The 43,143-nt window shown below is 30.2% G+C and carries 41 protein-coding genes, 1 other RNA gene and 1 other annotated feature (1 of these 43 only partly in view); of the genes, 1 reads left to right on the forward strand and 41 read right to left on the reverse strand.

Annotated elements, in window-relative coordinates; all coding sequences use genetic code 4:
• From CXP39_RS03735 to rplJ, 6 genes are all read right to left on the reverse strand, one after another.
• A protein-coding gene (locus tag CXP39_RS03735) for an aquaporin (protein ID WP_027048260.1) crosses the window boundary here: on the reverse strand, positions 1-110 show its start. Its footprint begins 667 nt before the window's first position; 110 of the gene's 777 nt are visible here — the first part of the coding sequence; the start codon lies at positions 108-110; the stop codon falls past the left edge of the window.
• 95 nt (positions 111-205) lie between these two features.
• Positions 206-3,964, reverse strand: coding sequence for a DNA-directed RNA polymerase subunit beta' (rpoC, locus tag CXP39_RS03740; protein WP_027048261.1), 3,759 nt, complete (start codon positions 3,962-3,964; stop codon positions 206-208).
• A gap of 15 nt (positions 3,965-3,979) precedes the next feature.
• Positions 3,980-7,846 (reverse strand): DNA-directed RNA polymerase subunit beta, encoded by a 3,867-nt coding sequence (gene rpoB, locus CXP39_RS03745; protein ID WP_027048262.1) that lies wholly within the window; start codon positions 7,844-7,846, stop codon positions 3,980-3,982.
• A gap of 75 nt (positions 7,847-7,921) precedes the next feature.
• Complete coding sequence (locus CXP39_RS03750; RefSeq protein ID WP_027048263.1) at positions 7,922-9,088, reverse strand: hypothetical protein; 1,167 nt, start codon at positions 9,086-9,088, stop codon at positions 7,922-7,924.
• 208 nt (positions 9,089-9,296) lie between these two features.
• Entirely contained in the window at positions 9,297-9,662 is a 366-nt protein-coding gene (rplL, locus tag CXP39_RS03755; protein ID WP_027048264.1) for a 50S ribosomal protein L7/L12, read from the reverse strand.
• A gap of 72 nt (positions 9,663-9,734) precedes the next feature.
• Positions 9,735-10,235, reverse strand: coding sequence for a 50S ribosomal protein L10 (rplJ, locus tag CXP39_RS03760; RefSeq protein WP_027048265.1), 501 nt, complete (start codon positions 10,233-10,235; stop codon positions 9,735-9,737).
• 28 nt (positions 10,236-10,263) lie between these two features.
• Positions 10,264-10,396, reverse strand: a sequence feature (ribosomal protein L10 leader region).
• Positions 10,397-11,495: 1,099 nt separating this feature from the next.
• Here rplJ and CXP39_RS03765 point away from each other — a divergent pair.
• Positions 11,496-11,882 (forward strand): VOC family protein, encoded by a 387-nt coding sequence (locus tag CXP39_RS03765; RefSeq protein ID WP_051591878.1) that lies wholly within the window; start codon positions 11,496-11,498, stop codon positions 11,880-11,882.
• Positions 11,883-11,906: 24 nt separating this feature from the next.
• Here the strand turns inward: CXP39_RS03765 and rplA are convergent, their stop codons facing one another.
• The 35 genes from rplA to rpmH form a co-directional block, all read right to left on the reverse strand.
• Positions 11,907-12,590: a 50S ribosomal protein L1 gene (gene rplA / locus CXP39_RS03770; RefSeq protein ID WP_027048266.1), complete on the reverse strand. Its 684-nt coding sequence runs from the start codon at positions 12,588-12,590 to the stop codon at positions 11,907-11,909.
• Positions 12,590-13,018: a 50S ribosomal protein L11 gene (rplK, locus tag CXP39_RS03775; protein WP_027048267.1), complete on the reverse strand. Its 429-nt coding sequence runs from the start codon at positions 13,016-13,018 to the stop codon at positions 12,590-12,592. The genes rplA and rplK overlap by 1 nt, the downstream gene beginning before the upstream one ends.
• A 158-nt stretch (positions 13,019-13,176) precedes the next feature.
• The gene (gene nusG / locus CXP39_RS03780; RefSeq protein ID WP_027048268.1) at positions 13,177-13,833 is read right to left on the reverse strand and encodes a transcription termination/antitermination protein NusG; all 657 of its coding nucleotides are present in this window, start codon (positions 13,831-13,833) and stop codon (positions 13,177-13,179) included.
• An 11-nt stretch (positions 13,834-13,844) separates the two neighbouring features.
• On the reverse strand, positions 13,845-14,231 hold the full coding sequence (secE, locus tag CXP39_RS04025) for a preprotein translocase subunit SecE (protein ID WP_211246780.1): 387 nt from the start codon (positions 14,229-14,231) through the stop codon (positions 13,845-13,847).
• A gap of 1 nt (position 14,232) precedes the next feature.
• The gene (rpmG, locus tag CXP39_RS03790) at positions 14,233-14,391 is read right to left on the reverse strand and encodes a 50S ribosomal protein L33 (RefSeq protein ID WP_027063529.1); all 159 of its coding nucleotides are present in this window, start codon (positions 14,389-14,391) and stop codon (positions 14,233-14,235) included.
• A gap of 65 nt (positions 14,392-14,456) precedes the next feature.
• Positions 14,457-15,197, reverse strand: a complete 741-nt coding sequence (gene rlmB, locus CXP39_RS03795; protein ID WP_027048271.1) for a 23S rRNA (guanosine(2251)-2'-O)-methyltransferase RlmB — start codon at positions 15,195-15,197, stop codon at positions 14,457-14,459.
• 2 nt (positions 15,198-15,199) lie between these two features.
• On the reverse strand, positions 15,200-16,525 hold the full coding sequence (gene cysS, locus CXP39_RS03800; RefSeq protein WP_027048272.1) for a cysteine--tRNA ligase: 1,326 nt from the start codon (positions 16,523-16,525) through the stop codon (positions 15,200-15,202).
• A gap of 8 nt (positions 16,526-16,533) precedes the next feature.
• Entirely contained in the window at positions 16,534-17,445 is a 912-nt protein-coding gene (locus tag CXP39_RS03805) for an ECF transporter S component (protein WP_027048273.1), read from the reverse strand.
• A 143-nt stretch (positions 17,446-17,588) separates the two neighbouring features.
• The gene (locus CXP39_RS03810) at positions 17,589-18,983 is read right to left on the reverse strand and encodes a hypothetical protein (protein WP_027048274.1); all 1,395 of its coding nucleotides are present in this window, start codon (positions 18,981-18,983) and stop codon (positions 17,589-17,591) included.
• An 80-nt stretch (positions 18,984-19,063) separates the two neighbouring features.
• Positions 19,064-20,407 (reverse strand): replicative DNA helicase, encoded by a 1,344-nt coding sequence (dnaB, locus tag CXP39_RS03815; RefSeq protein ID WP_027048275.1) that lies wholly within the window; start codon positions 20,405-20,407, stop codon positions 19,064-19,066.
• A gap of 1 nt (position 20,408) precedes the next feature.
• Entirely contained in the window at positions 20,409-20,852 is a 444-nt protein-coding gene (rplI, locus tag CXP39_RS03820) for a 50S ribosomal protein L9 (protein WP_027048276.1), read from the reverse strand.
• A gap of 1,440 nt (positions 20,853-22,292) precedes the next feature.
• A complete protein-coding gene (gene rpsR / locus CXP39_RS03825; protein ID WP_027048277.1) occupies positions 22,293-22,520 on the reverse strand; it encodes a 30S ribosomal protein S18 in 228 nt (75 codons plus the stop codon).
• Between the two features lie 21 nt (positions 22,521-22,541).
• Positions 22,542-23,006 carry a single-stranded DNA-binding protein gene (locus CXP39_RS03830; protein ID WP_027048278.1) on the reverse strand — a complete coding sequence of 155 codons (465 nt, stop codon included), beginning with the start codon at positions 23,004-23,006 and terminating at the stop codon, positions 22,542-22,544.
• Positions 23,007-23,039: 33 nt separating this feature from the next.
• Positions 23,040-23,480: a 30S ribosomal protein S6 gene (gene rpsF, locus CXP39_RS03835; protein ID WP_027048279.1), complete on the reverse strand. Its 441-nt coding sequence runs from the start codon at positions 23,478-23,480 to the stop codon at positions 23,040-23,042.
• A 147-nt stretch (positions 23,481-23,627) separates the two neighbouring features.
• Positions 23,628-25,133 (reverse strand): lysine--tRNA ligase, encoded by a 1,506-nt coding sequence (lysS, locus tag CXP39_RS03840; protein WP_036256433.1) that lies wholly within the window; start codon positions 25,131-25,133, stop codon positions 23,628-23,630.
• A 25-nt stretch (positions 25,134-25,158) separates the two neighbouring features.
• The gene (gene dusB / locus CXP39_RS03845) at positions 25,159-26,136 is read right to left on the reverse strand and encodes a tRNA dihydrouridine synthase DusB (protein WP_027048281.1); all 978 of its coding nucleotides are present in this window, start codon (positions 26,134-26,136) and stop codon (positions 25,159-25,161) included.
• Position 26,137: 1 nt separating this feature from the next.
• Positions 26,138-26,452 carry a DUF1904 family protein gene (locus tag CXP39_RS03850; protein WP_027048282.1) on the reverse strand — a complete coding sequence of 105 codons (315 nt, stop codon included), beginning with the start codon at positions 26,450-26,452 and terminating at the stop codon, positions 26,138-26,140.
• Between the two features lie 203 nt (positions 26,453-26,655).
• Positions 26,656-27,318, reverse strand: coding sequence for a nitroreductase family protein (locus CXP39_RS03855; protein WP_027048284.1), 663 nt, complete (start codon positions 27,316-27,318; stop codon positions 26,656-26,658).
• A 191-nt stretch (positions 27,319-27,509) separates the two neighbouring features.
• The gene (locus CXP39_RS03860) at positions 27,510-28,397 is read right to left on the reverse strand and encodes an ABC transporter ATP-binding protein (protein ID WP_425437677.1); all 888 of its coding nucleotides are present in this window, start codon (positions 28,395-28,397) and stop codon (positions 27,510-27,512) included.
• A 364-nt stretch (positions 28,398-28,761) separates the two neighbouring features.
• Positions 28,762-29,622 (reverse strand): Hsp33 family molecular chaperone HslO, encoded by an 861-nt coding sequence (locus CXP39_RS03865; RefSeq protein ID WP_027048286.1) that lies wholly within the window; start codon positions 29,620-29,622, stop codon positions 28,762-28,764.
• A 60-nt stretch (positions 29,623-29,682) separates the two neighbouring features.
• On the reverse strand, positions 29,683-31,749 hold the full coding sequence (gene ftsH / locus CXP39_RS03870) for an ATP-dependent zinc metalloprotease FtsH (RefSeq protein ID WP_051591879.1): 2,067 nt from the start codon (positions 31,747-31,749) through the stop codon (positions 29,683-29,685).
• Between the two features lie 63 nt (positions 31,750-31,812).
• Positions 31,813-32,997 (reverse strand): tRNA lysidine(34) synthetase TilS, encoded by a 1,185-nt coding sequence (tilS, locus tag CXP39_RS03875; RefSeq protein ID WP_027048287.1) that lies wholly within the window; start codon positions 32,995-32,997, stop codon positions 31,813-31,815.
• An 89-nt stretch (positions 32,998-33,086) separates the two neighbouring features.
• Entirely contained in the window at positions 33,087-33,995 is a 909-nt protein-coding gene (locus CXP39_RS03880; RefSeq protein ID WP_027048288.1) for a MurR/RpiR family transcriptional regulator, read from the reverse strand.
• Positions 33,996-34,141: 146 nt separating this feature from the next.
• On the reverse strand, positions 34,142-34,864 hold the full coding sequence (locus CXP39_RS03885; protein ID WP_027048289.1) for a tRNA1(Val) (adenine(37)-N6)-methyltransferase: 723 nt from the start codon (positions 34,862-34,864) through the stop codon (positions 34,142-34,144).
• Entirely contained in the window at positions 34,864-35,607 is a 744-nt protein-coding gene (locus CXP39_RS03890) for a hypothetical protein (protein WP_027048290.1), read from the reverse strand. The genes CXP39_RS03885 and CXP39_RS03890 overlap by 1 nt, the downstream gene beginning before the upstream one ends.
• Complete coding sequence (gene tmk / locus CXP39_RS03895; protein ID WP_027048291.1) at positions 35,589-36,221, reverse strand: dTMP kinase; 633 nt, start codon at positions 36,219-36,221, stop codon at positions 35,589-35,591. Before tmk ends, CXP39_RS03890 begins: the two co-directional genes overlap by 19 nt.
• A gap of 3 nt (positions 36,222-36,224) precedes the next feature.
• The gene (recR, locus tag CXP39_RS03900) at positions 36,225-36,815 is read right to left on the reverse strand and encodes a recombination mediator RecR (RefSeq protein ID WP_027048292.1); all 591 of its coding nucleotides are present in this window, start codon (positions 36,813-36,815) and stop codon (positions 36,225-36,227) included.
• Position 36,816: 1 nt separating this feature from the next.
• Positions 36,817-38,823, reverse strand: a complete 2,007-nt coding sequence (gene dnaX / locus CXP39_RS03905) for a DNA polymerase III subunit gamma/tau (RefSeq protein ID WP_027048293.1) — start codon at positions 38,821-38,823, stop codon at positions 36,817-36,819.
• 93 nt (positions 38,824-38,916) lie between these two features.
• Positions 38,917-39,354: a nucleoside deaminase gene (locus tag CXP39_RS03910; protein ID WP_027048294.1), complete on the reverse strand. Its 438-nt coding sequence runs from the start codon at positions 39,352-39,354 to the stop codon at positions 38,917-38,919.
• Between the two features lie 16 nt (positions 39,355-39,370).
• Positions 39,371-39,454, reverse strand: an RNA gene (ffs, locus tag CXP39_RS03915) — signal recognition particle sRNA small type.
• Between the two features lie 19 nt (positions 39,455-39,473).
• Positions 39,474-40,274 (reverse strand): HAD-IIB family hydrolase, encoded by an 801-nt coding sequence (locus CXP39_RS03920; protein ID WP_027048295.1) that lies wholly within the window; start codon positions 40,272-40,274, stop codon positions 39,474-39,476.
• A gap of 4 nt (positions 40,275-40,278) precedes the next feature.
• Positions 40,279-41,085 carry an HAD-IIB family hydrolase gene (locus CXP39_RS03925; protein ID WP_027048296.1) on the reverse strand — a complete coding sequence of 269 codons (807 nt, stop codon included), beginning with the start codon at positions 41,083-41,085 and terminating at the stop codon, positions 40,279-40,281.
• Positions 41,086-41,146: 61 nt separating this feature from the next.
• On the reverse strand, positions 41,147-42,334 hold the full coding sequence (yidC, locus tag CXP39_RS03930) for a membrane protein insertase YidC (protein WP_051591882.1): 1,188 nt from the start codon (positions 42,332-42,334) through the stop codon (positions 41,147-41,149).
• Between the two features lie 16 nt (positions 42,335-42,350).
• Complete coding sequence (rnpA, locus tag CXP39_RS03935) at positions 42,351-42,683, reverse strand: ribonuclease P protein component (RefSeq protein ID WP_027048298.1); 333 nt, start codon at positions 42,681-42,683, stop codon at positions 42,351-42,353.
• A 20-nt stretch (positions 42,684-42,703) separates the two neighbouring features.
• Complete coding sequence (gene rpmH / locus CXP39_RS03940) at positions 42,704-42,838, reverse strand: 50S ribosomal protein L34 (RefSeq protein ID WP_027048299.1); 135 nt, start codon at positions 42,836-42,838, stop codon at positions 42,704-42,706.
• Between the last annotated feature and the right edge of the window lie 305 nt (positions 42,839-43,143).

Consider the following 43,143-nt stretch of genomic DNA (forward strand, 5'->3'; position numbering starts at 1 on the left):
AATCCATTAGTTCCTTTTAAAAAAATATTACACATTATTGCTCCACCAAGTAGAGTTAATAAACCACTGCCTACAAATTCTGCTAAAAAATGAATATGTCAGTTTTGCATATTTTCCTTTCTCTGTGTGTTTTTACACATTATTCGAATTATATAAAAATTCAGTTTTTATTGCAATAAAAAAATAGACCAAAGTCTATTTTTTACTAATATTCATTTTTATGGTAATCTTCACCAATAGCCATTACTTCTTCAGCTCCAGTTAATCCAGTTCCAGCAGGAATTAAATTACCTAACATAATGTTTTCTTTCAGACCTTCAAGTTTATCTTCTTTTCCGTGAATAATTGCCTTTGTCAATACTCGAGCAGTATCTTGGAATGAAGCAGATGATAATCATGATTCTGATTCTAATGGTGCCTTTTTAATACCAAATATTTGTGCTTTAGCCAATGGCGGTTGTTTACCATTTACAATAGCATCAGCAATTGCTTCTTTATAGGCTTGAATTGTAATAATTTCTCCAGGCAGCAATTCTGAATCTCCAGAATCCATGACTTTAACTTTATTCAACATTTGCTTAACAATAATTTCAATATATTTATCTGAAATTTCAATTCCTTGTAATCGATAAACCTTTTGAACTTCTTTTAAGATGTAATTTTGAACGTCTTCGATTCCTGAGAACTCCAATAATTGATGTAAATCAATTGCTCCTTCAGTTAGTTTTTGACCACTTCTTACAACAGAACCTTCTTCAACTCTTAAAACAGCGTTAAAGTGAGTTTTGTATTTTCTAACATCTTCGTTAGCACCAGCTACAGTTATTGTATAAATTCCTTCATTGTCTTCAACTTCTGTAACAACTCCCGAAATTTCAGAAATAATTGCAACAGATCCCTTTGGCGTAGTTACGTCAAGCAATTCTTTAATACGTGGTAATCCTTGAGTAATATCTGCATTACCAGCAACTCCCCCCGTATGGAAGTTACGCATTGTAAGTTGTGTTCCGGGTTCCCCAATTGATTGGGCAGCAACAACTCCTACAGGCTCCCCAATTCGTACCAATTGACCAGTTGCCAAGTTACGTCCGTAACATCTTTGACAAACACCTTTTTTATTGTCACATGTTAAAACTGAGCGAATTAAAACAGTTTTAATTCCAGCAGCTGTAACCGCATTTGCCAATTCAGTTGTAATTAGCGTATTTTCTGGAACAATTATATTTCCATTTTCATCTTCAATATTCTCATAACTGAAGCGACCATTTAAACGGTCTTTCAACGGAACAATAATATTGTCATGTTTTGTATCAACAATAGCTGATACTGAATATCCTTTGTTTGGCTGACAATCCTCGTTATTAACAACAATTTCTTGTGAAACATCAACTAAACGACGAGTCAAGTAACCTGAATCGGCAGTTTTTAAAGCAATATCAGCCATTCCCTTACGCGCTCCGTGAGTTGATACGAAGTATTCAGAAACTGTTAGTCCTTCACGGAATGATGATTTAATTGGAATTTCTTTAATATCCCCTTTAGTATCGTTCATCAGTCCACGCATTCCTACAAGTTGAGTAAAGTTAGATACATTTCCACGAGCTCCAGAATCAGCCATTACGAAAACAGGGTTCTTAACATCTTGACGTAAAACTTTTTCCAATTCTTTTTGAATGTTATCTTTAACTGCAGATCAAACTTCAATTACGCGACGTTTTTTCTCATTAGCAGTTAACATTCCCATATGGTAGAATTCGGTAATTTGAGCAACTTTTTTGTCAGCAGCTTGAAATTCATCATATTTATGAGTAAAGGCAACAACGTCTCCAGCTGAAATTGTAGTTCCAGATTTTGTTGAAAATAAGAATCCCAAATCTTTCATGTTGTCCAACATTTCTGCTGTTTTTCTTGAACCATATTCATTAAAGTATTTTTCAATAATCAATGATAATTCTTTTTTCTTGATTGGCTGTTGGATATTAGTTTTGGCAATAACTTCATTAATATCAATTCCAAAATCAAAAATAAATTCATTAACAGCTTCTTTAGCTGAATTAATTTTTGGTGAGTTAATTCATGGGAATTCATTATTAAAAATTTTGTTGAATAAAATTTTACCAACTGTTGTTAATAAATATCCCTGACGTTGTTCATCAGTAAATTTTTCAGCTGGTAGTGCTGATACAGCAATTCCAATTAAAGCATTTAGACTAATATTTTTTGTTTCATAAGCTCTAATTGCTTCACCAATTGTAGCAAACATCATTCCTTGACCTTTGACATCTTTTTCTTCAGTTGTTACATAATAATTTCCAAGAATAATATCTTGACCTGGAGTAACAATTGCTTTTCCATCTTTTGGTCCCAAAATTGCATTTGAACCTAACATTAACGCACGCGCCTCACCAATTGCTTCTTTAGTAATTGGAACGTGGACAGCCATTTGGTCTCCATCGAAATCGGCATTGAAAGCTGTAGTAACTAATGGGTGAAGACGAATTGCTTTTCCCTTAACTAATTTAGGTTCAAAAGCTTGAATTCCTAAACGGTGAAGTGTGGGTGCACGGTTTAACAATACTGGGCGATCTTTGATAACTTTTTCCAAAGCTTCTCAAACTTTTGGATCATTTTGTTGAATCATCTTTTCAGCTACTTTTACGTTTTCAGCAAAATCATGTTCTTGTAATCATTGAATTACAAAAGGCTTAAATAAAATAATTGCCATTTCTCTTGGTAAACCTGCTTGATACATTTTTAAATCTGGACCAATAGCAATAACTGAACGTCCTGAATAATCAACACGTTTACCTAATAGGTTTTGACGGAAGCGACCTTGTTTTCCTTTTAAAACTGAAGTTAATGATTTTAACGGACGTTTATCTTTTCCTTGAATTGGACGAGGCTTACGCTCATTATCCATTAAAGCATCAACAGCTTCTTGCAACATACGTTTTTCGTTGTTTACAATGATTGATGGCGCTCCCATTTCTTTAACTTTTCTTAAACGTTCATTTCTAATAATAATACGACGGTATAAATCATTAATTTCAGAAGTTGTGAAACGTCCTCCATCCAATTGAATAATTGGACGAATATCTGGTGGAATAACCGGAATTGTATGTAATACCATTCATTCAGGTTTTTGATTTGAACGTTTCAAGGCTTCTAAAACTTCTAGGCGTTTCATAATTCTTGTTTGATCAGCTGGAACTTTTTTATCTTTTAGCTCTTGTTTCAAAATTGCAATTTCTGATGGCATATCAATTGCTTTTAGCAAGTATTCAACAGCTTCTGCTCCAATTCCAAATTTTGCTTCTGTATATTTCGCAATTAATGCAGTTGCTTCATCGATTGAAAAAGGAATGTTTGGATTTGCTAGTTCTTCTAATAGACGAACTACTTTACGGTGATCTCTTAATGATTCATCATTAATAATTTCCATAACTTCTTGTAATGCCAATCCCAATTTTTCACGAGTTTTAGTAGCTTTGGTATTTCCTAGATCTAAAACTTCTTTTATTTTAAAGTATTTTGAATTACCAGCTTCTAAAACAATGTGTGAAACAAAGTAAACAACTTCTTCTAATTCTTTAGTTTTTAAATCTAATAAAGCCGCAATTCTTGAAGGCGCAACTTTTAACATTCAAATATGAGTAACAGGTTCTTCTAATTCAATATGGCCCATTCTTTCACGTCTAACAATTGATTCAGTTAGTTCAACACCACATTTTTCACAAATTTTTCCCTTATTCATTGGGTTAGCTTTTTTATATTTTCCACAAGAACATTCAAAGTTTTTTGTTGGTCCAAAGATTTTTTCATCAAACAAACCTTCACGTTCTGCTTTTAATGTTTTGTAGTTAATTGTTTCAGGCTTTTTAACTTCCCCGTGTGATCATGAACGGATAGTTTCTGGACTTGCTAATTCAATTTTAATTGACTTATTTTTTTTGTTAAATTCCATTTTCTAATCCCATCCTTATTCTTCTTCTGATACGAAATCTTGGCTAATTTCTTCTTCGTCAACTTCTTCAAAGCTATCTAAGTTCTCAATTAAGATATCGTTATCTAATGTTAATTTTTCAGCTGATACATAACTAATTTCATCATCATATCCTTCAACGTCAAAATCTTCAGCATCATCATATGCGTTGATTGCCAATTTGTTACCTTTGTCATCAATCATATACATATCAAATCCCAATCCCATAATTTCTTTTGTAAGAACATTAAATGATTCAGGAATTCCTGGTTCAGGAATATGTTTTGATCTCACGATTGATTCATAAGTTTTTGTACGGCCTTTAATATCATCTGATTTAATTGTCAAGATTTCTCTCAAAGTGTGTGCAGCTCCGTACGCTTCTAATGCTCAAACTTCCATTTCTCCGAAACGTTGACCACCATTTTGAGCTTTTCCTCCTAATGGTTGTTGAGTAATTAATGAATATGGTCCAACATTACGAGCATGTAGTTTATCATCAACCATGTGTGATAATTTCAACATGTACATAACTCCAACAGCAATTGGTTTATCAATTGCTTCACCCGTTTGACCATCAATTAATTTAACTTTTCCGTAATTATCCATTCCGGCTTCAGCCATAATTTCATCAAGTTCAGTTTCATTTAGTCCTTCAAATACTGGAGTTGCAATTTTTGCTCCTAATTTTTTAGCAGCCATTCCCAAGTGAATTTCTAAAATTTGTCCAATATTCATACGTGAAGGCACCCCTTGAGGGTTTAACATAATATCAACTGGTGTTCCATCTTCTAAGTGAGGCATGTCTTCAATTGGCAAGATACGTGAAATAATCCCTTTATTTCCGTGTCGTCCAGACATTTTATCCCCTTCCTGAATTTTACGTTTTTGTACTATATAAACTTTAATAACTTCCATTACATCTGCTGCCAATTCGATTCCATCAGGATTCAATGGTGATTTTGCTTTGAAACGTTTGATTGCTTGAACAATTCCCTCTCCACCATTTGGTACTTTTAATGAGTTATCCTTAACGTTACGTGATTTTTCTCCAAAAATTGCATGCAGCAATTTATCTTCTGGTGATAATTGAGCTTGTCCTTTTGGAGTAACTTTTCCAACTAAAATGTCGCCAACTTTAACTTCTGTTCCAATTGCTACAATTCCATCTAAGTCTAAGAACTTTTTAGCTTGTTCTGAAATGTTTGGAATTTCTCTAGTAACTTCTTCTTCACCTTGTTTTGTATTACGTACTTCAATTGTATATTCATCAACGTGAACTGAAGTAAAACGATCTTCCATTACAACTCTTTCAGACATAATAATTGCATCCTCAAAGTTATAACCATTATAAGTTGAAAACGCAACTACAACGTTTTGTCCAATTGCTAATTCACCTTTTTCCATTGAAGGACCGTCAGCAATAATTTCACCTTTTTTAACTTTATCCCCAGCTTTAACAATTGGGAAATGAACTAAAGCAGATCCATTATTTGATCTTTCTCAATCTGAAAGTGTGTATGTTTTAATTCCTGATTTTGCTTCAACAGTAATAATTTTTGAATCAACATATTTTACAATACCAGACTCACTTGCAACAACAGCTGATCCTGAGTCACGTGCAGCCTCAAATTCAATCCCTGTTCCAACAATTGGAGATTCAGGATTAATTAATGGTACAGCTTGACGTTGCATGTTTGCTCCCATCAAGGCACGGTTGGCATCATCGTTTTCTAAAAACGGAATCGCACTTGTAGCAACCGAAACAATTTGTTTTGGTGAAACATCAATGTAGTCTAATTCATCTAATGACGCCATATAGTCGTCACCTTTATAACGTGAAACCACAACTTCATCTAAAATTTTTCCTGTTTCTTCTTGTTGAACATTTGACTGTGCAATAATAAAGTTTCTTTCTTCATCAGCTGTTAAGTATTCAACAATGTTGTTTTGAATTACACCGTTAATAACTTTACGGTATGGTGTTGTAATGAAACCGTATTCATTAACTTTTGCATATGTTGATAAGTTATTAATCAATCCAATGTTTGGTCCTTCTGGAGTTTCAATTGGACAAATTCTTCCGTAGTGTGAAGGGTGAACGTCACGAACTTCTAGTCCGGCTCTGTCTCTTGAAAGACCTCCGGGACCTAATGCTGTTAATCTACGCTTATTTGTTAATTCTGATAATGGGTTAATTTGATCCATAAATTGCGATAATTGTGATAAATTAAAGAATTCTCCAATAATTGCAGTTAATGGTTTTTTATTGATAATTGTTGATGTTCTTATTTTATATAAATCAGAAGTTGCCAATTTTTCTTTAACATTTTTTTCAATACGGCTCATACCCATTCTAAATTGATTTTGCAATAATTCTCCAACTGTACGAACACGACGGTTTCCTAAGTGATCAATATCATCAACTTCTCCGATGTTGTCTTTTAAAGTAATTGCGTATGAAATTGTTGCTAAAATATCAGGAACATTAATAAATTCATCGCTTGCCTTCTTTGTAATTCCAACTAAAGTTACAGTTTCTTGTCTTGTATCATTATCTTTAAATACTTTTACTTTTTGAATTTCTCTTGAACCAGCAATTCCAGGTGCATAATCAATTTTTGAAACCATAACTCCTGAATCTAATGCGTCAGCAATAGTTTTGAAGTTAGATTTAGCAACTTCAGTCCCCATCGCTACTAAGATATTTCCTTTTGCATCAATAATATCTTCAGCTAAAACTCGACCTAAAAGTCTATTTTTAATTGACAGTTTTTGTTGCAATTTAAATCTTCCAGCTTTTGTTAAATCGTATTTGCGTTTTTCAAATAACATTCCATAAATAAATTTAGAAGCTCCTTCAGCAGTTGCTGTCTCACCTTGACGAATTTTTTTGTAAATTTCTTGAACTTGGTTATCTCAATCAGTATCTCAATCCCCTGTTAAGTTATCTTGTTCATATGTACTTGCAATTAATTCTTCGTTATCAAAAATGTCTAACACAGCATCTTTTTTTAGACCCAAAGTAGTCAATAGTGATGTTGCAGTAGTTTTTCTCGATTTGTCAATTTTTACATAAAATGCACTTGTTGCTTTGTTATCAACAGATTTTTTAGTTTCTGTTTCAAATTCTAATCATGTTCCACGTGAAGGAATAATATCGGCATAGTAAATTGTCTCACCATTTTTACGGTTTAATTCTTTTTTAAAATATGAACCTGGTGATCTTACTAGTTGAGAAACAATAACTTTTTGAGACCCGTTAATTATAAAAGTTCCTGAATCTGTCATTAATGGGAACTCTCCCAAGAAAACTTCTCCAGATTTATAGATTGAAACGTTTGCCAAGATCATATCTTCTCTATTCTCAACAACATCAATTTGGACCATATCTGGTTTGTCAGAATTTTTAATTTTTACTTCAAAAAAGAAAGAATCTCCGGCATCTTTTTTAAAAGTTACTGATTTGCTTTCAACTTTATCTTTCAATCAATTTGTAACAACTTTTTTAACATCTTTTTCAACAATTTCATCAAATTCTTTTGAAATTTCTTCCCTTGTATTAACAGATAATTTCAAATTAGCGTAAATTGGAGCTTCAAAAATTTTTGACTCTTCTTTTGCTCTTGCAATTGTTATTCTAGGTTCTCTAAATTCTCAATTTTCCAAAGTCAAAATTGCTGTCTCATCTGTAGACAGAATTGGAAAAAATTCTTCAAATACTTCTTGAATTCCTTTTTCTTTAAATCATTTGAAAGTATCAGTTTGAATTTCAATCAAATTTGGTAACGGTAAATCTCCTGAAACCTTAGTATAGTCACGTCTTTCAACACCGCGGTTTACTGTTTTAATTTTATATGTCATTTTATATTTCCTTTCGAGTTCTACTATAAAGCGCATAATAATAATTATAATTATTATTTATGCTCAAATCAATTCTTAATCTTTCAATAAGCGCTTAATTTTATATAAAGCGCAGTCATTTAACAAATATTTTGCAGATGTTGTCCCTTTTTTAATTAACAATCGATTGTCAACCAAATTATTAAGGCTTTTTTGAAGTTGATCCTTATTGAGAACTTCATAACTTCCAATCATCAAATCTTGCTTAATTCGATTAAAACTAACTTCCTTGTCGCGAATATTTAAAATTGTTAGTAAAACCATAACTGTTTCATTATCACCAACTAATTTTTGTCGCTTGATTGGTTCTTCTGCAATTCATTTGTTTAACATATGTAAGCGATATGTTACATTAATCTCTCGCTGAGCAAATTTTTTTAATAATTTTAGGGCTTCTGAAATATTCATCCTATTAGCAAAACTTTCATCAATTGATTTAATCAACTCCGAAAATTTATTACCAATTGCATAACCTGGAAAAATTAATCGTAATTGTCCATTGGCTTGATGCATATATCATTGCGATAATAAAACTGCAATAATCAAATTATGTTTTTTGTATGGGCTTATCATCATCACTGCAATAATAATTAGATATGCTTGTGTAAATCCGGCTAGTGGTGTTTTGCGCAGAGAGTAAATATAGTTAAATAATGCCTGCAATTCTTCATCAATTTTTTCAATTTTTACTGTTTGCTTCAAAAACGTTTTATCTTTTAAAGAGTTGCGATAATAATTACGCTTATTATCCAAATCCAATCCAATATTTCTAAAAATTACGTGAATAAAAAGTTCATAGTTATCATCGTTAATTTCAAATTTGTCTTGTTGAATCAAGTTGTATGCTTCTACTACATTTCAAATTAGTTTTTCTTCTTTACTAATTGGACGCCTTCCTGAAATCATTTCAATTACGGTTTTCCTAATTTCTTTAGGAGAATAATGTTCAAAACCACCATCAAGAATTAAAAGACTAGATAAATCATATACTCTCATTTCTCTGCTTGCAGAATCCATTTTCTTAATATTATAAGCATTTAAATAATTATAAAGATATCGATCACTTTCAATTTGTTCATTCAAATTGAATCGAATTTTCTCTTTATAAGTTATTGGTATGGATGAGTAATATATATTGTTATCTAAATCTTTTAATATCTTGTTTAGTGATTTATCGTCTAAAAAATAATCTAAACCTATCACAAAAAACTTCCCTTCATCTTTATTAAAATAAGACTAAGAGAATAGTAGAAGCTCTTAACTAACTAAACTACACTCAATTTATTAGATTTTAACACTATTAAAATAAGTTTTCCACACAAATATGAGAAATATTTTCTTACTTTTTTATTTTGCAACTTAAAAAACAAAAAGCAGACCAAAATCTGCTTTTTGTTTCAAATAATTTAAATTATTTTAAGTCTACTGATGCTCCAGCTTCAACTAATTGAGCTTTCATTGTTTCAGCGTCTTCAATTTTAACATTTGCTTTAACAGTCACTGGCATTTCCCCATCAACTAGTTTTTTAGCATCCATTAATCCTAAACCTGTTAATTCCTTAACAACTTTAATAACTTGAACTTTTTGTGTTCCTGCTGATGTTAATAATACAGAAACTTCTGAAGGTGTAGCATCTGCTACTCCTGCTGCAGGTGCTGCAACTGCTGCAGCTGCAACTACTCCGAAGTGTTCTTCAATTGCTTTAACTAAATCGTTTAATTCAGCTAATTTCATCTCTTCTAATGCTTCAATAATTTGTTCTTTTGTAATAGCCATAATATATGTCTCCTTTTATCTTTCTTTTATTTTGTATTTGCGCCACTAATACACATTGTGTTTTTTGATTGATTAGTTTGTTTTTGTTTCAGCGATTGCTTTTGTTAATAACATGAATTGACGTAATGGATAGATCAATCCAGAAGCAAACATTGAGTATAATTCTTCTTTTGAAGGTAAAGATGCAATTTCGTTGATTGCTGCTGTATCCATAACTTTTCCTTCATAGATACCTGCTTTTAATTTCATATCTGAATTTGCTTTAGCAAAGTTTGATACTAATTTTGCGGCAGCAATTGCATCATCGTTTGAAAAGATAAACACATTTTGTTGAGTTAAAAATTCAGTTAACTCATTAAATCCAGCTTTTTCTGCTGCTCTTGTAACTAATGAATCTTTATAAACTTTAACTTCAATATTTTGTTTTAAAGCTTCACGTCTAAATTCAGTCATTTGAGCAACAGTTAAGTGTTTATATTCAGCAACAGCAACTCCTTGCGCAGTTTGCATTTTTGAAATAATTTCTTCAACTATTTCTGCTTTTTTAGCATGTGCGGGTCTTGTATTTGACATTTACATTCCTCCTTTGTTCTATTTTTATAAACCTAATAAAAAACCTCGATTTTTCAACCGAGGAAAACAAAAAAGTTTTTTTAAAAGTAAAAACATTTTTCCTCGGTAACAAATTAAGGGATAATCCCAGTTACTTTCTTCGGTACTAATAGCAATAAAATATTACCATAATTATTCTTCTAGTTAAATATCTATTTCATTTTCTTTTTTAATTATCAATGAGAAAAATAACATTAATGGACTTGTTAATGTCAAAATTAATGCTCTTGTTATTAGCAAACTTTTTGCTAACGGTTTATTTAAAACTACTTTTACTAAAGCAATTACTGAGAAAATAGGGCTAGAATAAACCAAAATACTATAAATAATCTTCAAGCAGTAGAAGAAAGTTTTTTTCCTGACTTGACTCAGCATTTTGCTTTGATATTTTAAAAATGAAATAAATGATAAATGATCCTGCAATTGTAAATATATCTACTGCTAAATTTATAATTGCAAGTATTAGCATTGTGGTTTCAACTTGTTTTTGAGTAATAACATATTGTTTTTGTGTTTCATAATTTCAATAATAAAGTAAGGAACTGTTAACGGTAGCAATAAGTAAAAACAGTATTTAAAATATCTATACTTTTTATTTATAAATGAAAAGCTTCCCAGAAGGCCTAAAATACATAATATTTCCATTGCAACTGAACCATATGAATTTATGTTTCAAGATTTATATCTTAAATCAATGAAGAGGTCAACAATATAAAACATAGCTCCTATAAAATAGACTGAAGATGTAATACAATATAAATTTATTTTTATTAATTTCATTTTATTTTGTCCTTTATTTTACTAAAAAATTTTAGCCTTAGATAATTTTTGCACCAAAACTTTATCTAATGATTAATAAATTCATAGTTGCTTTCAACTACTCAATATTTTTTAACAACTTTTCAATGGTAAATAATTAGCTTCTTTAATTTTGCTTTATTTCTTAAATATTTTCACTTTAAATAAAAAAAATAATTCAAAACCAAAAAATGATTCATCTAAGAAGAAAGTTTGATTGCCTGTAGAATAAATTTGAAACCTTAACTAATCGTTAATTTGTTATATAAAATTAAAGTATACAACATGTAAGAAGGGATTTCAGATGCAATATATACACGAAAAAATGTTATCATTCAAACTAAAAACTAAAGGCCTTGCTAATAGAAAAATGCGTTTACAAAAAAGAAATTTAATATTGATGAGTGAAAGCATATTGAACAGATGATGCTAAATCATGTGGAAATTTATGTAAATGATCTAAAAGAAGAACATCAATTTTGATCTAAAATTCTTGATCTTTTGGAGTTAAAAATTTTGGATACATGGAAAACTGGTTTTAGTATTGGAACAAGTAAAAGTTATATTTCTTTTAATCAAAGTTATACAAAAAGTAGTCATCAATTTAAACGAACTAATCAAGGACTCAATCATATTTGTTTGTTGTCTTTTAAAGATAAGAATTGAATTTTAAGCGAACTTGCTAAGCGAAATATTAAAATTCTTTACAGAAACAAAGTAATTTCTGAAGATACAGTTTTCATTGAAAATTCATGAGGTTTAAAAATTGAACTATTATTCGTTAATGAAAGTAAAAAAATCTCGCCATAAGGTGAGATTTTTTAAAAAATTAAATTAGTTAATATTAACTTTAATCCCAGGCCCCATTGTAGTTGAGATTGTTACGTTAAGCACGTATTCTCCTTTAACAGTTTGTGGTTTAGCTTTTTTAATTTCTGCAACAATTGTTTTAAAGTTTTCTTCCAACGCTTCAACTGAAAATGATGCTTTTCCTAAGATAGCATGAACATTTCCTTCTTTGTCAGCACGGAATTCAATTTTTCCTTTTTTAACATCGTCAATTGCTTTAGCAACATCCATTGTTACAGTTCCTGTTTTAGGGTTTGGCATTAAACCTTTTGGTCCCAAAATTTTTCCGATTGCTCCTAATTTTGCCATCATTTCTGGAGTAGCGATAATTACATCAAAATCAAATCAATTTTCTTTTTGAATTTTAGAAATTAAATCTTCTCCTCCAACAAAATCAGCTCCAGCATCTTGTGCTTCTTTAACTTTAGTATTTGTTAATACTAAAACTTTTTGAGTTTTTCCTGTTCCTGATGGTAATACTACTGCACTACGAATTTGTTGATCAGCTTTTCTTGGATCAATATTTAAGTTGAAAGCAATTTCAACTGTTGAATCAAATTTAGTTGTCGCTGTATCTTTTGCTAATTGTAAAGCATCTTTTACTGAGTAAACTGTTTGTTTTTCAACTTTAGCTGCAGCTTCTTTAAATCTTTTTGTAACTTTAGCCATTATTTAGTTTCCTCCATACCTTCAATTTTGATTCCCATATTTTTAGCTGTTCCTGCAATAATTTTCATAGCAGCTTCAATAGAGTTTGCATTTAAATCTACCATTTTGTATTCAGCAATTTTTCTAATTTCATCTACTGAAATTGTTGCCACAACTTCTTTCCCAGTATTGTGTGCACCTTTTTCAATTTTTGCTGCTTTTTTTAACATCGCTGCAGCGGGTGTTGTTTTTAAAACAAAGTCAAATGATTTATCATCATAGGCAGTAATAACAACTGGAACAATATCTCCAGCGCGTTCTTTAGTTGCGTCGTTGAATTGTTTCGTAAATTCAGGCATGTTAATTCCTAAAGATGCTAGTTCAGCTCCTGGTTTAGCTTGCATAGCCATGAATTCTAATTTTGCGATACGTGTGATTTTTTTAGCCACGGGTTTGTCCTCCTAATATTTATTTAGTTGACTGGTTTTTACTCGCTGTGGTTCATGTGAATACTAACTTCATAGTTCTTCTCCCACAATAAAAATCGGCCTTTAATAATTATAATACAAAAAAAGAAAAAGTGCACAAAGCACTTTTAGGATTATAATTAATATTCTTTTATTGACTCAACATTCTCAAAAAACATTTCAAGAGTTGTGTAACGTCCAAACATTTCAATTGAAACTAATGCAACACCTTTTGAATAGTCCATTTCTTTAACTATTCCTTCTTCACCAGCATGAATTCCGTCTTTAATAACTACTAGTTCTCCAACTTCAAAACTTGCTGTTTTTAATTCTTTTTTAGCTACAGCCTCACCTTTAACTTTTTCAGTTTTAACTTCAGCTTTTGCCTCATTAGTATCAATGTCCAATTCCACGATCTCTTCTTCAGGCATCAACATTCTTAAAACTTCTTCAGTTGCTAATGGAAATGGTTTTGCTCCTCTTCCAGAAGAACCAATGAAACCAGTTACTCCCGGAGTATTTCTAACGATGAATCAAGCCTTTTCTGACATAATCATATTAATAAAAATATATCCTGGAAAACGATTTTTAACAGTTTGTCTTCCGGTTTTAGTTGTTGTTGATCCTTTTGAAATTCTTACATCAAAAACTTCATTTTCCAAGTTTGATGATTTGATTTTTTGTTGTAAATCAGCTAAAACTTTGTCTTCATGCCCAGTTTGTGAATTGACAACAAATCATTGCCCCTTTGCGCTTAAAATTTCATCTTCTAGCTGTTTTAAATCGATGTTTGACATTTTTATTCTCCTTATATAACTTTAATTAACACAAATAATTGTTGTAGTCCTCAATCAACGAAGAAAAATAGAACTGCAAAAAATAACATAAACAAAATAACAATAATAAATTTTCTTGTTAAATTTTCGCGACCTGATCACTTAATTTTATTGACTTCTTTTGCCATTTTAATTGGAAATTCTTTAAAAGCCAATTTAACATCTATTTTTTCTTTTTCAGGTTTAACATTAATTTTTGCCTTTGTCTGCTTTGATATTTTTGTAGTAACTTTTTTGGTTGGAACTTTAACACCCTCTGCCTGTTCTTCACTGGTATTTAATGACTGTTGCTTTGACTTCTTAGCCAATTTAGCTTGAGCTTTTAACTCTTTTTTTAGTTGTTTATCTTGTTTCGCCATGCTATCTTGTTTCCTTGTGTAGAGTGTGTGCATTACATGTTGTACAGAATTTTTTAATTTGTAATCTTTCTTTTTGAGTTAGAGTACTTTTCGTAAGAGAATAATTTCTACTCAAACAATCTTCACATACTAATATAATTTTTCGACTATTTGAACCCATAATGTTATCCTCCTCATCATTTATATTATATAGAAAGCAGTTTTTTAAGCAACTTATAAGACAACTTAATCTAATTTTCCAATTTTATTAGCAATTTCAAACATTGCTATGGCAGCTGCAACTGAAGCATTAAATGAATCAATTATTTTTGTTGAAGGAATAAAAATATTCATATCACTATTCTTAGTAATTAAATCAGAAACCCCTTTTTGCTCATTTCCAATAACCAAAACAGTTTTTTGAGCAAAATCAACTTTACGAATATCAACTGAATGCTTATTAATATTTGTTGAGTAAACTCAAAAACCATGCTGTTGAAATTCTCTAATCGCATTATTCAAATTGCTTACTTTAGAAATACTTAGATCATAAACTGTTCCAGCTGAAGTTTTTACAACTGTTGAATTAACTGATACTTGTTTACGATCAAGAATAACTACTTGTTCTATTCCTAATAGACTCGCTGATCTCAAGATTGCACCAAAGTTGTGAGAGTCGTGAATTTGATCTAGCAACAAAACAATAGCTGTCGATTTATCTTTTAAATTTTCAAGTGCTTGAGCAAAAGGCACATAATTATATTCTTTTACTTCTGCTACAATTCCCTGATGATTAACTTCTTCATAAAACATCTTATTTAATTGCTCATCATTAGATTTAATTACCTTGATACCAAACTCCTCAAGATTTGTAAACTTTTCTATATATTTAAAATCTTTGACTCAAATTTTACGAATCATTTTTGGGTGCTTTTGAGCAAATTCTTCTATAGCATGTTTACCATATATCAAATTTAATTGTTCCATATTTATACCAGTTTCTTTCTTACTAATTGTTGACGCAAATTATCTGCAGTCGCAAAATCTTTTTTTTGCAAAGCTGACTTTCAAGCTTTAAAAAGCCCTTGATCCTCATCTGTAAATTTAACATTTAAAAGCTCCATGAATCCCAATGTTGCAAAAATATGCTCGAGACTTTTAAATTTTCCAATTCACTGTGTTTCTTGTTGATTAGTTATTTCTTTATTAATCTCTTTAATAACGCGGTCAATAATTGTTAAAACCAATGCGGTATTGATATCATTGTCCATTTGATCATTAAATTCTTTAATAATCAGATTATTCATTTCTACATCTACAAACTGCTCATTTGATAACAAAGCATTCAAAACTTTTTTGCGCAAATTTTCAATTTTCTCAAAAAACTTTTCCCCTTGATTAATTATATTTTCGCTGACATTTAATGGTTGACGATATTGCGATGTTAAAAAAAATCAGCGCAACAAATTTGATCCATAGTTTAAAATAAAATCTTTTACCAAAACTGTGTTTCCCAATGACTTTGACATTTTTTCATCTTCTAATGTTACATGGCCATTATGCATTCAATTTTTTGCAATTTCTTGTTGGTTATATGCAATAAACTGAATACGCTCATTTTCATGATGCGGAAACTTTAAATCAATTCCACCAGCATGAATATCTATTGTCTCATGATTAAAGTATTCATCAATTAACACAGAGCATTCGGTGTGTCATCCTGGACGCCCTTCACCAAACTTTGACTTTCACTTGATTCCAGCGTCTGTCTTTTTTCATATCACAAAATCCAATGGGTCATGCTTTTTAAGATCAATTTCAATTCGTTCGCCAGCTATCAATTCATCAACTTTACGTCCCGATAACTCTCCATAAATCTTAAATCACTTTTTAATATCAAAATAAACGTCTCCATCAACTACATAAGCATCGCCGGTTTCAACAAGCTTTTCAATAAAATCTAACATTTCAGGTAATTTTTGACTAATTGGAATTAACTTAGTTGGCATAATAATATTGAGTGATTTTAAATCCTTTATATAAGCTTCAGTGTATAAAGACGAAATTTCATTTTCAGTCAAATTTTGCTCAATCGCCTTCTTAATAATCTTGTCATCAACATCAGTGATATTTTGCAAATAATTAACTTCTACACCACGACTTTTTAAATATCGTATCAAAATATCAACTAATATTACTGGACGAGCATTTCCAATATGGATGTAATTATAAACAGTAGGCCCGCAGCAATAAATATTGACTTTTTTAGAGGACAAAATATTTTTTTCACCAGTTAGAGAATCATAAATTTTCATGTAACCTCCTATTTAGTATTTTTAATTAGCGGTCTTAGCACAGAATAAACAGTAGTCAAAACAGCAGTATTAAAAATAATTTTAAATGGTACTTGAAAAACACGTAAAACGACCATTGAAATATAAGCATCAGATCCTCCTGATGCAAAAAAACCAGAATCTCCTCAGGCTGAAATAATAATTGTACAAATTAATTCTGTCACAACACAAATTAACACAACTGGCAAAACAGTATCTAGTCAGTATGTTTTTTTCGTAAAATATAAAACGGCACATAAAACATATACAACTATTAAAGTTATACTCATCATAATTAAAAATAAATAAGGGTAAAATGCTGGACTAAGTTCAATTCCCAAAAAATTAATATTTTCCAACGTTACATTTCTAAAAATAAATCACATAAGCCCGGTAAAAGATACAATTACTCCTGTAATTAATGTAATTGAAAAAACTCTTCTATTTCCTGTTCATTTAAAAGCGTATGAACATAATCCCGATCAAAACCCAAATCCAATAGCTACTAAAAAATATGCAATATGGATATATGATGGAACAAACATCATTGTTAACGTTTCAGTTGTTAATCCAACAATAATACCGACAATAGGACCAAAAATCATTCCAGTTATTTTAATCATAATTCCTTCAAAAGCAACTCTGATTGGTGGAAAAACCGTAACTGGTAAGGTTAAAGAAATAACTACGGTAATTGCTACAGATACAGCAACCATCATTGAAATATATGTAATGTTTCGTGTATTAAATTTCATTCCAGTATATGGAATGTTACGACGCTTTTTATATTTGTAAATAAATCCCTGACCACCAGCATAAAGTGTTGCAATTGCAAAAGTGAATCATGTAGCAACAATCGCTAAATTATGACCTTCTAACAAGTAGTCGCTAATTGCCTTCATAAATTCACCCCTTTTACCATAAGAATATCATATACTTATAAAATCTTAGTTAATATTAATTATATTGGTTTTTTACTCTAATTTGCATATAAAACTTTAAGATAAAAAAAATATAGCCTATGCCATATTTTTAAAATAAGATTTTATTTAACCTTATCGCCTTCAGAAACTTGCAAATTACTAATTTTAAAGTCTTTAAATTTATTATGATAAGTGATTGTTCCCGTTTTTTTATTGGCTGCTTCAAGACTTTGACCATTTTCAGTTACTTGTGAATCCTTATCACCGTTAAACTGATACCCCACTAATACTCAACCAAATTGAGTTTTCGCTTTTCCGTCTTTTTGAACTTTAACCCCTGCCACTGACGGACGATACACCGCTCTAATTCCTTCAATTTTAGCTTCAACAGTAAAAGAACGACCTTTCTCTTCTCCTGTTTTTAATTCAATGTCAGTATTGTATACATATTTAACATCAATTGATGTTGGTGCAGTTATATATGATAATTTGTTATTAACTGTTAAAGAATATTTATTGTCTTTATCCTTAGTAGCAACGTACTCAAATTTTAAATCATCTAGCCTTTCTGAAGAAACAGCTAAATATTCTTTTCTAAAATCATCAGTTTTTTCTTTTTTAGTAAACTCTGCTGATTGGAAAATATCTGCCTTAACAACTGAGTCTGAAGAAACCGTTTTTTGTGCGAAAGGGTCATAACCGGCATTTCCAGTCTGTCCTTTTGCCTTATTAGCGGCATCTTCAGATAGCTCATAAACATTTGTTTCTGGAGATAAATATTCAGCAACCTTCAATTCAGTTTTTTCAATTGTTTCCCCATTTTCAACATACGCTATTTTGTTATCTGCATTTGCTGCTTCGAAGGAATATTCAATTTTTGTAAATGAACCATTTTTTGAAGCATAATCGCCTTCACTGGCGATTGATTTAAAGAATTCTTCACTTTGCTCAACAACTTGTAAATTATTTCCCGATGCTTTGTTTGCAGTTTCTTGTGTTACATCGCCACTTTTGACAAATTTTTGTAACTGATATAGTCCCAATAGCGAAGATACTTGAGTATTTTGAAATCTAGCATAATATTCTTCAGGTTTCTTTGTTTCTGTCAAAACGTCATCATAAATTCCGTCAACGCTAGTTCCTTCGTCCACTCCTTTAAAAGTTTTTTTATGTGCTAAAAACTTGTCCTTAGTTGTCTCACGACCGCTGTATGTTAAAACATTAGAAATGTCTGAACGCAGTCTATTAAAAACTCCTGTTCTTCCATTTAAACCAATGTTAATCGCTGTTTTTTGATCAACAGGTTTTTTTGCTTTTCATTCTTTAAAAGCTTCTTCATCTTTTACATACTTATTATTATCTTTATCCCATTTAACAAAATCAGTTTCATTTAGCATATTTTCTGAATTTGCAAAATATGTAGGAATACTTTTAACAGGTGATGTACAAGCAACAACAGAAGCTGTTCCTGCTGAAATAATTGTCATCGACATTAAAAGACCTAGTATTTTCTTCATATAATAACCTCTTTCTAGATCATTTGCTTTTAAAGCACAATATATATATTATAGCAACAAAAAAGGGTTTTAAAAGACCCTTAGTTTCTATCAGTAAATTTACCGTGCGGTTTGTCAAAGTATAATTCAACTGTTCCTGTTGAACCATTTCTATGTTTGGCAATAATTAATTCAACCTCTGAAATCGGATCTTCAATTTGCTCTTGAGTACGATTATGATTTTGATAATCATCACGGAATAAAAACATAATAATGTCTGCATCCTGTTCAATCGCTCCAGAATCACGCAAGTCTGACATCAATGGTCGCTTATCTTCACGCTTTTCAACTCCACGTGATAATTGAGATAAACAAACAATTGGAATTCCTGTATCACGCGCAATACGTTTTAACTGACGAGAAATATTAGAAATTTCATTTTGTCGATCATTTCCATTTGCCCCTGGTGTTGTAATTAATTGCAAGTAATCAATAATACATAACTCAACTTCATGATCGCGTTTTAGCTTATGTAACTTTGACTGAATTTGCTGAATTGTAATTCCAGGAGTATCATCAATAAAAATATTTGTTGATTGTAAACGATCGTCCGCTCTTGTAATTTTTAATCAGTCGTCCTTTTGCAAGTTTTTACCAGTACGTAATTTTGTAGAATCAATTTGTGTCATTGTTGCTAAAATACGTTGAGTCAATTGTTCCTTTGGCATCTCGATTGAAAAAATTGCCACTCCTTTGCGACCTTGATTTGCTGCATTATAAGCTAAGTTTAAAGAAAAAGCTGTTTTCCCAACTGACGGACGTGCAGCCAAAATTATTAAATCTGAAGATTGCAATCCTGATGTCATTTTATCTAGTTTTGCAAACCCTGTTGTAACTCCAGTCAAAGTTTCTTCACGTTGCTCTAAATCCTTAATTTTTTTGATAACTTCTTTAGCTGCAATTCCAATAGATAAAATTTCAGATTTTTTGGCTTCTAAATCAATTTCTAACAATTCTCTTTGCGCCTGATTTAAAACATCTTCCAAACTTGAATTACTTTTACGCAATTCTTGAATTTTCATTAAAGTTGAATCAAATTTTCTTGACATGCTTGCTTTAAAAACAATATCGATATAATCCTCTACACCTTCATCAGTATAAAAATAATTTCCAATTTCTGAAATTTGCTCAGCTCCACCAGCTTTTTCCAATTGTTTTTTGCTTTCTAAGTATATTGCTACAGTTGTTGTAGACAATTCCTTTGAGTTTTGGCTTAATTCTACAATTGCATTAAAAATTAATTTATGAGCACTTTGATAAAAGTCATCGCTTACCAAACGCACCAAAATATCGGGTAATGCATTAGGAGAATGAATTGCAATTGCAAGCACAATTTTTTCTGCTTGATCCAATACCTCAAATTGTTGTTGTGTTTGATGTTCCATTTTATACTTCCTTAATTTCTACTTTTAATTTGGCCTCAATTCCAAAGTCCAATTTAATACGAATATAATGTAAACCAATGTGGTTTAAATTTTTAAAGTTAATAAATTTTCTTTTATCAACAGTAATATGATAAACTTTTGCTAATTGATCAGCAATATCTTGATTTGATATTGATCCGAATGCCTTATTATCGATAACTTGTAGCTTAAATTTAAGTGTTACTTCTTCAATTGCTTTTTTAATTAGCATTGTTTGTGCTTTTGCCAATTCTTCTTCTTCATTAGCAGTTTGAAGTTTAGTTTTTAATGTCTTAATGCTATTTTCAGTTGCCAATTTGACCAATCCATTTGGTAATAAATAGTTTCTAGCATATCCATCAGAAACTTCTTTAACCTCATCTTTTTTCCCTTGACCTTTAACGTCTTTTAAAAATATAACTTTCATATAATCAGCTCCGTTTCATATACTTATTTTATTATAAAAACCATTACTTATTAAGGTCTTTGTTATATAAAATAAAAAACCAAGCGCAGTCTATAATTTTTAACATGGATTTAAAATAAACTTTAGATTTAAAAAAATTTAATATTTAACTACAAAAAGTCTTATTTAGGTAACAATCTAGCAATACTACATTAGAAAACTATCATCATTACCCAAAAAAAATATTTACAAAGTTAGGATAAAAATAATATCAGTGCTGCAAAATTATTGATCAACTTGAGTTATAAAACAATTTTGTATTTAAGCTATTATAAGGTTGAAACTATTATTAACAAATATAGTTATTTGAATGAAAAAAAGTATATATCGTACCAATTATATGCTATTCAAAATTTTAGTTCGCGCTTAAAAAAGTAAATATTATAGTCAAAAAAAGGTTTAAATACTTTTTATTTAAGGCAATTGCCAATTGATTAATATAAAAAAGTGCTGCAAATTCTTGTAATTTGCAGCACGATATATAAAGTTTTCTACATTTATTACTTATTAGTAAATTATGTTCATTTAAGAATGTATATTTTAAACAATATATGTATATTTTTTTCTAAATAAGAAGAATTCTTTTTCTTATTATATAGCATATACAGTTTATTTCCATCAACATGCATCGCTTCTATATCAGCACTAATTGCGTTTACTGAAGCAATACTAACTAATTGCTTGCTACTGTCTAATTTATATAATCCTTCTGTTGAATATGACGTCGAAATAAACAATTGATTATTATATGAAGCAAGCTTGTTAAATGTTTTACTACTATCACTAAAAGTTACTTCGGCTTCGAAACTATTAGTGTTTAATTTAATTTTGCTAATTTCACCATTACTAATAAACCGTAAATTTTGTTGTTAACTATAGTAATATCTTTTAAGAGTGTTTTAAACCTGTTGCTGATTTTAATTCTATGCGTTTATTTAAAGCAGTATCATAATATTCTATATAGTTACTTTGCGAGTCAACAACAAATATTTTTTTATTATGCATAACAAATTTTCCAGAAAAGTTGGGGTTCCCAATTTTACTAGAAAACATGTCTTTATTTACAATGTACCTTTTATTGGAAAATTTATTCTTATATACAAAAAATGAAAAGAGAGTGCCTTGCTAGTTTAAAATAACAATACCAAATTAAGCTAAAAATCTAAAAACTTCTACGTCTTTAAAATTTTTTTAAGCATTTATATTATAACTACATATCTAATTGCTAAGCTAAACAAATTATAGGCAATTTACGCAATAACACTTAAAGGCCTGTTTACTTAACGCTTAGAATATTTTAACGCTAAAAATACTTTTACATGCAAATTAAAAGTGCAAGGCCCAACGAATAAATCATTGGCCTTGCACTTTTAATTTTTGTCAATCCGTACTAAAGTTTTATTATTCAACAACGTATGGTAATAAAGCCATTTGACGTGCTCTTTTAATAGCTAATGCCAAAACTCTTTGATCTCTTGGAGATGTACCAGTGACTCTTCTTGGTAAGATTTGTCCATTTCCTGAGATAAATTTTTTTAGCATTTCAACATCTTTGTAATCGATGTATTTAATACTATTTTTGGCAAAGAAATTGACTTTTTTTCTTTTTTTAACGAATTTTTTTTGCATAAAATTTTACTCCTTCTATTATTAATCTCATAATATAGAATCATCATCACTTAAGATGATTTCATCTTCATTAGAAAGGTTACCAACTGGTTCTTGTTCTTGAACAAAACCATTATTTTGACTTAAATCAAAATTTGAATCAGATTGTGATGATTGGTTTGAAGCAGTTGATGCGTTGTTACTTTTAGATTCAAGGAATTGTACACGGTCAGCGTTTACATTTACGATAGTTTCATATTTACCGTTTGTATTGTTTGATCTCACTGAAATTCTTCCTGTAACTGCAATTAAACTACCTTTTTTTAAGAATTTAGCCATATTTTCAGCTGCTTTATCTCATGCAACACATGGAATAAAGTTTGTGAATTCTTTATCACGACTAAATTCAGAAACTGCTAATGTAAAACCTAAAAATTTAGATCCATTTCCAGCTTCTCTTAATTCAGGATCTCTGGCTAATCTACCAATTAAACTAACTTGGTTCATATTGTTGCCCCCTTCTCTTTCTTGCAATTAATACTATTTAACTTCTTCAGCTTTTGGAGCTTCAGCTTTTGGCGCATCTTCTCTATTAAAGTTTTTGTTAAATGGTTTTTTGAAGTTTCTTCTTTCACGACGTTCTTCTTCAAATTTTGTCATATCTGTTTTTGATAATTCTGTTGTTTGTTCATAGTTTTGTAAGTTTTCAGTATTTAAAACTAATGTTCTAACAACATTTCTGTCAATTCCAGCAACACGTTCAAATTCTGCGACTGCAGCTGTTGTTGCTTCAACAATAACTACTGTATAGAATCCTTTTTTCTTGTGATCAATTTCGTAAGCAAAGTTCATTAATCCTAAATCTTTACTTTCAATAATTTTTCCACCTTCAGCTAAAATACCATTCAATTTGTCTGATAATTCTTTAGCGTCTTTAACGTCTTGATCAAGAATATACATAATTTCATATTTTCTAATCATAATTAAATTCTCCTTATGGTCTTGTGGGCCGTTAAGCCAAGGAGTTAATCCGTGTAATTAACTCGCATATTAAATTATAACTTAATCTCAACTATTTTAAAACCTTTCTTAATAAGAAAGACTACGATAGCTCGTAGTCTTTAGAAATTATTCTTTTGGTTTCATTTGAGGAAAAAGCAAAACATCCTTAATTGATTCAGAATTTGTTAGTAACATTACTAATCGATCAATTCCAATTCCAATTCCAGCAGTCGGTGGCATGGCGTGTTCTAATGCTTCAATAAAATCAAGGTCCATATCATTTGCTTCATCATTTCCAGCCGCTTCTTCTTCAATTTGAGACTTAAAGCGTTCATATTGATCAATAGGATCATTTAGTTCAGAAAAGGCATTGGCATATTCTCTGCCAAGAATAAATAATTCAAATCGATCAGTAAAACGTGAATCATTAAGATTTGTTTTTGATAATGGAGAAATTTCTTTGGGATGTCCATAAACAAAAGTAGGTTCAATAATTGTTGATTCTACAAATTCTTCATAAAATAAATTAATAATATGTCCCACAGTTTCTTGATGTTTTTCAACATGAACATTATGTTCTTTAGCCAACGCTAAAGCTTGTTCAACTGTCATTTGTTTTCAAAAATCAACTCCTGTAATGTTTTTAACTCCATCAACCATGTGTAATCTGTTAAAAGGTTTAAACAGATCAATTTGATGTCCGCCATAACTAATTACATTAGGATTACCAATAGCTTCATTACATATTTTAAAAATTTCTTCAGTTAATCCCATTAAGAAATTCATATCTTCATAAGCTACATACAATTCAATACTTGTAAATTCTGGATTATGGCGAGTACTCATTCCTTCGTTTCTAAAAATACGCCCGATTTCGTAAACTCCCTCAAAACCACCAACAATCAAACGTTTCAAATGTAACTCTGTTGCAATACGTAAATAGACATCAGTATCCAATGCATTATAGTGTGTAATAAAAGGTTTTGCAGCAGCTCCACCCTTAACAGCGTGTAAGATTGGTGTCTCTACTTCAATATATCCTTTGGAATCCAAAAAATTCTGAATCGTGCGAATAATTTTAGAGCGCTTTAAAAATGTTTGTCTGACATCATGGTTTGTTATTAAATCAACGTAACGACGACGATACTTTTCTTCAATGTCCTGAATACCTGCATGTTTATCTGGTAATGGTCTTAAGGCTTTTGATAGTAGTGTATATTCTTTGACTCTAACTGTTAATTCTCCATGGTCGGTTTTCATCATTATACCTTTAACACCAATAATATCTCCCAAATCTAACTCACGAAAATCTTCAAATAATATTTCTCCAATTTCATCCATTCTTACATAAAGTTGAATTGAGCCATCTTGATCATCAATATTTACAAATGCCGCTTTTTTACCAGCTTCACGATAAAGCTTAATACGACCAGCCACAGAAATGCATTCCTGGTCCAAATTTGCTAATTCTTCTTTAGTATAATTACCAAATTGTTTATTTAAAAAAGTCAAAGATGCAGATTTTTCGTACTTACTAATTTTATAAGGGTCCTTACCTTTTACCACTAATTTTTGATATTTTTCACGACGAATTTGTTCTTGCTCCGTGAATTTTCTTTCTTCAATTGCCATTGTAGGTTTTCCTTTCTTGTTATGATTATTTAAAATCAATATACTCTTTTATAATTGCTTGAATATCTGGTAATATCAAAATTTGATTTGCCTTATCTTTCAGTGCCTTAACATTTGCCTTGTATGGTAATACATCTAAGTACCATGCTAAATGTTTTCTAAACTCACGCATTCCTCATTCTTCAGTTCTTAATTCAACTAGCATTTCCGCGTGTTTTTCAACAGTCGCTTTTCATTCTTCAAAATCAGGACCAGGAAGCTCCTCCCCAGTTTTTAAATAATGATTAACTTGGCCGAAAATTCAAGGGTTCCCCTGACATGCTCGTGAAATCATTACAGCATCACAACCTGTTTCGTCTAACATTTTCTTTGCTGTTTTGGCGTCAATAACGTCGCCATTACCAATAACAGGAATTTTCACTGCTTCTTTAACTTCCTTTATTTTTTCTCAATCTGCATGGCCGGTGTAAAAGTCAGCACGTGTTCGTCCATGAACTGCGATTGCGCTTGCGCCTGCTTTTTCAATTAGTTGAGCTACCTCAATTGCATTAACACTATCTTTGTCTCAACCCAAACGAATTTTTGCAGTAACTGGCTTTTTAGTACTTGCTACAACTGCCTTTACAATATCATAAATTAGTTCTGGAGTTTTTAGCAAACTTGAACCTGAAGCTGAGCGAACGGCAACTTTTGGTGCTGGACAACCAATATTTAAATCAATAATGTCACATTCTACATTTGCGTCAATTCACTTAACTGCTTTAATAAACGATTCTACATCATTACCAAAAATTTGCATACTCATTGGATGTTCTGTCGGATCAACAGCCAGCATGCTAAAAGTTTTGGCATTTTCATGGACCATCCCCTCAATTGACACCATTTCAGCAACTACCAAAGCTGCGCCTTTTTCCTTAGCAATAACTCTAAATGGTGCATTAGATATTCCTGCCATTGGTCCTTGGATTACCTGTCCTACTATCTCAATATTTCCAATTTTCATTTTAACCTACTTTATTTCCATTCATATATCACTTGCTATTAACGTCTGTAAAAAATACTCCTACTTTTGTTCCATAGTTTTTAAAAAAGTCAGTCAAATGTTTAGCCAAAAGTTCTTCCTTATCCAAACGTGCCATTCATTCAACAGAAACAAAAATTGGTCCTTTATTTTCTACTTTAGGAAGAATATCACTTTCTTCGCTAATGAACATAATGTTTTCAGGAGCAGCATTGACCAATTTTCCAATTTCATCAATTAGTTGTGAATATTTTTCAACCGCTTCTCTGCTTACTCCACTGAATTTTAAAATTGGCATAGGGTACCTCCATAATAAATTAATTTTAACTTTTTAAACTTCAAAAGACAACAAAACAAGTTTTCAAAGTGAAAATGAGTTTGTTGTTTAAGCAAATTACGACTTTTTGAAACAAAAAAAAAAAAAAAAGTTTTTGTAAATTTTGAGAGCCTGCTCAAAAATTTGCAAAAACTTTTAAAAATAACATATTTTAGATTAATCACTTAATCTTCTTTTAAAATTGTTGTAAATTCTTTCTCGTTCATACGAACTTTATCAAAAAAGTATACATAAGGATCTTGCAAATCTGGTTTTCCCATTCCTAGAGCAACAACAAATTGCTCATTTTCCCCATTAATCAATTTATGCTTAATTAATGTACTGTTGACATTGTCTTTATCAAAACCTTCCATTGGTCCTGTTCCAATTCCAACATCAGCTGCAGCAATCATCGCACTCCCTAAAGCAATATAAGCTTGTTTTTGTGCTCATCAATCAGGTAAAACATGATTTTGGCTTCAATTGCTGTAAACCGCTTCTGTTCTTGAAGGACGCATAGATTCAACTGGCACAGTAGCAGAAATACTTTTTTCAACAAGAGATTCACGTAAGTACTTTTCCTTAGCACTGACAAATAAAATAACATGACTCGCGTTTACAAATTGACTCTGATTAAAAAAATATGGGGCTAACTCAGTTCTTAAGCTGTTTCTTGGCAAAACAATAATTCTATAACTAAAAATTCCATAACTTGCTGAAGTTCAACGGATGGCTTCAGTAATTGAGTTTAAAGTTTTTTCATCAATTATATAATCAGGTACCATTTTCTTTGTGGCACGACGATTACGAATTAATTCATAAACATGATGGCTTTTATTTTCAGACATAAAATTTCTCCTTTTTCTTTTTATAAATTAAATATACTAAAAAAAACAAATATTGTATTGAAAATTTCTTTACATTTTTTAAAATAAAGGTAAAGAAATTTTTGTTTAAAAAATAAAAAAATGCCCTATATTTTTTGAAAAAAATTGCTTCAAAAAATATAGAGTATTTAATTAAAAAATATTAATTTTAATTATGATCAATCAATTGTTCGTGGGTCAGCAGGAGTATCATTATGTTCCAAACTGTCAATTAGTCCATTTTTAATATTAATCACCGTGTTAGCGATTTTAGCAATATTTGGGTTATGAGTAACAACAACGATTGTTGTCTTATATTCACGATTTACTTTAACTAAAATTTCAAGAACTTTACGCCCCATTTCTTCATCCAATGCTCCTGTTGGTTCATCTGCAAAAAGAATGTTTGGATTTTTTGCTAAAGCACGCGCAATTGAAACACGTTGCTGTTGTCCTCCAGACATCTGATGAGGATATTTGTTCATTTGCTCGGCCATTCCAATAGTCGTAAAAATATCTTCAATTGACATTGCATTTTCTTTATTAGATGAAAGATTTTCACCAACTTCAGCATTTTCTTTAGCTGTTAAATTAGTTAGCAAGTTGTATTGTTGGAAAATAAATCCAACATTTCGACGACGAAATTTAGTTAAATGTGAATCTTTTAACAGTGTTAAATTTGATCCTAAAATAAATACGTCTCCTTCACTTGCTTTATCCAAGCCAGAAATAATATTTAAGAAAGTAGTCTTTCCAGACCCTGATGGTCCCAAAATAACAATAAAATCACCCTTATCTAAAATAATATCGATACCCTTTAAAACTGGCGTTTCCAAATCTCCTGTAATATAAGATTTGCGAACATTTTTTAACTCAATAATATGTTTATCCAAATTTGGTTGATAATTCTCAGTCGTTATAACATCACCATCTAATATATTTTTTGAGTATTTAGCAGTTAACTGTTTTTGACGTTTAAGTTTTTGTTTTAGCCCTTTAACTCCGTCCTCAAAATCAGGCTTTTCGCCAACGTTTAAAAAGTTTCTATCACTATCATTAATGACAGGCTCTAATTTTGCAGTTTTTTTAGAAACAGTTTTTTTAGAAATTTTTGCTTTTTCATCACTAACTTTATCCGCAATAATTTCCTCTTTTTGCTCTTCAATATTATTAGACTCAAATCTATTAATCTTTTCTTTCAAATCCTCTGCCACTTTTTCTAATTTTTGAATTAGCTTGTCACGATCTGGATTGTCTTCAATTAAAGATTGCTTTTGTCACTCCAAATTTTTTTCAGTGCTAGCCAAAGCTTCTTTTAATTTTTCCAATTTTGTAAAATTTGTCATTTATCCTCCCTTAATTTCAAAACAATGTCAAAAATATTTTATCACACAATAAGTTTACTTTTTTATAGATTATTTTTTATTAATCCAACAACTCTGAAATATCATTTGAATTAACTAGATACTTCCTACTACAAAATTCACAAACAATTTCTACATCTTTTTTTTCTTCAATAATGTTAGAAATTTCAGCTTGGCCCAACATTTTAATTGATCTCATAACTTTTTCTTTTGAACATGTACATTCAAATTGTAATTGGCGTTGTTCTAAAATTACTGCATCCTCAATAATTTCTTTGATTAGAGCTTCATAATTAGTTGATTTAAGCAAAATTTCTCCAACATAACTACTATTGCCAATTTTTTCTTCCAAGTAATCAATATCATTTTCTGTGTGAGTTGGTAATAATTGAACTAGAATTCCAACAACTTTTTTAATTGTAAAATCATTGTTCAATGATACTTTAGTTGTAATAAACGATTGTACTTGATTAGAGCTTCTCAAATAATTCATAAAATCTAAATCAATACTTCCATCAACAAGATCGGTATTTGAAACATACGGGTCACGCATATTTAAATCCTGACTAATTAGTAAGCTACCTTGAGTCCCAACTGTTCCAATAATGGGATTTTCCATTTTCAAAATTTCACGAGAGTCAAAATTATTATGCTGAGCATAACTACGAATTTTGTCATTTTGAAATTCAGTGATCATTTTACCAATTTTTCCATCTTTAGTTGAAATATTTGCTGTCATTTTTTCTCCGTTTTTCAATTCCATAGCAAGTAGCGTGTTTGCAGCTGTGAACTTTGAAAGAGCTATTGTAACTAACGGATTTGATCCTTGTAATTCAATTATCTTTTGCATTGATTCTGTTATATCAACAATTGAAATTTTTGCATTGTGCTTAGAACTTATTCCACGAATTCTTATATCCATATTTTAAATCTCATTTTCTATAAAAATAACGAAATGACTACTCATTTCGTTATTTAATTATTATTTTTGTTTCTCTTTTTCATCATCTTCTGATGTGTCTTCAATTATATTATTGTCAATATCTACAGGAGTATCAACTTCTTCAACAATATCATCTAAATCAATATCAATAATTTCTCCAGATTCAATTTTTGCTTTTTCTTTTTGATATTTATTCTTTTCTTCAATAACTTCAGGTGGCAATGCATTATTTTTATCAATGTAATCAATTTGCTCTGCAGTAATTGTTTCCAAAACATGAAGAGACTCAGCTAACAATTCCAAAGTATCTTTGTTTTCTTTAATAATTTTAATTGCTAAAATATAAGCTTCATTTAAAATTTTCTCAATTTCAGAGTCAATTCTTAACGCTGTTGCATCAGAATATGTCCCTTCCATTTTACCGTATGATTCTTCAGCCATTGTTAAATATTTAGTCATTCCCAAATCTGACATACCAAATTGAACGACCATTCTTCTTGCAATATTTGTTGCTTTATCTAAGTCATCATGAGCACCCGTAGTTACGTTGTCTTTTCCAAACATAATTTCTTCGGCTGCACGTCCACCAAGATAACCCGCAATTGTTGCATATAAGTCTTTTTTAGAAGAAAATACTGTTTCATCTCTTGGAGTCATAATTGTATAACCACCCGCATTTCCACGAGGAATAATTGTTACTTTTTGTACTTTAGAAGCACTATCAAGTCTCAATCCAATTAAAGCATGTCCTGATTCATGGTAAGAAACGATTTGTTTATCTAATAAAGTCATTGCACGTGATTTTTTAGCTGGTCCACCAACTACACGATCAATTGCTTCATCGATTTCTTTAATCGTAATAATATCTCGTCCCTCACGAACCATTAAGATCGCAGCTTCATTAAGTACGTTTTCTAATTGAGCTCCCGAGAATCCTGGAGTTCTTTCAGCTACTCTATGTCAATTAACATCAGAAGATATTTTTTTACCTTTGGCATGCAATGATAAAATTGCTTTACGTTCTTTAATGTCTGGCAATGAAACCTGAATTACCCTGTCAAAACGTCCTGGTCTTAATAAAGCTGGATCTAGAACATCAGCACGGTTAGTTGCTGCCATAACAATAATTCCCGCATTTGTTCCAAAACCATCCATTTCAACTAGCAATTGGTTAAGAGTTTGTTCGTTAGTTCCTGTACCCATTCCTGAGTTACGTTTACGACCAACAGCATCAATTTCATCAATAAAGATAATTGCTGGTGCTGATTTTTTGGCATCATTAAACATTTCACGAACACGGCTTGCTCCAACCCCAACAAACATTTCTTCAAATTCTGATCCTGCTATTGAGAAAAATGCTACTCCCGCTTCTCCTGCAACTGCTTTTGCTAATAAAGTTTTACCAGTTCCTGGTGGTCCTTCCATTAGAACACCTTTAGGCGCTCTTGCTCCAGCTGCAGCGTATTTTTGAGGATTTTTTAGGTAATCTACTAATTCTACTAATTCAGATTTTTCCTCTTCAATCCCTGCTACATTTGCAAATTTAACATCTGATTTAGTTTGACGAGCTCTATTTTTACCCATTCCAAACATTCCACCAGGACCACCTGCTCCACCACTATTTTTAGTCATAAAGTAGTAAATACCAATATATAAAGCTATTAAAATAATCATTGGCAATATTGATGAAATTATTGCTGCTGCAGATGAAGGCACAAGAGGAACAGTAGGTTTGTCACCTCATAAATTTTTTGCTCAACCTTTTCATTCTTGAATAGCTTTAACCCATTCAGAAGGTGCTTCGCCAATTATTCCTGCCAAAACATTGTCAACAGTGTTCACTTGATTTTGGGTAGCATAAACAACGAATTTTGTTCACCCTTTTTCTCCGTGAATAATTCCATGAATTTGAGTAGTACCATTTATTGAATTATATATCGTCAAGTTTTTAATTTTTTCTTCAGTATTTCCCATATATTTAATGAATTCTTCTCATCCAATAACTTGAGTTGTTCCTTTAATTGTGAAAACTATAATTGCAATAATAATTGCTACTATTAGTAATGAAATTATCCAGAACCATAAAGAACTTTTTTTCTTTTTCATCAGTATTCTCCTTTTGGCTAAATATAAATAATGATATCATATCTTGCAAGTTTTTTTAACTTGTTATCTTGTCATTTTATTTAATATTTTTAGCTCATTTTCTTTATACACAACAGCTTTATAAATACGATTTCGATAGCGAATTTTATTATCTATCAAATAGCGATTAGTTTTTACAAATTCGACGAATGTCGTTTGTTTGTACACTTCATAATTATTTGTAATTACATATGGATAACGCTCTCGATCATTTTTAATTGTGGTAAAAATTTCTAATCAGTTGACAAATTCTTCTGCTAAATATAAATCTTGTTGAGACTTAATGATAATTGTTTTGAAATCAAAAGCCGTTGATGGAGCTAAAAACAGTCTATCAAAATCTTTTATTAAGAAAAAATCATCCAACTTTATTTTTCAAAACGGTTTGTTAGAAGTTTTCAACCGTCAGGCAATTTCTTTGATCGTACTATTTTTGCGTTTTTGCAAAAGATAATCTTTCTTTATAGTTTTTAAAAAATAAAATAGAATTCTTTGAATTTTTTCTTGACTAAAACTTGTTAACTTTTTTTGCAAAATTAACTCATCAGCACTTAAATTATTTAATGTATAAAATTTGACCTCATTTTTCAACTTTTCTAATTGTTTATTTTCTTTGTTAATTTGAAAATAATAGTTTTCGAAATCTTTTTCATTTAGTTGGCTGCGAATTTCATTTCGCAAATACTTTGAATCAAGATTAGTCAAATCATTTGCATACTCAATATTAAAACTGTTTAGGCTTTCTAAAATGCTGCTTTTTAAAAAATTCAGCATTGGGCGTATAATTGTTAAACTCTTGTATGTGGTTATTGAACGTAGACCAAAAAAATCGACATTATTTTGACGGCGTTTTTGCATAATATAAGTTTCAACCAGATCATTAAAATTATGAGCTACTAACAAGTTTTTGATTCCATATTTTATACCAATTTTATTAAAAAAATTGTAACGAGTCTCTCTTGCAAATTCTTCAAAATTTTGCTTTAAATTTGAGTATTCACATTCAACATTTAAGATCTCACATTTAATTTGATTTGCGCTACAAAATTCTTCAACAATTCTTTGATCATTATTAGAATCGCTACGAAAACGATAATTGACATGACAAACAATAACTTCATAATTTTTAACGCTATTTAATAAAAAAATTGAGTCAGGGCCTCCTGATACAGCTACCAAGTATTTTTCATTTCTGTTTAAATTAATCATTTGGTCCCTTTCTCTTTATATTTTAATAATATAGGAATTTTAAGACAAAAAAGAGCATTAAAAGATGCTCTTTAACATTATTATTCGGTTTATTTTTTTGTAGATTGATTTTCGAGTTCATCTTGAGTTTCAATTTCTTTTTCAAGTTCTGGTACATCAATCTTACATTTTCGATAAATTTTTCTAAATCGTTCCGGGTCATTTCGCAGTATCTTAATAAAACAAATTTGGAATGTATAAAGCAATGCTGAAAGAGTTGAATATCTCGTCATTTGCAAAGGATCACTGTCATTGATTCCTGAAAACTGAATTCAAATATCTGAGTGCTTGACATAATCATTTTGGTGATTAATTGATATTAGGGCTATTTTTGAACCGTTTTGCTTGATTTTTGCAAGCGACTCGGCAACAAATTTACGTTCTCCAAAATATGTTATTGTAATAAATAGCCAACTTTCATCACATATATCGCTAACATGCTCAAGAACTTCTCGATGTTGAATAACAACTGGTGGCAATCCAACCATAGATAATTTGTTAACAATTTCAGGCAAAATATCTATTCCATTATTAAATGCAATAATTGCAATTACTTTGGCATTCTTAACTTCATTTGCTAGTTTTTCTAACTCAATATCATTAATTAACTCACGTGTTTCTTCCAATGCTCAAACTGCTTCATTAAAAATCCATTCATCACTTTTATAGTTCATACTTTCGTTCCTGGTTGCTTCTTCATGTATAATGCGTGATTCCTGATTTTTCAAATACAGTTTAATAATTGTTTGTAACTCACCAAATCCATCAAGTTCTAAACCCTGTTGACAAAATCTCGTAATTGATGTTGATGAAGTATACGCCATTTGAGCAACTTTTGAAATACTTAATGACACCACTGTTTCCATATTTTCTAAAATAACTCTACTAGTCAATGCATAGTTACTATTTGTATCTTGTGAAAATAATTTAATTTTTGAAATGATTTTTTGAATTTCCATATAAAACTGGCCGCCTTTACTTTTTAGTGTTAATATTTAACAACAATATTTATATAACAAAAAGGTTTTATTCTAATTCATTTGTACAATTTATGGTTTTCAATTTTTTTTTAGTTATGAACTCACTTTTCAAAGAAAGTATTGACCTAATCTCTAAAAAGACTTAACAATTCATTTGTATAAGTTTCATCATCATTATGTGCAATTAATGGTGGCAAAATTTCTGTACCCAAATTTCCGTTAAGAACACCATCAATTAAAACAGTTTTTGCGGACTGATCAATTTTTGAATGAACAAATTTAATTCGCTTTGGAACTATTTTGTACTTTGAAAATGTCGTTATGATTTCTCCTGCACGATCTGCTCTATGAACTAAAGTAAAAAGTCCCCCATTTTTCAAAGCTAGTGCTGCGGACTCAACTATTTCATCTAATGTTATTAAAGTCTCATGTCGCGCATTAGCAACAGCCTCGCTAACTTCACGTAATTTGGGTTTGCCCTCCATTTTAAAAAATGGTGGATTACAAATAATTAAATCTAAAGAATCATGATTTTCTTTTGCAAAATTTTTAATATCGTCGCATACAATAGTAATCTGACTTTCCAAATTATTTAAAACAACGTTTTCCTGTGCTAGCTGTATAGCTTTGCTTTGAATTTCTACTCCAATAATTGAAGCCTTGGTATATTTGCTTAGAACTAAAGGAATCACGGCATTGTTTGTGCCAAAGTCTGCAATTTTTGTTCGCTTATTGCTGAGATTTGCAAAACGAGCAACCAAAATGCTATCTAAAGTAAAGTTAAACATCTCACTATCTTGATACAACTGAAGATTTTTGTATCCTAAAATTTCATTTAATACTTTCATTAAACCACCCCTGCTATAGTAATAAAATATTTATCAATCGATAAATTTGGATTAACAATATATTTTAGATCTTCGAGCAGCAATAGAGTAGCTTCTGCAAACTCCGGAAAATTTTTAATAATTGTGCGAGAATAGCTTTCTTCAACCATCATAATTAAATCTTTTTTTTGACATTTTTTAAACTCTTGAGCAGCCAACAAATAACTATTTTTATCTTTTGCGATTATTAGATTTTCAAAAGCATTATATTCAAAACTTTCATAGCTGTTTTGAATAACAAATAATTTACATCGAGATCTAATTGTCTGCAAAATTTTGCTGCGATCATTTGATAATAAAATTGCATATGTTTTTGTTGGTGGCTCCTCCAAAAATTTTAAAAGTGAATTTGCAGCTTCAACCTTTAAATTTTCAATATTAGCAATTATATAAACTTTATTACCATTATTTTCTGATGCCGTCATTGACATTTTTTCAATAATAGTTTGAACCTCATTTTTAGTAATTGCAGTTCTACCGTCACCTATGTATATAATATCTAAATTTTTATGAGTGATGACTCTTTCACAATTATTACATTTTTTTTCACGTTGTAAGTGCTCTGAACAAAAGATATATCGTACTATTTCATCAGCTATTGATAGATTAGTTACTTGATTCTTGGAACTCAAAATTATTGAATTGTAAAGCCTGCCATTTTTATAGAGTTTTTTTAAGTGGGATACTAATTCTTTGCTTGTCATTTTGCAATAGCCTCAACAATAATTTTTTTAGTCTGTTGTTGAACTTCCTCAATTCCTAAGTTTGCGTCAATAACCTTAATTCTATCTGGATTTTTCCTAATCAATTCATCATATCCTTCTTTAACTCTCAATTTAAAATTTAAACCCTCACGATCAAGACGGTTTTTTAATTCCGGTCTCTTGTTGATTCTTCGTTCAGCTTCTTCCATGTTTAAATCAAAATAAATTGTCAAATCTGGAATGCATCCATCCAAAACAATTTCTTGGATTTCATTTACTTTTGAAATTCCCAAACCGCGAGCATTTCCTTGATAAGCGCTTGTTGAATCCATAAATCTATCAGAAATAACAACATATCCTTTTTGCAAAGCTGGAGCAACAACTTTATCCATATGTTCTTTTCTTGAAGCAATATATAATAGCGCTTCAGTTCAAGGATGCATTCCTTCACTATCATCATCTAAAATAACCTTGCGAATTTTTTCAGATACTTTATGACCACCCGGTTCTCTTGTCAATAAAACTTTATATCCTAATGACTCTAAACATTCTTTGATGGGAACTATTGCAGTTGTTTTTCCTGAACCATCCATTCCTTCAATTGTAATAAACATTATTTAACCCTCATAGTTCTTTCTATTTAAGATAGCATTCTCCAAAGTACTTTCATCCATATAATCTAGACTTCCCCCCATTGGAATTCCTTTTGCAATTCTTGTAGTTTTAATCTTTAGTTTTCTTGCTTCTTGAGCTATGAAATTAGCAGTTACTTCGCCTTCAAAAGTAGCATTCAACGCCAAAATCAATTCACTATCAAATTCTAACCTTGCAAATAGTTTCTCTATTTTTAATTTATCGGGCGTAATATTTTTAGTTATATTAATCTCTCCATTTAAAATGGCATATACGCCTTTGTATTTACCGACATTTTCAATGCTTTTAGCATCCAAGGCTGTGCTGACAACGCAAATTACTTTTTTATTTCTTGATTCATCACTACAAATTGGGCAGACGTTTTCTATTTTGTAGTAAAAACAAACTTCGCATACAGTAATTTTTTCTTTAACTTCCCGTAGATCAGCTAAAAAGATTTCAAAAGTATTTTCATTTTGAATTAATTTTGTCAACAAACGTTCTGTATTTTTTTTCGTTAATCCTTCAGTCTTACGAATTTTTTCAACTAATTCATCAAACAAAAATTCTTTCATATTACTCTCCGATTTCTATTTCTTCTATATCAAATATTTTTGCTGCTCCCTCAATTAGATCATTATTCAAAGTTTTTTCTAATTTACTTTTAGCCAAACTATCATAATACTCAAATACTCCTACTTCAATGCGTGTTGGCAAGCTATTTCTAACTTTCAAATTTTTAAACTCAATTTTGACATCTTCTCATTTATTTGAATCGATCGCATAAATTATAAATTCTCTACCAAATTCCTTAAAAACTTTTTGGCGAAATTCTCTATTTTCCAATTTTAAACACAACAACTTCGCTTGTGCAAAGTCGTCGCACTTTATTAAAATTTCTTGCTTAGAAACCGCTGATACTTTTGCTTTATAAAATGGAAAAAATACTTGCGCTTTTTCCGAATGAATCAACTTATTATTTTCATCTAATTCAAATCATTGCGCAATTTTTTTGTCTATTAAATCACGGAATTCTTTTTTGGCTCCCACTAGTAAATTGATTATGTTAGAAAGTTCAACTGAATGTGATTCTTGATCACTATTATTTAAAATTTCCAAACTTTGCAAATTTGCCAATTCTGAAAGCAACAATGTCGTCGATTCATTAACGATTTTAGTGGCTTCATCTTTTTTATTAATTGAATTATCAATAATGCGTGATTCTTGTTTTAAATTATTAAGCTGATTTTGCGATTCCAAAAGTTTCTCCAAATTTTCATTAACTTTTCTTTCAGTCATACTATCTTTATAAGTTTGCTCTTGAATGTTTTTGGTATCTATTGAAGTTTTAGACTCAAAATCAACTTTCTCTTGACTTGTATCTTTTCCTTCTTCTTCTACATTAATTATTTTAATGTTAGTCTTTTGACTATCCTCACCCATAATTTTTGTTTCTTCTGTTTTTTCGATTGAGTGGGTTGGTTGGTTTTTATCTTTAACTTTAATATCCGCCACTGATTTTAATAAGCTAATCAGCAAATAATTAAAACTAACTGTAGTTCCCTTTGTTTTAGCATATGCTTCACTTAAATTATCAGCCAGTCTAAACATAGTTTCTAAAGATGATAATTGAATTACTTTCAAATCATCTTTTTCTAAAACTCTTAAAAAATCAACATTATTTGTTAATTTATATTCAATAACCTCTTTAATAATCTCTATTAAACTTAAAGCAAATACGTCAAAGTCCATTCCCTGACCATCAGCTTTTTCAAAATAATTAATTACTCTTTCAAATTCTCCATTAATAATGCTTTCAATAATGGCAATTTTTTCATGTTTGGTCGCAATATAAAAAATTGCCTTCAAACTTTCAATATTAATTTCTGAATCATTTACAATCATTAGCTGCTCCAGTATATTTAAAGCGTCTCTTAGTGATCCTTCAGACAAGTAAAATATTTCATTAAGTACTTCTTCACTAACAATATATTTTTCTTCTTTAGAAATTAATTTTAGACGGTCTTTTAAAGAGCTTTTATCAATTTTTTGAAAATTAAAAGTTTGACACCTAGATATAATTGTTGCAGGTATTTTTGCATATTCTGTTGTTGCTAAAATAAAAAGGGCATGTGCTGGAGGCTCTTCTAAAGTCTTCAATAATGCATTAAAAGCTCCCTTTGTTAACATGTGAACTTCATCAATAATATAAACTTTATATTTTCCCAAAACTGGTAAAGTTGAAACATTATTTTTAATACCACGAATTTCATCTACACCATTATTAGAAGCAGCATCAATTTCAAAAATATCTGGTGCAGAATTATTATTAGCAGAAAAGCAATTTTCACACTTTTCACAACAAAAACCATCAGCTAAATTGGTACAATTAGCACTTTTAGCAAATATTCTTGCAACAGATGTTTTTCCTGTCCCACGTTGTCCTGCAAATAATACAGCATGTGATATTTTGTTTTCTTTTAATTGTTTAACCAAAATGTCAACAATATTCTTATGTCCTGCTAAAGCTTTAAAAGTTGAGGGGCGATATGTTCGATACAGCGATTTTTTGTTTTCCATCATAAGTCCTCCTGATTATTCCATACTATTTTATCACTTATAATCTTTGATATTTTAAGTTATAAAAAGAAAAACTGAGAATACTCTCAGTTTTTCTTAGCGTTTATTTTTAAAAAAAGTCTCTAGCAATTCTTGATAATTATTTTGCTGTTGAATATTACCAATTTTAACTATTTTTATATCAATATCATTAATACTATAAATGTTGTTAATTCCATATTTTGCATTACTTAGAATAAAATTAATTTCCTTGATTTTGGCTTGTTTGATTGCTCCATAGCACATTTCACATGGTTCCAATGTTGAGATAATTTTGTATCCTGATAAATTAATAACTCCGCTATTTTTAATTGCTTGATTTATTGCATTAATTTCTGCGTGACAAGCAATATTTTGTTCCTTATTGCGAGTATTAAAACCAACTCCAGTAATTTTGTTATCTTGATTAATAACAATTGCTGCTACTGGAATATCTTCGGTTTCTAAAGCCAATTTAGCCGTTTTTATTAATAATTCAAATATACTCTCTTTCATAAATTAATTCCTCACAAAAAAACCGCAATACAAGACACAGATCCTTATAGCTGCTACCTTCCGGTCCTGACCAATTCAGACGTTATCTTTATTACGGCATAAATATTATATCATTTAAATTAGTCTACTTCAATTTCATGTATTTGCTCAATTACTTTTTTTGCTTGACTTCTAAAAGTCGCATTTCTCTCTTGCTTAATAAGATAAGAATTTTCATAAAATTCTTCAAACATTGAAAAATCATTCACATCATCTCCAGCAACGATCACATCTTTATCATCAAACTTTGTCAATTTTTGTAATTGACGAATTGCTTGTCCTTTGGTAGTTTTTATAGACGTAATATCAATGTAAATTCCATCATTGAAGTTAAAAATATACTGTCCAATTGTCAGTCTAAATTTTTCAGCAAATCTTTCTATTTGTACTTTAAGGTTTTCTTCAACAATGATTCTCATAGAAAGAATATCAGCTTGTTCTAACGACTCTAGAGATTTATTTTCTGGCATCATTCCAAAGTAAGCATCTTTTAGTTCCTCATTTCATGTTTTGTGAAACAAAACTTCTTCTTTATTAATAGTTGTATATATCAACCCAATGACATTCTCCTCATATTTTTTTAGTGTATCAAAAAGTTCTTTTTGCTCCAATTTTGGAATTGGATTATCATACAATAAATTTCCGCTTTTATCATAAACACAACTTCCATTACTACAAATTAAATAATCTGGACGTAAATTATAATGCTGCTTCAAAAATTTTTTTATTTGCATATATGGTCTAGCTGTTGCAACTGCTAGAATATTGCCTTTTTCTATAAAATTTAAAACAAACTGATGATCATCTGGATTTAACTTCAAATCATTATTTCTTGAATTTCTCAGTGTTCCATCAAAATCTGTAAAAAACCATTTTGCCATTTTTTTACTCATTTCTATTAACTGCAATCTCGCTTATTTGTTGAATTATGTTTTTTGCATATTTTTGAATATCAGCATTATATGCTTGCTCAATAATGTAGGAATTATCAAAAAACTCCTCAAACATTGAGATATCATTATTATCGTCACCTGCTACAATGACATCGGAATCTTTAAAATTAAATTGACTTTGCAAGATTCGAATAGCATTGCCCTTATTGATCCCTTCAGGGTGTATTTCGCTAAATGTTAGGCCTTTGACATTATTGGTTGTCAAATTTACTCTTAAGTTTTGACTTTCTAATCATTCAACTATCTTGTTTCAGACGGGCTTTTCACACAGAATTTTAAAGCAAATTAACTTTTTATCATGCAAAATATTAATTTCATTATTTTGTGGAGTCATATCGATAAATAATTTTTCTTTTTCGAAGTTCCATTCTTTATCAAATAACATTTTTTCTTCAGTTGAAGTTGCATAAATAATTGAAGTAATCTCTTTTTCCATTTCAATCAGTTTTTCTGTTATCAAATCTTGATCTTTTTTATAAAACTCATGAGTGTATAAAACGTCATCTTTTTGATTATTAATAGTTGCTCCCGCATTGCAAATATAAAAATCTGGATGTAATTGATACTGTGCTTCTATATATTTTTTAATTGATGAATACGGTCTTCCAGTAGCCACAATCAGTTTATGACCATTTTTCTGCAAAGTTTTCACAAATTCTAGATCATTTAAATTTATCTCATTTTCGTGTGTTCGTGAATTTCTTAATGTTCCATCAAAATCTGTAAAAAATCATTTCATTTGGTACCTCTTTTGTTACAAATATTTTATACAAAAAAGAACAGCCTGCGCCATTCTTTTTTTATTTAATTTGTTTTGCTTGCTGACGAAGTCTTCTTTCTCTTTCTCGGTTTCCTGTTTTTATATGTTTTTGATTATAAACATGGAATCCAAGTGTTTGGAAAATTTGGTATGTTGAAGAAATAATTCAGTAAATTGCAACCCCCGACGCAACAGATGCGACAATGAAGATAAATACAACCATCATTACTAATTGTAAGATTAATTGTTTTTTACGAGCTTTTCTCTGTGCTTCAGTCAAAGTGATGTTTCTTTGTTTATGATATTGCAACAATGTTGGCAACAACATTGAAAGAATCTGCAATGGTAAATAAACTGCCAATAATGTAAAGTAAATTCAATTTCCATTTGTCACTTGTTCTCATGGTTTAGCAACTAATGAAATTTGTCCAATATTAGCAACTTTCAATGCTCTTGTTGATCTAACGATTGCATAAATAGCAAACAAGAATGGCATTGAGGCAAATCCTCCAGCAACTGATGACATTGGAGAAATTCCTTCTTTTTTATACAACGCCATTGTTTCTTGTTGTTGTTTACTTTTTGATAGTTGATCTTTTTTATCTTTATACTTTGCTTGAATTTCTGCTTGTTTCAGCTGCATTTGCTGCATTTTAATCTGATTTTTCTGTGATTTTCAAGTAAATGCTAACGTAATAGACTTAATAATAACAACAGTAAATAAAATTCCAAAGAAAACAGAAATACCATATCTACTTTGTTCACTATTGCTAAATCCTGGTTGCAATGTCCCAGCAAATCCCCTAATAATTCCTGTTAACACAAACGCTGTTGGGTAAACAAAGAATCCATAAAAAGGAGATCCTGTTTTGCTAAATGCCTCTCCTCAACTGGTTATAACGTTATAACCATATTCAGATGCATCGACACCATTGCCAATAATAATATGATCTTTTCCGGCAAAATCTCCTAATGACCGAATCGCAATTTCAAATGAAACTCCCGGGGTAATAACTCTATTACCAGTCATATCTAAAATATCTGTAACCATATATTGAGATTGATACATTTGTACACAACCTCATAACATAGAAATAATAATGAATAAAAATCCTAAAATTTTAGTTCATTTTCAAACCTTCAATAAGATCTCTTTTTTTGATGATTTACCCTTCCCCATCTTTTGCGGATTAAGATAACTCATAACATTGTTATTTGCTTTATACAAAAGGTTATACCCCTTTCTATTTAAGTTGCTCAATTAATTTTGTTAAAGCCTTTTTGTTAAATTCAAAGTCTTTATCCAAAATTGCTTTTCGAGCAATAATAACGATTCGAAAATTTTTACCACCGTTATCTGTTTGAATAATTTCGCTAATCATCATTCTAATTTGTCTTTTAATTTTATTTCTTATAACAGCGTTACCAATTTTTTTACCAACACTAATTCCATATTCTAAGAAATTGTTTTGTGTTTTTTCAAAATATAAAACAAAAGCAATATTTTTTAATGTTTTTTGCTTTGATATTATATTTTGAAAATCAAAGTTGCCCTTGATAATTCTTTTATTCTTCATCAAAATTTATATCTAAGTAATTAAGCAGATAATTTAGCTCTACCTTTAGCTCTACGAGCTTTAATTACTCTTCTTCCGTTTTTAGTAGCCATTCTCGCTCTGAAACCGTGAGTACGAGCAGTTTTAATTTTTGATGGTTGTCAAGTTCTTTTCATAAGTTTCGTCAATCCTCCTTTATTTAGACAATTTCAATAAATATTATATATGAAAAGTCTCTGTTTTGATTCAGTTATTTTAAATAATTGGCGTCTTTTCTTTTGAAATTTTTTTTTACAAAAGTTTTCCACAATAAAAAACAACTAATGTGGAAAAGTGGAAAATCTTAGCAGACAATGAAAACTTCTAATTTATTAAAAAATGTGGTCTTATTAATTTGCTAACAAAAACAATTTTATCAACATTTTAAAAGTTTTTGCTTGTTAATTATTTTATAATCTAAACACGTTAGGAGAAAAACTTT

The organism is Mesoplasma syrphidae, from assembly GCF_002843565.1.
GTDB lineage: Bacteria > Bacillota_I > Bacilli_A > Mycoplasmatales > Mycoplasmataceae > Tullyiplasma > Tullyiplasma syrphidae.